The 49823-nt window shown below is 46.4% G+C and carries 45 protein-coding genes, 2 rRNA genes and 1 pseudogene (2 of these 48 running past the window's edge); 11 read left to right on the forward strand and 37 right to left on the reverse strand.

The genetic code is table 11. From position 1 onward, the window contains the following. The 5 genes from ACXHJ2_RS11700 to ACXHJ2_RS11720 all read right to left on the reverse strand — a co-directional run. Positions 1–113 carry the start of a helix-turn-helix transcriptional regulator gene (locus ACXHJ2_RS11700; RefSeq protein WP_052452861.1) on the reverse strand. It extends 583 nt beyond the left edge of the window, so the window shows 113 of its 696 coding nt (coding positions 1–113); the start codon lies at positions 111–113; its stop codon lies beyond the left edge, outside the window. Between the two features lie 156 nt (positions 114–269). Next, positions 270–1481: an ABC transporter permease gene (locus ACXHJ2_RS11705; protein WP_013370993.1), complete on the reverse strand. Its 1212-nt coding sequence runs from the start codon at positions 1479–1481 to the stop codon at positions 270–272. Continuing rightward, complete coding sequence (locus ACXHJ2_RS11710; protein WP_013370992.1) at positions 1478–2197, reverse strand: ABC transporter ATP-binding protein; 720 nt, start codon at positions 2195–2197, stop codon at positions 1478–1480. Before ACXHJ2_RS11710 ends, ACXHJ2_RS11705 begins: the two co-directional genes overlap by 4 nt. A 6-nt stretch (positions 2198–2203) precedes the next feature. Next, a complete protein-coding gene (locus ACXHJ2_RS11715; RefSeq protein WP_165084305.1) occupies positions 2204–3664 on the reverse strand; it encodes an efflux RND transporter periplasmic adaptor subunit in 1461 nt (486 codons plus the stop codon). 13 nt (positions 3665–3677) lie between these two features. After that, the gene (locus tag ACXHJ2_RS11720) at positions 3678–4844 is read right to left on the reverse strand and encodes a TolC family protein (RefSeq protein WP_165084306.1); all 1167 of its coding nucleotides are present in this window, start codon (positions 4842–4844) and stop codon (positions 3678–3680) included. A gap of 320 nt (positions 4845–5164) precedes the next feature. On the opposite strand from ACXHJ2_RS11720, the gene ACXHJ2_RS11725 reads away from it, so the two are divergent. Then, complete coding sequence (locus ACXHJ2_RS11725; protein ID WP_013370989.1) at positions 5165–5353, forward strand: hypothetical protein; 189 nt, start codon at positions 5165–5167, stop codon at positions 5351–5353. 143 nt (positions 5354–5496) lie between these two features. On the opposite strand, the gene ACXHJ2_RS11730 is transcribed toward ACXHJ2_RS11725, so the two are convergent. Beyond that, on the reverse strand, positions 5497–5820 hold the full coding sequence (locus ACXHJ2_RS11730; RefSeq protein WP_013370988.1) for an MGMT family protein: 324 nt from the start codon (positions 5818–5820) through the stop codon (positions 5497–5499). Positions 5821–5936: 116 nt separating this feature from the next. Beyond that, entirely contained in the window at positions 5937–7097 is a 1161-nt protein-coding gene (locus ACXHJ2_RS11735) for a rhamnogalacturonan acetylesterase (RefSeq protein WP_165084308.1), read from the reverse strand. Between the two features lie 331 nt (positions 7098–7428). On the opposite strand from ACXHJ2_RS11735, the gene ACXHJ2_RS11740 reads away from it, so the two are divergent. From ACXHJ2_RS11740 to ACXHJ2_RS11755, 4 genes are all read left to right on the forward strand, one after another. Next, complete coding sequence (locus tag ACXHJ2_RS11740; protein WP_013370986.1) at positions 7429–7854, forward strand: CHRD domain-containing protein; 426 nt, start codon at positions 7429–7431, stop codon at positions 7852–7854. Between the two features lie 198 nt (positions 7855–8052). Continuing rightward, positions 8053–9306: an acyltransferase gene (locus ACXHJ2_RS11745; RefSeq protein ID WP_238791150.1), complete on the forward strand. Its 1254-nt coding sequence runs from the start codon at positions 8053–8055 to the stop codon at positions 9304–9306. Between the two features lie 49 nt (positions 9307–9355). Next, a complete protein-coding gene (locus ACXHJ2_RS11750; protein WP_064962309.1) occupies positions 9356–10057 on the forward strand; it encodes a response regulator transcription factor in 702 nt (233 codons plus the stop codon). A 15-nt stretch (positions 10058–10072) separates the two neighbouring features. Continuing rightward, positions 10073–11179, forward strand: a complete 1107-nt coding sequence (locus tag ACXHJ2_RS11755; RefSeq protein WP_165084310.1) for a sensor histidine kinase — start codon at positions 10073–10075, stop codon at positions 11177–11179. Between the two features lie 15 nt (positions 11180–11194). Here the strand turns inward: ACXHJ2_RS11755 and ACXHJ2_RS11760 are convergent, their stop codons facing one another. The 10 genes from ACXHJ2_RS11760 to ACXHJ2_RS11805 all read right to left on the reverse strand — a co-directional run bounded on the left by ACXHJ2_RS11760 (position 11195) and on the right by ACXHJ2_RS11805 (position 23276). Next, positions 11195–11950, reverse strand: a complete 756-nt coding sequence (locus tag ACXHJ2_RS11760; RefSeq protein WP_165084312.1) for a LutC/YkgG family protein — start codon at positions 11948–11950, stop codon at positions 11195–11197. Beyond that, positions 11943–13463, reverse strand: a complete 1521-nt coding sequence (locus tag ACXHJ2_RS11765; protein ID WP_165084314.1) for a LutB/LldF family L-lactate oxidation iron-sulfur protein — start codon at positions 13461–13463, stop codon at positions 11943–11945. Before ACXHJ2_RS11765 ends, ACXHJ2_RS11760 begins: the two co-directional genes overlap by 8 nt. Further along, positions 13460–14188, reverse strand: coding sequence for a (Fe-S)-binding protein (locus ACXHJ2_RS11770; RefSeq protein WP_064962305.1), 729 nt, complete (start codon positions 14186–14188; stop codon positions 13460–13462). The genes ACXHJ2_RS11765 and ACXHJ2_RS11770 overlap by 4 nt, the downstream gene beginning before the upstream one ends. Before the next feature lie 171 nt (positions 14189–14359). Continuing rightward, positions 14360–15118, reverse strand: a complete 759-nt coding sequence (locus tag ACXHJ2_RS11775) for a DeoR/GlpR family DNA-binding transcription regulator (RefSeq protein WP_013370978.1) — start codon at positions 15116–15118, stop codon at positions 14360–14362. Between the two features lie 20 nt (positions 15119–15138). Beyond that, the gene (rhaB, locus tag ACXHJ2_RS11780) at positions 15139–16614 is read right to left on the reverse strand and encodes a rhamnulokinase (RefSeq protein WP_165084316.1); all 1476 of its coding nucleotides are present in this window, start codon (positions 16612–16614) and stop codon (positions 15139–15141) included. After that, positions 16611–17831 carry an L-rhamnose isomerase gene (rhaI, locus tag ACXHJ2_RS11785; protein WP_165084318.1) on the reverse strand — a complete coding sequence of 407 codons (1221 nt, stop codon included), beginning with the start codon at positions 17829–17831 and terminating at the stop codon, positions 16611–16613. The genes rhaB and rhaI overlap by 4 nt, the downstream gene beginning before the upstream one ends. Before the next feature lie 391 nt (positions 17832–18222). Beyond that, a complete protein-coding gene (locus ACXHJ2_RS11790; protein WP_165084320.1) occupies positions 18223–20292 on the reverse strand; it encodes a bifunctional aldolase/short-chain dehydrogenase in 2070 nt (689 codons plus the stop codon). 306 nt (positions 20293–20598) lie between these two features. Beyond that, on the reverse strand, positions 20599–21240 hold the full coding sequence (locus ACXHJ2_RS11795) for an acetyltransferase (protein ID WP_129549193.1): 642 nt from the start codon (positions 21238–21240) through the stop codon (positions 20599–20601). Continuing rightward, positions 21237–22376 carry a DegT/DnrJ/EryC1/StrS family aminotransferase gene (locus tag ACXHJ2_RS11800; protein ID WP_165084322.1) on the reverse strand — a complete coding sequence of 380 codons (1140 nt, stop codon included), beginning with the start codon at positions 22374–22376 and terminating at the stop codon, positions 21237–21239. Before ACXHJ2_RS11800 ends, ACXHJ2_RS11795 begins: the two co-directional genes overlap by 4 nt. 33 nt (positions 22377–22409) lie before the next feature. Beyond that, positions 22410–23276 (reverse strand): glycosyltransferase family 2 protein, encoded by an 867-nt coding sequence (locus ACXHJ2_RS11805; protein WP_165084324.1) that lies wholly within the window; start codon positions 23274–23276, stop codon positions 22410–22412. A gap of 243 nt (positions 23277–23519) precedes the next feature. Here ACXHJ2_RS11805 and ACXHJ2_RS11810 point away from each other — a divergent pair, with 243 nt between their 5' ends. Then, on the forward strand, positions 23520–25049 hold the full coding sequence (locus ACXHJ2_RS11810; protein ID WP_165084326.1) for a glycosyltransferase: 1530 nt from the start codon (positions 23520–23522) through the stop codon (positions 25047–25049). Between the two features lie 128 nt (positions 25050–25177). On the opposite strand, the gene ACXHJ2_RS11815 is transcribed toward ACXHJ2_RS11810, so the two are convergent. The 5 genes from ACXHJ2_RS11815 to ACXHJ2_RS11835 all read right to left on the reverse strand — a co-directional run bounded on the left by ACXHJ2_RS11815 (position 25178) and on the right by ACXHJ2_RS11835 (position 29898). Beyond that, positions 25178–25528, reverse strand: coding sequence for a hypothetical protein (locus ACXHJ2_RS11815; RefSeq protein ID WP_457874845.1), 351 nt, complete (start codon positions 25526–25528; stop codon positions 25178–25180). 72 nt (positions 25529–25600) lie between these two features. Beyond that, positions 25601–25762, reverse strand: a complete 162-nt coding sequence (locus ACXHJ2_RS11820) for a hypothetical protein (protein WP_238791177.1) — start codon at positions 25760–25762, stop codon at positions 25601–25603. 180 nt (positions 25763–25942) lie between these two features. Next, positions 25943–27841 (reverse strand): hypothetical protein, encoded by a 1899-nt coding sequence (locus ACXHJ2_RS11825; RefSeq protein ID WP_457874846.1) that lies wholly within the window; start codon positions 27839–27841, stop codon positions 25943–25945. 512 nt (positions 27842–28353) lie between these two features. Further along, positions 28354–28707 carry a hypothetical protein gene (locus ACXHJ2_RS11830; RefSeq protein ID WP_165084328.1) on the reverse strand — a complete coding sequence of 118 codons (354 nt, stop codon included), beginning with the start codon at positions 28705–28707 and terminating at the stop codon, positions 28354–28356. A 462-nt stretch (positions 28708–29169) separates the two neighbouring features. Continuing rightward, on the reverse strand, positions 29170–29898 hold the full coding sequence (locus ACXHJ2_RS11835; RefSeq protein WP_165084330.1) for a glycosyltransferase family 2 protein: 729 nt from the start codon (positions 29896–29898) through the stop codon (positions 29170–29172). Positions 29899–30156: 258 nt separating this feature from the next. Here ACXHJ2_RS11835 and ACXHJ2_RS11840 point away from each other — a divergent pair, with 258 nt between their 5' ends. Then, the gene (locus ACXHJ2_RS11840; protein WP_058831534.1) at positions 30157–30990 is read left to right on the forward strand and encodes a class I SAM-dependent methyltransferase; all 834 of its coding nucleotides are present in this window, start codon (positions 30157–30159) and stop codon (positions 30988–30990) included. A gap of 108 nt (positions 30991–31098) precedes the next feature. On the opposite strand, the gene ACXHJ2_RS11845 is transcribed toward ACXHJ2_RS11840, so the two are convergent. Further along, complete coding sequence (locus ACXHJ2_RS11845) at positions 31099–34257, reverse strand: S-layer homology domain-containing protein (protein WP_165084332.1); 3159 nt, start codon at positions 34255–34257, stop codon at positions 31099–31101. A 380-nt stretch (positions 34258–34637) separates the two neighbouring features. Here ACXHJ2_RS11845 and ACXHJ2_RS11850 point away from each other — a divergent pair. Continuing rightward, a pseudogene (locus tag ACXHJ2_RS11850) lies at positions 34638–35507 on the forward strand (aminoglycoside 6-adenylyltransferase). 100 nt (positions 35508–35607) lie between these two features. Here the strand turns inward: ACXHJ2_RS11850 and ACXHJ2_RS11855 are convergent. From ACXHJ2_RS11855 to ACXHJ2_RS11910, 12 genes are all read right to left on the reverse strand, one after another. Continuing rightward, complete coding sequence (locus ACXHJ2_RS11855) at positions 35608–35952, reverse strand: cupin domain-containing protein (protein WP_025679674.1); 345 nt, start codon at positions 35950–35952, stop codon at positions 35608–35610. A gap of 114 nt (positions 35953–36066) precedes the next feature. Further along, positions 36067–36402: a YolD-like family protein gene (locus tag ACXHJ2_RS11860; RefSeq protein ID WP_058712549.1), complete on the reverse strand. Its 336-nt coding sequence runs from the start codon at positions 36400–36402 to the stop codon at positions 36067–36069. A gap of 12 nt (positions 36403–36414) precedes the next feature. Next, positions 36415–36609 (reverse strand): hypothetical protein, encoded by a 195-nt coding sequence (locus ACXHJ2_RS11865; protein ID WP_064963525.1) that lies wholly within the window; start codon positions 36607–36609, stop codon positions 36415–36417. Positions 36610–36714: 105 nt separating this feature from the next. After that, a complete protein-coding gene (locus tag ACXHJ2_RS11870; protein WP_025679677.1) occupies positions 36715–37203 on the reverse strand; it encodes a hypothetical protein in 489 nt (162 codons plus the stop codon). A gap of 84 nt (positions 37204–37287) precedes the next feature. Continuing rightward, positions 37288–37650 carry a response regulator gene (locus ACXHJ2_RS11875; protein ID WP_014599711.1) on the reverse strand — a complete coding sequence of 121 codons (363 nt, stop codon included), beginning with the start codon at positions 37648–37650 and terminating at the stop codon, positions 37288–37290. Between the two features lie 355 nt (positions 37651–38005). Beyond that, positions 38006–39004 carry a metal ABC transporter substrate-binding protein gene (locus ACXHJ2_RS11880; RefSeq protein WP_165084334.1) on the reverse strand — a complete coding sequence of 333 codons (999 nt, stop codon included), beginning with the start codon at positions 39002–39004 and terminating at the stop codon, positions 38006–38008. 35 nt (positions 39005–39039) lie between these two features. Then, a complete protein-coding gene (locus ACXHJ2_RS11885) occupies positions 39040–39888 on the reverse strand; it encodes a metal ABC transporter permease (RefSeq protein ID WP_014599709.1) in 849 nt (282 codons plus the stop codon). Next, entirely contained in the window at positions 39834–40541 is a 708-nt protein-coding gene (locus tag ACXHJ2_RS11890) for a metal ABC transporter ATP-binding protein (RefSeq protein WP_170973163.1), read from the reverse strand. The genes ACXHJ2_RS11885 and ACXHJ2_RS11890 overlap by 55 nt, the downstream gene beginning before the upstream one ends. A gap of 216 nt (positions 40542–40757) precedes the next feature. After that, positions 40758–41780, reverse strand: a complete 1023-nt coding sequence (locus tag ACXHJ2_RS11895) for an ABC transporter substrate-binding protein (protein ID WP_025679685.1) — start codon at positions 41778–41780, stop codon at positions 40758–40760. 21 nt (positions 41781–41801) lie between these two features. Next, positions 41802–42635: an ABC transporter ATP-binding protein gene (locus ACXHJ2_RS11900; RefSeq protein ID WP_058831528.1), complete on the reverse strand. Its 834-nt coding sequence runs from the start codon at positions 42633–42635 to the stop codon at positions 41802–41804. Continuing rightward, positions 42632–43744, reverse strand: a complete 1113-nt coding sequence (locus tag ACXHJ2_RS11905) for a FecCD family ABC transporter permease (protein WP_014599707.1) — start codon at positions 43742–43744, stop codon at positions 42632–42634. Before ACXHJ2_RS11905 ends, ACXHJ2_RS11900 begins: the two co-directional genes overlap by 4 nt. Further along, a complete protein-coding gene (locus tag ACXHJ2_RS11910; protein WP_165084336.1) occupies positions 43741–44835 on the reverse strand; it encodes a CobW family GTP-binding protein in 1095 nt (364 codons plus the stop codon). Before ACXHJ2_RS11910 ends, ACXHJ2_RS11905 begins: the two co-directional genes overlap by 4 nt. 231 nt (positions 44836–45066) lie before the next feature. On the opposite strand from ACXHJ2_RS11910, the gene ACXHJ2_RS11915 reads away from it, so the two are divergent. From ACXHJ2_RS11915 to ACXHJ2_RS11925, 3 genes are read left to right on the forward strand one after another with little or no spacing between them, the layout of a single operon-like run. After that, positions 45067–46068 (forward strand): permease, encoded by a 1002-nt coding sequence (locus ACXHJ2_RS11915; protein WP_165084338.1) that lies wholly within the window; start codon positions 45067–45069, stop codon positions 46066–46068. Positions 46069–46076: 8 nt separating this feature from the next. Then, entirely contained in the window at positions 46077–47054 is a 978-nt protein-coding gene (locus ACXHJ2_RS11920; RefSeq protein WP_165084340.1) for a TIGR03943 family putative permease subunit, read from the forward strand. Positions 47055–47072: 18 nt separating this feature from the next. Beyond that, entirely contained in the window at positions 47073–48182 is a 1110-nt protein-coding gene (locus tag ACXHJ2_RS11925) for a CobW family GTP-binding protein (RefSeq protein WP_165084342.1), read from the forward strand. Positions 48183–48421: 239 nt separating this feature from the next. On the opposite strand, the gene rrf is transcribed toward ACXHJ2_RS11925, so the two are convergent. Both rrf and ACXHJ2_RS11935 read right to left on the reverse strand, forming a co-directional pair. Continuing rightward, positions 48422–48538: ribosomal RNA gene (rrf, locus tag ACXHJ2_RS11930) — 5S ribosomal RNA — on the reverse strand. Between the two features lie 152 nt (positions 48539–48690). Then, positions 48691–49823 (reverse strand): 23S ribosomal RNA (locus ACXHJ2_RS11935); it runs 1795 nt beyond the window's last position.

Raw genomic sequence — 49823 nt, forward strand, 5'->3', positions numbered from 1 at the left:
ATCGGGGCATGCTTTTGTACGATGTTTAAAATTTCTACTTGTCTTGCCGTAAGGTCGATGATGAACGCCCCTCCTTTTTTGCTTGCGATCTGATATTGAATATAATACGTCATATATAATAATAAATCAACCTAAAAAAGCATATAAAACATCACATATATAAAATTAAAGTGGTTATTCATGTTTTTTTATCATTTAAAACACTTATTCCATACAAAAAACGGGCGCTTTATCCCCCCTCTTTCGAGTAAGGCAAAGCACCCGCTTTCCTATTCGTATCTTAAAGCATCAATCGGACGCAGCTTCGAGGCTTTGCGCGCCGGATATACTCCGAACAGCACTCCGACTCCCATGCAGCACAGAAAAGAGTACAGTACTGGCTCTATCGAATACACAATCGGCATTTGGACGAATTTCTCAAGCAGCTTTGCACCCCCAAGACCCACCATAACGCCGACCAGTCCACCCATTAGACTGAGAAAAACAGCCTCAGCCACAAACTGCAGCATAATATCACTGCGTTGCGCACCAATCGCTTTGCGAATTCCAATCTCCCTCGTACGCTCCGTGACAGACACCAGCATAATATTCATAATGCCAACACCACCAACGCCGAGCGCAATTGCAGCCACGCCGATCAGTAGCATATTCATAACCCGGTCAACCCCGGACACTGTTTTTAGGATTTCCGTCTGGGTCATAATTTGAAAATCATCGCCCTCTGATGGCTTTAGCTCATGTCTGACACGCAGCACCTGCCGAATTTGAGCACTTGCCTGATCAATCTTGTCCTCCGTTGTTGCAGAGGCATTCACCTGCTGAATGCTCATATTACCTAGTCGTTCCATCCCCGTTGTGATTGGCACATATACCTGCTGTCCGCTATTATTCATATTTGAATTGGAATTAGCCAGCACACCAACCACCTTAAAGGGCAGTTGTTTGATCATAATGATCTCACCTACCGCTTTGGAAGCATCCGGGCCAAAAATATTACGGGCCGCATCACTCCCCAATACAGCCACATTCAATCGTTTATCCACTTCATAGTGGGTAAACGATCTGCCCTGAGCGAGCGATAACTTTCTCACATGAACAAATCCCAGCGAGGTCCCCTCGATTTGCCCGCTGACCTTATTGCGACTCCATGTAATATCTGCATTGGTCATCGCACTTGGCGCCACCTCGGCTACTGCTTTTTGCTGCTCTAGTGCCTCAATATCCTCCAAAGATATTCCTTTCGTCTGATTGAACGACATGGAACTTGACCCATCATATGGAGCATAAGGATAGATCATCAGCAGATTATTTCCCATACTATTGATCTGCGATGTAATTGTAGCGGTTGATCCTTTACCGATGGCTACAATCGCAATCACAGCGGCTACTCCGATAATAATACCCACCATGGTCAGCAAGGATCGCAGCATATTGGTTCGCAAACTATTGAGCGACACACGAATAATTTCCTGAAACTTCATGCCTTCACTTCCTCTGCCGCCATTCTTCGTTCCTCAACAGGCTGATCCTTTTCAATCCGCCCATCTCGAAAATGAATCAGACGCTTGGCGTATTCCGCAACCTCTTGATCATGAGTAACCAGTACAACCGTTTTCCCCTGATCGTTCAGACGCTGAAAAATCCCCATGATTTCCACACTTGTTTTGGAGTCCAAAGCTCCTGTCGGTTCATCCGCTAAGAGAATAACCGGATTGTTCACAAGTGCCCGCGCAATGGATACCCGTTGCTGCTGACCGCCTGACAATTCATTTGGCCTGTTGTTCATCCGATCGCCTAGACCTACGCTTGTGAGGGCATCCATAGCCCGCAAACGACGCTCCTTGGCAGAAACCCCCGCATAGATCATAGGCAGTTCCACGTTTTCCAGAGCTGTGGATCGTGGAAGTAAATGGAATTTCTGAAATACAAATCCGATTTTCTGATTACGTATAATAGCCAGTTCATCCTCGCGGGCATCTAAGATTGAATATCCGTCCAAATAAAATTGTCCTGACGTAGGTAAATCCAGACAGCCGATAACATTCATCATCGTGGACTTGCCTGATCCAGACGGTCCCATAATCGCAACAAAATCACCGTCAGCAATATCAAGTTGAACCTCACGCAGAGCATGAATTTCCTGATCTCCGACATGGTACACTTTTTTCAAACCCTCAATCTGAATAACATATCTCATGCCCGTTTAAAAGCCTCCCTGCATGCCGCCCATTGCGGAAGGATCTGGCGGAGGTTCAGGGGCAGGCACAATAATCGTGTCACCCTCCTTAACACCGGACTTAAGCTCTACTCGGTCTGGCGTGTAAAATCCGAGTTCTACGGGCTTGAATGTACGTGTCCCCGGATTCGCAGCGTTATTAGCGGAAACATACACGCCATCCTGTCCTCCTTCGGATCTCAGGGCAGTCGCAGGAACGAACAGTACATTTTTGTGGACTCCCAAAATAACGGCCACATTCATAATCATGCCTGTTTTAAGCTTACCTTTCGGGTCATGAACAGACAGCTCCATCAGATACGTCGTCATCCCTTCATCCGTAGAGGCTTCCGGTGAGACAAATTGCACCTTGCCTGGAAACGATTCACCCGGATATGCATTGGTCGTCAACACAGCCGAAAGCCCCTTTTTGACCTTGACAATGTCGTTCTGACTTACCTTCACAACTACCTTAAGATCGTTAGAATCCGAGTTATTCATGACAATAAATGGAGCCGTCGGACTGGTTCCCACATCCCCGTTTACCTTCAAGATCACTCCGTCCCACGGTGCCGTGACCTGAAGCTTGTTCAGTTCATTTTTTTTCTGCTCTAGCTCAGTCGCCAGTCTTCGCACCTCTATCCGTGAGGACTGAATACTCGATGCATCAGCCGGAACCTGAGTCTTGCGAAGCTCAGCCAATGCGGCACGGTAGCCGATTTCAGCCTCTGAAATGGAACGACGTTTTTGCGATATAATCTTGCGGAACTGTAAATCTAGATTATCATAGTCCGTTTGTGCTTTATCCAATGCTTGCTCTGCCTGCTCCAATTCACTATTGGATACAGCCCCGGCATCATGTAAAAACTTTTGGTCTTCATATGCCTTCCGCGCTTGCTCCAACTGCTTTTGGGAAGCTTTCTTCTGACTTTCGGCCTCTTCCAACTCAAATGATTCCTGCGCTGTATCGACAGCCATTTTGGCCCGAAGTACATTTGTTTTCTGAATTTCAATATCTTCCGCTTTCGGACCCTTCTCCAATTCAGCCAACTTGGCTTTGGATATCTCTAAAGAATCAGACGCACTTTGAATTTGCATTTTAATTTCTGAACTGTCCAGAAGCGCCAGCACTTGCCCTTTTTTGACCTTGTCCCCGGCTTTCACGTTCACCGCAGCCAGCTTGTTATCGCCTGCACTCGTAAAGTTCAGTTTCACTTCCTTGGATGCTTGCACGGTGCCGGACGTGTCCAGCTTCTCGCTCACATCGCCGCGCTCTACTTTAAACGTCTCTTCCTGTACTATAGGTGCTGCCTGCTCTTTGGGCATATTCAGATATACTGCTGCTCCGCCTCCGCCTACAACCAGCAAAACAATCGCAGTCCAGATCCATTTTTTTCTCCGTTTTCTCCGTAGCTTGATTAAAGCATCATTTAAAACCGTTTCTGCCAACGCTTTTTCCTCCCTATGTGCTCCATGGCTTGTTCAACGTATACTCATTTTGATCCAACTCGATCGCCAGCTCTTCCATTTGCCGTTCAATCTGGTTCACTTTCAACTGGTTATTTTTCAATTCCATCTCGATAATTAGACCTCTGGTCCACTTTTTGTGTGATAACTCCAAGGCCTCTTTTGCTGTACGCAAGCTTTCTTCCAATTGTACGTATTTCTTTTGATTTTCCTTAACCGTGGCATACAAATTGCGGAGTGATTCAGCAAAATCCTTTTGACCTTTGGCGAGCTCCTCTTTAGCTGTATCAACATCCATTTTAGCTAGATCGTAAGCACCTGCACCGTTATTAAAATCAAAATATCTCACATTAAGTTCCGAAGATTTGATGCTGTCCTCCAGCTTCCATAAATTCGGATTCATGTCTGTCAGCTGTTGTATATGTAATTCGATATCCAGCTTCTTTGGTTCCTTGTACACGGGTCGATCCACCATTTCATAGGCTGTTCCGTTAGGCTGTCCCATGAGAAAATTCAGAGCATCTCTGGATTTTTGCAACGCAATTTTTCCCTGCTCGACCGCTTGTTGCGCCTGGGCTCTGGCTTGTGTACTCTCGTTTTTCGCATATTCAGACAGCTTGCCACGCGCAAATTTGGCAAGTGCAATCTTTTCCTCCGCTTGGGCGATTTCAAGCGCCTCCAGATCATTTTTCACCTGATTCTCTGCTACAAACACACTTTGGTAGCTTTTCATTACATTAAAATAAATCTGGTCTTTAGCGTATTGCGCCTGCTTTTTGCTGGCTAGATAAGATAGCGTTGAGGAACTGTAATTCCTCCAGGACGTTTCATTATCCACATACGCATCGTCTATATAATCGACAGGTGAATTGCCCAGCTCCTTTTCTGCATTTTTTAATTCAAGTCTGCGCCGCTCTACATCCCGCTCGGCAGAACGCGTATTGTAGCTGTTCGTCTGTGCCCATTCTACTGCCTGCTTGAGCGTTAATGGAGGTAGAGTCTGTCCCGTGACAGATGATGTCTTCGGCGTAGCCGCAGCAGATGATGAATTAACTGACACATTTGCTGTAATGCTTCCTGATGAACTGTCAGCCTGGACAGTGGTGACCAAGCCTGTTGAAAAAGACAGTACAAGCAGCACGGCAGCCGCTTTTGGCTTCATAAATGAGTTTCTCCCCTTTCAAGTGCATCCTTCGAATCTTTTCCATTCTTTTCGACATAAATTTCCACGAATTCCTCGCATTCTAATTGTACTTTCAGGTTTATGTTGGTACAAGGTGTCAAAACAATACATTTTTGTAACCTTTACTGCCAGATAACTCGTTGTAAGCTACTTTACTTCCCACTATACATAGATTTAAGCTGTTTTTACCTGAACTTTACCTAAATTTCAGCTAATTTTAAGGAAACCAACAGCATCTATTAAGGTTTGGAACATATAATAGAGAAAGAATAACAGCCGCTCACTAGGAGGGTTAATAGATGATAAAAGAATCTCGCATGACAACTACTAACGAACCGTCTGATTTGTGGATGACTCGCTTTTTACGCGAATCAGAACAAAAAAAGAAACAACTCATTCGGGAAGCCCGAAAAAATAATGATATACCGCTGATGAACAGTATTTCTTTTCACCTTGCCCAGCGTGACCAGCAGCATCTGATTGGATAAGCTTACTGGGAAATCTAGTGCTATATATGAACGCCATTCTTCATTAATCTACATGATACGCCAGTTTAAAAAGAGACGAGACAAATCAAAACTATGATTTGTCCCGTCTCTTTTTGGCGAGGATTTAGACTAGTGTTCCTCGCCTATTCTTCCGTCTCCGTCTGCGGATGATAAAGATATTGATCCAACGGGATACGTCCGTTTGCATTAAACTGTATGCCCTCCTCTTCCAAGTACAGGCGCTGCAGGGAGGCGGACTCATCCTCCTGCAAAGCAATCTCTCCCAAGCGGTTGACTACTCTATGCCATGGAAGTCGATGTTTTTGGCTCAGTGTATGCAAAATTCGCACCACCTGTCTAGCACCTCTTGGGCTTCCGGCCTCTGCCGCAATTTGACCGTAAGTCATTACTTTTCCCTCAGGGATCAGCAATATAATTTGAAGCACACGGGCAGTGAAAGGCTGCATGTTCTAATTCCTCCGAATTACTATTGCTTTTTTCCATTATTATAGCACCCTGAACATAAGCCAAAAACCCCTGTTCCTACAAATGTAAGAAACAGAGGTAAAACCAGCATTGAAATTTAGAAACCACTCAGACCCTGTCTTTTTAAATCGTGTGCTACTAATCGCGCCAGTTCCCTTGCTCCTGCAAAATTTGGATGTAGTGTATCACCGTTCATATACAAAGCCAGCGTAGCTTCTTTGCCAATAGAAGTGAAATAAGCTGAACTGAGCACATTCAGATCGACTAAAGGCGTTTGTTCCTCTTGAGCCAGCGCCAAAATAGCGTTTCTATACCATCTGTTTTCTGCGTTGTGTACATTGTTAGCATTAAAGTCAGTGGCTCGTCCTTGCGGTGTTGACAGAATTACCGTCGCCCCCTTAGCCTTCACCTGCCGGATCATATCTCGCATCCAATCCTTAAACTCCGCTTCGCTTTCGTTATGCTTTGGATTGGTGTCATTAATGCCTAATTGGAGAATAAAATAATCCCCTGGCTTGATATATTGAACGATAGCCTCCAACTGACCGTCCTGATGGAAGCCTCTAGCAATTTGGCCCCCTGACGCCATATTGCGAATTTGAAAAGTATTCGTGTTTACAAACTCTGGCAGCAGTTGACCCCATCCTGCCTGCACGCTGCTATCTAGCGGATAATAGTTACATACCGTAGAATCCCCGCCGATATAAATCGTGCGATTCGTAGCTGGATTGCTAGACAACTGCTTGATTTCCAGTGCACTAAGTGTGAAGACCGCGCCCTCTTTGCCTTCAGTAATCAGTAGATTTAACTGTCCGTCTGTCACTGGAATTTGAAAGCGATCCTTGGCCCCATTCCCCGTCATATTTATGACCTGATACACCCCTTCGGCCGCAACACTCGAACGGGAAGTATTACCTAAAGTAACCGACACCTCATATAAACCTGGAGGAAGATCGACGTCAAAAGTATTCTTGCTTTTCGTACCTGTAGTCAGGAATTGTACCGCATCACTTGTCACCCCAGTCCCCGATGCACTGACATTACGCATATTCTCAGGGGTACGAAAGCCATAGCCACGTGCTGAGTCATAGGACAGCGAAGCGCTCACTCCGGTATAACCCGTTTCGACCATACCTCCGCCAAAATCAAACTTGTACTCGCCATTGGATGCATGTGCCGGAGTAGCTATACCCACCCCTGGCGCACCACATAAAAAAGCTGCTAAAAGCATACCAGTCAATCCTTTTTTCCACTTCATTCTTCATTCCTCCTCCAGATTTTTAATTGTAAGAAGCAAAGAATTTTCAATGTAAGCGCATACATAAAATTCTACCAATGGTTGCACGGTTGTACCTATGTAATTCTTATGCAAATAAAAAGTTGACGTAGCCGAATAAACAACAGGATCCGTTATCTGCGTACCTCTTACAATAGTAATTGTAGCCCAACTAAATCAAGTGGAATTTGAAGAGATATAGTTCCTTTGAGCAGAACCCGTAAACACACAACTTCTGATGAATAGGCAAATGTACAGCCCTTTCTCTGGTTCTGTGAATACACTAAACCAACACTGGGAAAGGAGGGACGTAATGTCTAATAAGTTTAGAGCCACGTTGAGGGGGGCTAATGAAGTGCCTCCTGTCAGAACAAATGCGACAGGAACTGCGGAATTTCGTTACCGTCCAGCGAGCCAGCAATTAAGCTTTGAACTGACGGTCCGCAATATTTCACGAGTAACGGAAGCGCACATTCATCTGGGACGAAGAGGTCAAAACGGACCTGTTGTCGCTACCCTGTTTGGCCCTTCGAAGTTTGGGATTACCGTAAGAAGAGGCGTCGTTACCGGCGTGCTGCGTGCATTTGATCTTACTGGTCCGCTCAGAGGCAGAACCATTAATGATTTGGTATGCCAAATTAGAGAGGGCAACGCCTACGTCAATGTCCACACGATCCGTCATCCGAACGGTGCCATTCGTGGACAAATCAGACGCGCACCTATCAAACGTTGCAAATAACGAATGGACATGAGTACTAAAAGAACTTCCATGCTGCTCATTTTGAGCCTATGGAAGTTCTTTTTCTTAATTCTTAACAAAAGTTAAGAAGTTCATAAGCGATTCTTAAGCCACTCCCTTTCAGATTGTTAAGAACTTTATCTTTTAATAGAAAGAGTTCAACAAGATACAGTTCACTACTGAAAGGAAATGAAGCTTATGAAGGCTACGACCAAAGAAAGAATTCCCGAATTACAGTTGGTCAGAGCCATGGCGATTTTAGCCGTCTTAATGGTACATGCCACTTCTTATGCAACGGTTCAACTTACACATTCCAGCCTTTATGTTGTATATAATGCGCTCAATGTGTTGATGAAGTATGGTACCCCTATATTTATCGCGCTTAGCAGCATGGTGCTGTTCTACAACTATAAGGATCGTCCAATGGGACGACAGCTTTTGAGCCGCTTTTATAAGCAGAGATTGTTATATATTCTCGTACCTTATGTCATGTTCTCTCTCTTTTATTTCATCCTGTCCCTTATGGCTGGCAGTAACGAACCATGGAGTATAACTACACTAGCGGAAAGTTTTGCTCTGAAGCTGGTCACAGGCAAAGCCTACACCCATTTATATTATATTTTTATCATGATGCAATTCTATCTTGCATTTCCATGCGTACTGTGGCTGTTCCAGCGTTATCGACAATTTCCGCAATGGTCTATTGTCATTGGGCTGCTGGTACAGTGGGCATTTATAATTAGCAATAAATTTCTCTTTCAGGTTCAAAATAAAGGCAGCTGGGCGCTGTCCTATGTGGCCTGTTACATGCTGGGCGCTGCTCTCGGTTACTATTATCCCCAGCTCCGAACTTGGTTTCTGATGCGTAAGGGGGAACGAAGCTTTGTCAGCGTGCTGACCTGGATTGCAATTTGGGCTTTATGGCTGATTTCAGCCATCATTCATGTCTATATGTGGTATGAAAATAGAATGTATGGAACCTCATACAATTCGCTGGTTTTTGAGCTTATGTATAATATGTACAGCCTGTCTAGTACGCTGGTATTGTTACAGATTTCCTTTCTCATGTATAGGAGACAACATTCCACTGTCATTCGCAAGCTGGAACGTCTGGGTACCCTGTCCTTTGGGGTGTATCTCATCCATCCGTTTTTCCTGCTCCTGTATCGGCAGTTTTCACCACACATCGGTTCGCCGCAGCTTATTCATGTGTGGTACGCTGGAGGTTTTTTCTGTGCACTTCTTTGCTCTTGGCTCGTCGTGTCGTTCATCGCCCACTTCCTGCCATGTGCGTGGATTTTGTTCGGTCAGCTACCGGGTACAGGAAAAAGGAACTTCAAGCAAGAAGAGCATATGTCTTCGCCCTTAAACGTTACTATTCAAAGGCTGATGATACCCGACAAACGATCTGAGAAGAGTGTCCATAGCCTCCACCGCCAAAAAGATATATAATACGCCCATATTGTATACTGCTGGAAAGAACAGAAAGGGTGCGCGGGCCATGCATAACGGAACCATTTTATTAGTAGACGATGAACCTGAAATAATTAAGCTCATGCAAATATATTTAGAAAATGAAGGATATCGCTTGCTCATGGCACGGGACGGACTGGAAGCGCTGGAGCAGGTTAATCGGGAACAGATAGATGTGATGGTGCTGGATGTGATGATGCCCAACATGGACGGGATTGAAGCCTGCATGAAAATCAGGGAAACCGAGCATTTTCCGATCATTATGTTGTCTGCGAAGGGACAAGATATGGACAAAATTACAGGGCTTAGCGTTGGGGCCGATGATTATGTCACCAAGCCGTTCAGCCCGCTGGAGCTAGTGGCACGCATCAAATCCCAGCTACGTAGAGTACGGAAGTATACCCATTCCTCTCCTGTATTGGAGCATGAAATGGTACTGGATGAACTCTCCATTAACACTGTTACGCATGAGGTCACTCTCGCTGGTGAATCCGTAAAGCTGACTCCGCGTGAATTCGCCATTGTTGAGCTTTTGGCTCGACACCGGGGGCAAGTGCTGAGCATGGAGCAGATTTATGAGAAGGTCTGGAAGGAGCAATATCTGGAATCCAACAACACGCTAATGGTTCATGTGCGTAAAATTCGCGAGAAAATTGAGACTGATCCGAGAAAGCCCAAATACCTGAAAACAGTGTGGGGCATCGGCTATAAAATGGAAAAATTTGATTAATGGAGGACTTGCGTCTTGAAGGCAAAACGATATGATACGCTGGGATGGAAGCTGGCAGCTCTTAGCCTTGCTGCCTTCACTTTAACTGGACTGATTTTAATGGTGTTTTATTATGGAGCGTCTTTGCTGTTATGGCTGAATCCCTCCCGTTCATTTTTCGGCACCCGGCTGATCCGCTGGACCGTAAATCATATTGGTTCCTCACTGATCATGCTGGTGAGCGGGCTGCCTTTATATATTTATTTCTTTTTCCTTTTTACCAAAAATACGATCGGCTATCTACGCGAGATTACGAAAGGGATGCAGAAGTTCGCGGACGGAAATCTATCCTATTCGATTCCGGTATCTTCAGCGGATGAGCTGGCAAGCTTGGCGAAAAATATGAATACCATGGCAGACAAGCTCCGTCTCTCACTAGAAGAAGAACGGGCTTCCGCCAAAGCTAAAAACGACCTGATCACTGGCGTATCCCACGATCTTCGCACCCCGCTAACCTCTGTGATTGGCTTTTTGGAGTATATTGAAGCCGACCGCTACCGGGACGAAATTGAGCTGCGCTACTATGTAAACATTGCTTATGAAAAATCGCTGACGCTGAAAAAGCTGATCGACGAATTGTTTGAGTACACGCGTGTGAGCGGTGGTAGCCTGCCTCTGGAGCTGGAGCCTGTAGACCTCGGCAAATTGCTCACTCAACTTGCTGAGGAATTTGTACCCTCACTGGAACAGGCGGACATGTCTTATCGTGTCCGAATCGTTGAACCTGTGCGGATATTGGCCGACACGGACGAGCTGGTACGCCTGTATGAAAATTTATTTTCCAACGCGATTCGATATGGAAAGGATGGCAAACGTTTCGATATCACCATCGGACGTGAAGGCGATGAAGCGATAGTGATCTGCACCAACTACGGTGCCCCGATTCCACCGGAAGATGTCCCGCATCTGTTTGAACGGTTTTATCGAGTGGACAAATCACGCTCCAAGGAAACCGGAGGCACCGGGCTGGGTCTTGCCATTACCAAAAGCATTACCGAGCTGCACAATGGCCGCATTTCGGTTAGGAGCAATCGCAGACAAACGGATTTTGAAACCCGTTTTCCGCTCTATCGTACCCGTTAGACGGGCAGTGTAACGCTAACCAATCAACAACGTATAAACGATACCCGGTCCGTGTACGCCGATCGTCAAGTCATTTTCAATATCGGACGAGCGGCTCGGTCCAGTAATAAAATGAATGCCTGCGGGCAATTGCTCGCGCCCTGCTTCGTCAAAGCGACTTAAAATCTCGCCCAGTCGTGTTCGCAGACGCTCCACGGGCAGGAGAATGATCAGCACGGTCGGCAGCAGACTGACCGAGCGCCCCTTCTCCGGCGAGGATAGCACTGCTACCGAGCCGGTATAGGCGGCGGCCTCATCGGCTATGACAATGCCAATATCGGCCTCCGCGGCGCGTGCCTTCCAGTCTTCGGCTGGATCGGTGTTCCACACCGACAGTCGGACTTCCGGCAGCGCTGCTTCCAACTGGAGTGCATCCAGGTCCGGCTCATTCTGCCGGACGATATAGGCCGCTCCCAGCTCTCGCGCTTTGTTCGCGATCCAGTCTGCCGTCTCCTTCAGATCCGGCAGACGCACGACATGTCCGCCAACACTTGTAAAGTTGGCGGTGAACTCCTCGATGCGCTGCTCCCCACTCCATTCGAATTCGTGCCAAAACGCTGGTGCGCCGCGAAACGGCTGCATCGGTGGCTCCGTCTGCCGCGGACGCTTGAGGCGCGCTGCAATGCCCTCCATAAAGCGTGCCTGCTTGACACGGGATTCTGATTGCATTTGATGAAGCCACGCCTCATGCTCCGCTTTTGCATGCGCAGAAGGATTACGCTGTTCATTCATGCTGCATCCCTCCTTTTCTTCTATCCGCCAAGATCGTCTCCATTCGGCTGAGAATGTCCGGATGCATGACCTTGCGTTCCTGCTCCAGCTCACGCGCCAGTGTGTTCCAGTGCTGACGGAAGGACTTTTTTGCCAGACTAGGGGCCACACGGTACGTATTCCAGCCTTTTAAGGGGCCAAGCTTAAAAGTAATTTCTCCCTTACGAACGACCGCTTTCTGTGCGATCTGTCCGAGTCGGATCGCCGCAGCGAATCGCTTTGAGCTGGAAACTACTGACGCAAAACCTTTCATCGCTGCCGTCTCTAGATTATCCCCTTTTCCCTCCTCCACCTTGCGTCTACGCAAATAAACCAGCATATCATGCAGTGGTATTTTGACCGGACAGGCTTCATAACACGCCCCGCACAAGCTAGACGCACTCGCTATATCGTTCCACTCTTCGATGTTGCCGTGAAGGGCAGGCGTAAGCACTGCACCAATAGGACCACTGTATGTCCCGCCATACGCGTGTCCCCCAATGTGTCGGTACACCGGACAAGCGTTCAGACAAGCACCGCAGCGAATACAATTTAACAGCTCCTGAAATTCGGGATTTCCTAGCTGAAGCGAACGCCCGTTATCTACGATGATAATGTGCATTTCCTCCGGTCCATCGGCATCCTGGCTGCGCCGGGGTCCTGAAATCCCCGACATATACATAGTCAGCTTTTGTCCGGTAGCCGAGCGTGGCAGCAATGTAGCCATCACCTCCAAATCTGTCCAGGATGGAATAATCCGCTCCATACCCATCAGTGTGATTTGCGTTTTGGGCAGAGTGGAAACCATACGAGCGTTGCCTTCATTTTCAAACAGGACCATGGAACCCGTCTCAGCAATGGCAAAATTGCAGCCTGTCATGCCAATATCCGCATCTAGAAACTTTTCACGCAGCTTTTTGCGGACAAAGCCCGCCAAAATCGTCGTATCTGCGGACAACTCCTCCCCCGCTTCTTTAGACAGCAGCTCGGCAATCTGATAACGGTTTTTGTGAATCGCAGGGATTACGATATGAGATGGCGCCTCTCCTGCCAGTTGAATAATGTACTCACCGAGATCACTTTCAATCGTCTCGATATCCGCACCTTCCAGCGCCTGATTCAAATGCAGCTCCTCCGACACCATCGACTTGGATTTGACGACAGAACGTGCTTGATTATGCGCAGCAATGTCCAGTGTAATGCGTACAGCATCCACAGCTGTGTCGGCAAAATGGATATGCATCCCGTTGGCACGGGCATTTTCTACAAATAGATTTAAGTAATAGTCCAGATGGGCAATGGTATGAAGCCGAATTTGGCGCCCCCGCTCACGCCATTCCTCCCAATTTCCATGCTGCTCAGAAGCTACCCGTTTACCGTTGCGCAGTCGCTCGGTAGTGAAACGAACTGCATTCCGTAGAAAATCGTCATTCAGAGCCAGCTCTGCACGTTCTTTGACCTTTTGCTTCATAGAATGGGTATGTACAGCGGTCATTCGTGCTTCACCCCTTCATACAGCAGCTCTGCCAGATGCATTACCCGAACTGGATCTTCCCGATATCTGAGATTTCCGGCGATGTTCATCAAACAGGCCATGTCCAGTCCGACCAGCACCTCAGCTTCCGTCTCCCTGATATGGTCCACTTTTTCAGTCACCATCGCTCCCGAAATATCGGGCATTTTCACCGCAAAAGTACCACCAAACCCACAGCAGTCCTCAGCAAAAGGAAGCGGCACTAATTGCAAACCCTTTACGCTGCCAAGCAGCTTCATCGGTTCCTCTTTTACGCCGAGCAAACGTGTTCCATGACAAGACGGGTGGTAGGTTACCGTATGAGGAAAAGACGCGCCCACATCGGTCACGCCAAGCACCTGTACCATAAATTGTGTAAACTCATACGTCTTTTGCTCCAGCCTCCGTGCCGAATCCAGCCACTCAGGCTCACCCTTAAACAACTCCGGGTAATGATGAATCATAAATGTGCAGGAACCGGAAGGAGCTACGACAAAATCACTGTCATTAAACGCTTTCAAAATCGTTTTTGCAGCAGCCCTTGTTTCATCCCAATAGCCGCTGTTGTAGGACGGCTGCCCGCAGCATGTCTGCACCTTGGGAAATTCCAGCTCGACACCATATCTGGCAAGCAAGCGGGCCATCGCTTCCCCTACCTTGGGATAAATCGCATCACTCAGGCAGGTAATAAATAAAGATACCTTCATACGACACACCCCTTCCGTCCATTTTCCAAAAGAAAACTTTCATCATAAGCATAGCTTGCAGCGGGATTCTTACCTGAATAAAGGTTTTACATTATCCAAGATAATCCCGCTGCAACAGCGATCGTAAGATCAAATGAACCGCAGAGCGACCTCACCCCGGAAACTACATGCTTACACAATCGTAACCGGGATGGACAGCTCTGCGAGCTGACTGCGAATCGGGTCCGACAACCGCGAATCTGTGATAATTTCGGACACTTGCGACAAGTTCACCACATGTGTAAACGCCTGCTGCCCGAATTTGCTCGCATCTGCCAGTAAAATCACGCGATCTGCAATGCTGACCATTTTCTGCTTCAAACGAGCTTGCAGCTCATTCGATTCACTAATGCCACGATCCAGATGAACTCCCTGACTGGAAAAAAACAGCTTATCTACATAATAAGTTTCTAATGAACGCTCTGCGAGCGGGCCTACGAACGATAGTGAACGTTGAAGCAGCTGACCTCCCGTCGAAATAACCTCGATTTTTTCCTTACCTGCCAGCTCTGTAGCTACCCGAATCGAATTCGTCAGTATCGTTAAAGGAATATCCGGCAGACTGGACGCCATATACCAGGCAGTCGTACTGGCATCCAGCAAAATGCGATCATGCGGCTGAATCTGCTTGACCGCTTCCTCAGCAATCCGACGCTTTTCCTCTGCGTTCATAATTTCCCGTACCGCATAGGGCGTTTCAGGCTGCTCGTTTTTGACACTAACCGCTCCCCCATGTGAACGGCGTAGTCGTCCCGCCTGCTCCAGACGATCCAGATCGCGACGAATCGTTTCTTCCGTTACTTTACACAGCTCACTCAATTCGGACACCCGTATGCTTCCTCTTTCATTCACGAGCTGCACAATCATCTCATATCTTTCTGCGACCAGCATGGCAATCTCACTCCACATCTTTAATGTACAAAAAGTCCTGTCACCCGCCGGAACTGTCCGTAGGCATCCTCCCACGCTTCTGACTCGGCAGGTTCATATTCCTCTACGGTAATCGAATCCGCAATGACCCGGCGTGCTTCCCATATATCGGCGAACTTTCCCTGTGTCATCCATTGTACCGCAAGATTGCCGATTGCGCTCGCTTCTGCGGGGCCCGCCCATACGGGTTTTTGAATCGAGTTGGCCGTCCATTGGCACAGCAAGCGATTTTGAATCCCGCCGCCGACCATATGCAAGCCATTAAAACGCTGTCCTGACACTCGTTCTGTAAGCTCCAAAATGTAACGATACTTTAACGCCAGACTTTCCAGAATACAGCGTGTAATTTCGCCCGGCGTTTCCGGCAATGGCTGCCCGGTATTGCGGCAGTATTGGCGTATGCGTGTTTTCATATCTCCAGCATGCAAAAACAGTTCATCATCCGGGTCAATCAAACAAGTGAACGCTGGAGCCTGTTCTGCCATATGAACCAATTTAGGAAAGGAATAAGAGTTTCCCTGCCGCTCCCACTCTCTGCACGCCTCCTGTAGTATCCACAGCCCCATGATATTTTTTAGCAACCTGTAGGTTCGGCCCACGCCGCCTTCATTTGTAAAATTAAATCGAAGCGTATCATCATTGATTACTGGCTGTGCGGTCTCCGTTCCCATCAGGGACCATGTTCCGCAGCTCAAGTACGCAAAGGACCGCTCCAGCGCAGGCACGGCCGCCACTGCTGATCCTGTGTCATGCTCTGCTACTGCAATCACAGGAATCGCTCCAATGCCCAGATCCGTCATGACCGATGAACGGATTGTACCTGCAACACTTCCCGGCTCCAGTACCTCTCCAAACCAAGAGCGGGGAATGTTGATTCCGGACAAAAGCTCATCATCCCATTTTTGCTGTAACGGATGATACAATTGCGTGCTGGTTGCATTCGAAAACTCATGATACATTTCACCTGTCAGAAAATACCGCAGCAAATCAGGGATCATCAGGAAATGTTCCGCCTGCTCTAGCAAGGGTGATCTTGCGTTTCGCATAGCAGCCAGCTGATAAATCGTATTAAACGTCAAAAACTGAATGCCTGTACGCTGGAAAATAAACGCTTTTCCCAGTTGTTCCTGTACTTTTTCCATTACTCCATGGGTCTGCCAATCCCGATAATGATAAGGGTTGCCCAGCAATTCTCCGGTTTCTCCAATCAGTCCAAAATCGACCGCCCAGGAGTCAATCGCCAGGCTGGATGGATTCATTCCCATATGCTTGGCTTTGAGCAATCCTTGCTGAACCTCGTGATAGAGACGCAATATATCCCAGTGCAGACGCTCTCCAACCTTGACCGGATCATTGGAAAAGCGGTGGATTTCTTCCACCACGATACGTGAATCTGTCAATTTTCCGAGTAGAACCCTGCCGCTGCTTGCCCCCAAATCATAAGCGAGGATGCTCACCAGCTCGCACCACCCTTGCCTCTTTGCAAAATCTGCGTACCATACTCAGACGCCAAGTAGGCTTTCATTGGATCTGCAGGTAATCCTTGCTCTTCACGGATCGCTTTAAGCAACGGGGCCACATCAAACTCAAATGCTTGGCGTACCGCATCCTCCGCACCCAGCACATCCTGACGGCTCGAAGCTTCCTCCACCTCTGCATGATTAATCAAGAGTGCCTTCGCATATTGAGTCTGCACATTCAGTACCGAGCGAATCATGGCCGGAATTTTGGGTTCGATATTGTGCGACTGGTCGATCAAATAAGCAATTTTATCAACGGTATGGCGGATATCTGCATCAACATCCTGAGCTGCGTTCAAAATTTGGTAAAAGATTAAAAACAGCTCATACGGATTGGCAGAACCCACGATCAAATCATCATCCGCATATTTATAACTGTTAAAATGAAAGCCGCCCAGTCGTTTCTCATCCATTAAAAACGCAACAATATGCTCCACGTTGGCCCCCGGCAGATGATGCCCTGTATCCACCAGCACCTGTGCCTGCGGCCCTAACTTGGTCGCATAATGGTACGCCATGCCCCAATCGGCAATATCCGTATGGTAAAAGGCCGGCTCAAACGCCTTGTATTCAATCAGCATACGCATGTCTGGCGTGAGCGCCTTATACATTTCGCTGAGTGCCTCCAACATCCAATTTTTGCGTTTGCGAATGTCCCCCTGACCGGGATAATTCGTTCCGTCTGCGAACCATAAGCTAAAATCGTTGGAGCCCGTTTCCTTTGCAATATCCACGCATTCCAGCAAATGGTTGATAGCCTTGCGGCGGATTGCCGGGTCTACATTCGTAACACTACCGAGCATGTAGTCCTCGTCTTGAAACAGATTGGGATTTACGGCCCCAATCTTCAGGCCAAGACTTTCGGCATGACTGCGAAGCTTACCGTAATTGTCTACTTTATCCCACGGGATGTGAATGGCAACGGACGGACACAAGCCTGTCAAGGCATGAACCTGTGCGGCATCCTCCAGCTTTTCGAACGGATCACGCGGCACGCCCGTTTTCTGAAAGACTTTAAAACGTGTACCTGAGTCGCCATATCCCCAGGACGGTGTTTCTATGCTTAGCGCTTTCAGCTTGGTCTTTACTTGCTCCAGGTCAATACCCCGTTGTTGTTGCTGCTCCTCAAATAAGGCGTACGCTTTGTCACTCATCGTGGTTCCTCCTTGAAAAGTAAGTGAGTTATGGGGGGGGAGGCCGCTTCGCGTCTGGATCATTCTTCCGATCGCTGTTATCCCCAGATTTTTTTTATTTTATAGAACATATTAAAGGTGAAAATCCGGGGATAAAGGCGAACGCTACGCTTCTTCAGAACGATTCCATCCGCTCCGCTGCTGACCACCCATAAAGTCACTTTTATTTTAAAGTGTTAGCGTGTATATAAAGGCATTCGCGCGTAAACAAGTTAACACAACTTATTTACGTGTTTGAAACTAATTAAAAACCTCTTCGTACTATGGGCTTGTGGCCTGGATTATTGCAGTAAATTAGTACATTAAATTAGTTCGCTATGATCCTAAGTGTTCTATTAACTGCCTCTTCTTCCTAGCGTGTAAAGGCTGCTGGGACGCCGCCGTCGATAGTCAGCATACATCCGGTCGTTTTCTCCGCTTTGGATGAGGCGAAAAAGGCAATGCCCTCTGCGATATCCTGCGGGTAGATGTTGACCAGCAGCGTCGTTCGCTTGCGGTAATGCTCCTCCAGCTGGTCTGGCTCGATGCCGTAGGCAGCGGCTCGCTCGTTACGCCAATTGGAGTTCCAGATCGCCGAGCCTTGCAAAATTGCATCCGGCAAAATGGTGTTTACGCGGATACCGTATTCCCCACCTTCTGCGGCAATACAACGGGCCAGATGCGCCTCCAGCGCCTTGACCGAGCTGTAGGCCGTTACATTTTTACCTGCATAGACCGAGTTTTTGGAGCCGACGAACACCATGCTGCCGCCAAGCGTCTGTTCCTTCATCAGCTTGAACGCTTCGCGTGCGACCAGAAAATAGCCTGTTCCCAGCACGTTCACGTTTAAATTCCATTCCTTTAATGACGTTTCATCAAATGGACTGGATGTAGCAAGACCTGCATTGTTTACGATAACATCTACACCACCATAGGTTAGCGCCGTTTCGGCATAGGCAGCCTGAATCTGATCTTCCTGCGTCACATCCATTTTTACGGCGATGGCACGGTTTTCACCGTAACTGCTGTTTATGTCTGCGGCTACCTTTTGTGCACCTTCCAGATTGAGGTCTGCCAACACGACATGCGCACCTTCATCTACCAAACGCCGTGCGGTTGCACTGCCTATTCCGCCTGCACCGCCTGTAATGAACGCAATTTTGCGTGAAAATTCCGCTTCTGCTGGCGCCAGTGACAGCTTGTAAAGCTCCAGCGGCCAGTATTCCACGTTGTAAGATTCATTTTCACTGAGCGAAACAAACTCCCCTAATGCCGTTGCTCCTCGCATGACAGCAATAGCACGATGATATAAGGCACCGCTTACCTGTGCATTACTCCAGCTTTTGCCTGTGTTGATCATCCCTACACCCGGAATCAAGATTACACGCGGCGCTGCTTCAAATCTCACGTCTCCTTCATGTCGATTACGCTCGAAATAAGCTTGGTACTGCTCTTTATAGGCTGCTATACCCTCGGCAAGCTTAACTTTCAGCCCCTCAACATCCTCTATATCCGGTGTCCAATCTACATAGAGCGGTTTCATTTTGGTATGAACCAGATGATCCGGGCATGCTGCTCCAACCTGGGATAAAGCACTAGAATCCAGGCCGTTCACAAACTCCAACACATCCTCCGCGTCATCAAAGGTGAGGATCATCTTTTTCTCATCACTGACTGCACCCCGGACGGATGGCATGACCTGGGACACTATGCTGCGGCGCTCCTCTGAAGTAAGCGCTTTATATTTTGCGCCTCCAAACCCCTGCTTTTCCTCTTGGTGAGCTTTAATATAGCTTTCTGCTTCTTGGATGATTTCGATCGTTTTGGCATAAGCCGCTTCGGATGTGTCTCCCCACGTAACCAGGCCATGCTTTTCCATCAATACCAACTCAGCTTGTGGATGATCGAGTACCCCTTGGGCAATCATTTTCGACAGCTTAAAGCCGGGACGGATATAGGGTACCCATACAAAACGATCACCGAAAATTTCCTTAGCGATTTCCTTGCCGTTATGCGCACAGCATAAGCTGATAATCGCGTCCGGATGTGTATGATCGACATGCTTAAAAGGCAAAAATGCGTGTAGTAGTGTCTCAATTGAAGCACGCGGATGCTTGGCATCTATCATACAGTTCGCCAAATATGCGACCATATCCTCGTCAGACATATCTTCCCGTTCAAACAGTGGATGAATATCCTCCATACGAAGCCCTGTGAAGTTATGCGCTTTCATTGTTGCAAGATCGGAACCGCTACCCTTAACGTACATCACTTCCACTTCACGCCCGCGGAAATCCTGTATCGTTGTTTTGGCCGAAGTATTGCCGCCTCCCCAGTTGCACACGCTCCTATCTGTGCCAATCAGGTTAGAACGGTATACGAGTTGTTCCAGCGTGCTTTTCTGCTCAGATGCTTGTGAAGAATTCCATAGACTTTGTACCATAGGAAAAAGACCTCCAAGTTCTGTTTTGATTTTGAATTGTTTTATTAAGGTGGATATTTTTGTTTATGGAGACTATAACACTTTTGTTTTAATTTGAAAATATAAAATACAAAAATAATCAAAAAATAAATTTTAATTTTATCCATATGTAACACGAATATATCGTCTAGCTTAAAATATAATAAGGCCGTGCCGGGGTCAGGTCATAAGAACCTTTTTCCGGTACAGCCTTTTGACAGGTAAATCACTTCATTGCCAAGCATATTGCTGCGAATTTGATTACGCTCTATTTTAAAGGAAGGAAGCTCAGAACATATCAAGTTGTTTTTTAACGACTGCTGGTACACCTGCAGCCATGGTAAATTCGGGTATATCCTCTTTAACAAAGGCCCCCCCACCGATCATAGACCAGCAACCAATGTGACGTTTCTCCCGTACCGAGGCACCAATGCCGATATAGGCACCCTCATCTATGGTTACATTGCCTGCCAGATTCACACCGGGGGCTATGGTTACATAATCGCCAATAACCGCATCATGACTCACGTTAACACTCCGATTGATAATTACATGCTGTCCGATCTTAATATTGTCCGACAGGACAGCCCCTTCAAAGACCATGCTTCCTTCTCCAATGGTGTTTCTTCGAGACAAACGGATACGGGGATGTATTAGCGGAGCTGCGATACGAAATCCCGATTGAATTGTATTATTAACGAATCGCTTTTTTAATGCCGGGTCACCCACCCCCGCACAGATCAGCTCCACCTCATATTTTAACGCTTCAATGTCATTCAACGTCCCCAGTACAGGAACGCCATTTACGATCTGCCCTTTCATCTCAGGTCGTTCGTCCAAAAAACCTGCCACTTGCACTCCCAGCTCTTCACATAACCAGTTGATTTCCCTTGCATGTCCGCCCGATCCCCAAATCACGATTTTCCTCATCCGGTTCTCTCTTTTCCCAGGCTTCCTAGAACGTTTACAATTCTTCGAACAATAATCTCGTCCAGTTCCTCCCACAAGGGCAGGCTGACAATATGTTTGGCAATATGTTCGGTAACATGAAGAGTAGACCGCGTATAGCTTTGGAACTGCTTCTGCTGATGGCACGCCGGAGAAAAATAGGTTCTGGCTTCTATTGAATTAGAGGCTAATAACTTAACGACCTCTTGATTCGTGTGTGAATCCGGACTAAGGAGAGGGATAAATTGATGGACAACCGATCCTTGCGTTTTTTGTATAGACCATCCTCGTTCTATTAAGTCTGCTTGAAGCAGTTCTTGAAGATAATATTCGTAGATCGTCCTTCTGTTCTCCCGTACAGTCTTAAAATGATCGAGAGTGGCTAAAGCGATAGCAGCGGTATACTCGGATATCTTACTGTTAAGACCTTGGGTGACAGACTCCCTGCTGCTGGAGAAACCGAAATTCCCTGCCTGACGAATTCGCTTAATGAGATCTTGGTCCAGACTGTATACCAATCCACCCTCTCCGATACCAAAAGATTTGGTGGCATGAAAGCTGAATACTACGGCTCCTCCAAAACCTTTGCCAAAATGGGTGGCTTCCTCGGGTGTTATCGTTCCAAAGCTGGCAGCAGCATCAATGACTACCGGAATTCCCTGTTCCTGCAGCTTATTATATACGGATAAATCAATGGCTGTACCGAAAGTGGCATATGGAACGATTACCGCAATCTCATCTCCCAGCAGCTTGACTGTCTGCTCTAACTGCTCCCTATTCATTTGCCAATTCCCCGGTTCAATGTCAAGGAAGTAGGGTTCTAACCCACACCACTCAGCAGCAAGTGGGGTGGCCGCAAAAGTAAAACTTGGCATAACTGCATATTTGCCCTGTGGTCGCTTGCTTTGGGCGATCGCCAAAATCAAGCCAATAGTAGCGTTATGAACGGTCACAGCCGAACCGATTCCATCAAACATTTGCGCAATGACCCGCTCTTCAAACAGGTTATTTAAGGGACCATAATTGGAGTAAATCCGGGTCTCTTCTATTTTCTCAAAATTGGAAATAAATCGTTCCTTTTTTACTAAATTAGGTCGTAAAAAGGGAATATCGAACATGATCCAGCCTCCTTCGCATATGGGATGAGCAGACTAGGATTCCAATGTTTTTAATATCATTTCAATTCGCTCGATATCTGCAACAAATTGTGGACGCCCCCTTATACGTTCCTGATAAGCACGAAGTGCAGTTTTAAACAAATCATCAGTATCAAGAAATCCATCATCTCTTGAGGCAATCATAATATCTAACCATTCCGTAAACGCATTTTGACCAAGCGTCTGATTATTTTGATTGGGATGTATTCGGAAATAGCTTAGTGCTTCAGGAATATAAACTGCTTTTCCTTTGGATAGTAAGTTCAACCAGGAAGCTAAATCATTAAGAAGAGAATACTGTTTTCCTTTATAAACCCCAAACCGTTCGATAAGATCTGCTTTTTTGAAAAACACTGTTGTAGGTTCCCCAATCACATTTAAACAACGAGTTAATGCAACGTTTGCCAACATTCTTCCGTCCATGATCCTTGTTTCCTCGTACAGCCTTTCCGTTGCATAGAGCGGTGGGAGAATCCTCCCTGATTCATCCATGGTTTGCCGATACGAGGTAACCAGTGTGATGTTTTCGAAATTTTCAAAAAAATAGATCATCCTTGCTATTTTTTCTTTTTGAAACTTGTCGTCATCCATCAAATAATTGATATATTCACCTGACGCCAAATCAAAACATTTATGCCAATTTTCGAGAAAAAGATTTTTATCATTTTTATAATATTTAATTTGGGGAAAAGAATCTAAATAAGAATCAAGCATTTCTTGTACTTCATTCGTTGTACTGTCATCACAGATAATGATTTCGATGTTCGGATAAGTTTGTTCCAATACACTGTCAATGGCGATTTTTAGTGTATACGGCCGATTATATGCAGGTATAACTACACTTACTAATGGGCATTGCACGCTTACTCCACCTTTCCTTTATGCTTAGGTGTCTACGCCGGAGGTTTCAAACGATTTAATTTGCTATGTTCACATGGGCTGGCATTTTCCTCACATCCCCGAACACATACACATACATATACATATATATTGCTGAGAAATAAAATGATGCCGGGAAAATGGATGTTTCAATAAAAACAATACTAACGTCTGAATCGGCACCTCCCTCTCGTTGGTGTTCGAAACTGGTAAAGGGGAATGATCATGTCATTGAATTTCACTCCGCTACTGACAGCTCATTTATTTGTATCGAAGAAGGTTTTAAAGGATCATGTAAAAGAATTGATAGATAGATTGGAAGAAAATCACATTACAATAAACTTGTATGAACCTGATCAACCACTTATAGACAATAGCCTCCAAAAGCCTCGGGTTTACGTCTCGCTCGGAGAAGAGTGGGGAGAATTTTCAGCACTAAAAGCGTTACCTGGTCACGAAAAAAAACGCTGGTTACACTTCCAATCACCAGGCGAAATTCAACCTATGCATTTATTTTTCTGCTGGCTTAGGGCAACAGATCCTCTTCCGGAGAATAGAACGATTCCTCCAACACATTTCTCTTCAAACACACCTTTAATATCCGTGTTTACTGCCAGTTACAGATCAAAAGAAAAAATTCAACGACCTTATCAATCTTTATTAAAGCAGACCTACAAGAACTGGGAATGGGTAATCGTGGATGATTCCGGTGATGAAGATGAGACATACAAGGAGTATTTACTACCTTTAGAGGATCACCGTGTGCGAAGATACCGCCAAGATTCCCGCAATGGTTATATAGGGGCTATCAAAAGGTTTGCAGCCGGTCTATGTACAGGGGAAATTTTAGTAGAAGTTGATCATGATGATGAGCTAACTCCTGACTGCCTAGAGAAAATCGTCAAAGCATTTCAACAAAACCCTGACTGTGGCTTTGTTTATGGGGATTGCGCTGAGGTGTATGCAGGGAGCAATCATGCGCATTGGTACGGCTGGGATTGTGGCTTTGGTTACAGTGTTCATTATCGAGTCTGGCTGCATGATATGAACAGATGGCAAAATGTACAAAAACATACGACCATTAATGGCAAAACCATTCGTCATCTGGTCGGTTTACCCAATCATCCACGTGCGTGGACGAGGGACTGTTATCATCTGATCGGAGGCCATCGCAATGAACTACTGGTAGCAGATGATTACGATATGCTGGTCCGGACGTTTCTTTGCACTAAATTTGTAAACATCCCCGATTTGATATATATCCAATATCGTAACGAACAAGGAAATAACACTACATTCCTCAGAAATAAGCAGATTCAGATTCTTGTAGGGGAACTATATAGATCTAATTTTCAAAGGATTCAAATGAGATTGAAAGAATTCGATTTACCACAGCTATTGCCTTATCGTCGTATATGGGAGACTTCTACAGATGATCCTGCCCGGAAATCTGCTCACGTTATTCAAGAAGATACCTCAAGATTCTCGATATTGTTCCCTATCCCCCATTCCTGCCCTGAAATAGAGCATACGCAATTAAATAAGACACTCCAAAAGGGCATTGAAAACAACTTTAGGGAGATCGAAATTGTGGTTGTAGGTCGAATTCCATCAGAAATCGAAACCTATGCCTCCAAAGCTCCCAGGGGAGCCATACGATGGTGGCCTATGGAGCCAAATGATTCATTAGAAACTTGTATTCAATATGCAAAATTTGTTGCGTCCTGTAAAGAGAAAGTGGTTGTGTTGCCCTAAATTACAACAATGCTGAATAGAATATTGGCCAACAATTATTTTCCAATGCCTTTGTCGAAGTCTCTTGGAATTATTTCCATGGAGCTTCGACAAAGGTTTTTTTTACAGCAGAACTGCAAAATATTAACTTAAAACAAAAAAAGGACCCAAAAGTTATAAATAACTTTTGAGTCCTCTAAATATACCTTGACCTTAAGCTTACAAAATGCCTTGGTCTCCTTGAACTCCCTGAGGTCCTTGATCGCCTTGGACGCCTTGAACTCCTTGAGGTCCTTGGTCGCCTTGGACGCCTTGAACTCCCTGAGGTCCTTGATCGCCTTGGACGCCTTGAACTCCTTGAGGTCCTTGGTCGCCTTGGACGCCTTGAACTCCCTGAGGTCCTTGATCGCCTTGGACTCCTTGAACTCCTTGAGGTCCTTGGTCGCCTTGGACGCCTTGAACCCCTTGAGGGCCTTGGTCGCCTTGAGGGCCTTGAGCACCTAGAGGACCTTGGTCGCCTTGGACGCCTTGAACCCCTTGAGGGCCTTGGTCGCCTTGAGGGCCTTGAGCACCTAGAGGACCTTGGTCGCCTTGAGGGCCTTGGTCGCCTTGGACGCCTTGAACTCCTTGAGGTCCTTGGTCGCCTTGGACGCCTTGAACTCCTTGAGGTCCTTGGTCGCCTTGGACGCCTTGAACCCCTTGAGGGCCTTGGTCGCCTTGAGGGCCTTGAGCACCTAGAGGACCTTGGTCGCCTTGAGCTCCTTGAATTCCCTGAGGGCCTTGGTCGCCTTGGACGCCTTGAACTCCTTGAGGGCCTTGGTCGCCTTGAGGGCCTTGAGCACCTAGAGGGCCTTCAGCACCTTGTGGACCTAGAGGGCCTTGAGCACCTAGAGGGCCTTGAACACCTTGTGGACCTAGAGGGCCTTGAGCACCTTGGACGCCCTGAACACCTTGAGGTCCTTGGTCGCCTTGAGCTCCCTGAACACCCTGAGGGCCTTGGTCGCCTTGGACGCCTTGAACGCCTTGAGGGCCTTGGTCGCCTTGGGCTCCTTGAACGCCTTGAGGGCCTTGGTCACCTTGGGCTCCTTGAACTCCCTGAGGTCCTTGGTCACCTTGGGCTCCTTGAACTCCCTGAGGTCCTTGGTCACCTTGAACGCCTTGAACACCCTGAGGTCCTTGGTCGCCTTGAACGCCTTGAACACCCTGAGATCCTTGGTCGCCTTGAACGCCTTGAACACCCTGAGATCCTTGGTCGCCTTGGACTCCCTGAGGTCCTTGGTCACCTTGGGCTCCTTGAACGCCTTGAGGTCCTTGATCGCCTTGGGCTCCCTGAACACCCTGAGGTCCTTGGTCGCCTTGGGCTCCCTGAACTCCCTGAGGTCCTTGGTCGCCTTGGGCTCCCTGAACTCCCTGAGGTCCTTGATCGCCTTGGACTCCCTGAACTCCCTGAGGTCCTTGGTCGCCTTGGACACCTTGAACGCCTTGAGGTCCTTGGTCGCCTTGGGCTCCCTGAGGTCCTTGGTCGCCTTGAGCTCCTTGAACTCCCTGAGGTCCTTGGTCACCTTGAACGCCTTGAGGTCCTTGGTCACCTTGGGCTCCTTGAACTCCCTGAGGTCCTTGGTCACCTTGGGCTCCTTGAACTCCCTGAGGTCCTTGGTCACCTTGAACGCCTTGAACACCCTGAGGTCCTTGGTCGCCTTGAACGCCTTGAACACCCTGAGATCCTTGATCGCCTTGGGCTCCCTGAACACCCTGTGGTCCTTGGTCGCCTTGGACGCCTTGGACGCCTTGAACTCCCTGAGGTCCTTGGTCGCCTTGGACACCTTGAACACCTTGAGGTCCTTGGTCGCCTTGGACGCCTTGAACTCCCTGAGGTCCTTGGTCGCCTTGGACGCCTTGAACGCCTTGAGGTCCTTGGTCGCCTTGAACGCCTTGAGCTCCCTGAGGTCCTTGATCGCCTTGGACGCCTTGAACTCCCTGAGGTCCTTGATCGCCTTGGGCTCCCTGAACACCCTGAGGTCCTTGATCGCCTTGGGCTCCCTGAACACCCTGTGGTCCTTGGTCGCCTTGGGCTCCTTGAACGCCTTGAGGTCCTTGATCGCCTTGGTCGCCTTGGGCTCCCTGAACACCCTGTGGTCCTTGGTCGCCTTGGGCTCCTTGAACTCCTTGAGGTCCTTGGTCGCCTTGGGCTCCTTGAACTCCTTGAGGTCCTTGGTCTCCTTGGGCTCCTTGAACTCCTTGAGGGCCTTGGTCACCTTGGGCTCCTTGAACACCCTGAGGGCCTTGGTCACCTTGGGCTCCTTGAACACCCTGAGGGCCTTGATCGCCTTGGGCTCCTTGAACTCCTTGAGGTCCTTGGTCGCCTTGGGCTCCCTGAACTCCCTGAGGTCCTTGGTCCCCTTGAACGCCCTGAACACCCTGAGGTCCTTGGTCGCCTTGGGCTCCCTGAACTCCCTGAGGTCCTTGGTCCCCTTGAACGCCCTGAACACCCTGAGGTCCTTGGTCGCCTTGGGCTCCCTGAACACCCTGAGGTCCTTGGTCGCCTTGGGCTCCCTGAACTCCCTGAGGTCCTTGATCGCCTTGGGCTCCCTGAACACCCTGAGGTCCTTGGTCGCCTTGGGCTCCCTGAACTCCCTGAGGTCCTTGGTCGCCTTGGGCTCCCTGAACTCCCTGAGGTCCTTGGTCGCCTTGAACACCTTGAGCACCCTGAGGCCCTTGAACACCTTGAGGTCCTTGGACACCTTGGACGCCTTGAACACCTTGAGGTCCTTGAGCACCCTGAGGCCCTTGAACACCTTGAGGTCCTTGAACACCCTGAGGTCCTTGGACGCCTTGATCGGTTCCTAAAAGTTCATCAGATACTAACCGATGCGCAGGTACTAATTGCCCCAATGCATCTTTACCCCAAACAGAAATTTGAGTTTCATCCTCTGCTGGCCCGCTTGTGGTAAACACGAATTCAAATGCGTCGAAACCTGCAAAGAAATTCCTAGTTAAAACCACATTGGGCCCCACTGCCACTAGTTGTTGTACATATAATGTTCTGCTACCGTTTAAAATAAAACCCTCAATTAAAACAGTAGAAGAATTTACAGAATCTCGGTTATCTATTTTTACAGTGACCAGTTGGGTGGGTCTGACTCCTAGAACAGGATCGTTTGCAATGGGTCCAGTTGATAATACTGCCATTTAGGTACTCCCTCCTCTCTAGTAAAAAGCAAATTATTTTTGTGAACAACGATCTTTCTCAAGACCCTGTTCCCTCTATTTTATGTCTCAACCATTTGCTGCGATTGTGGTTCTATCTCTATACATATGTTGAGTTTTAAGACCCTAGTTGCTCATCCGCAACAATACGCTGAACATCAATGATTGTACCGCTCGCGTTTTTTCCCCAAACTGAAATATCAGTACTTTCTTCTGCTAAACCGCTTGTGTTAAAAACGAATTCATATGCGTCGAAGTTCGCTAGATAATTTCTCGTAACAACTGCATTGGGGGCTAAAGCTATTTGTTCTAGTACATACAATGTTCGTAAACCATTTAAAATGTAGCCCTGAATTAAAATAGTTGAAGAATTGACCAAATCACGGTTAATTATTTTAACGGTAACCTGCTGAATAGGCCTGATCCCACTAACAGGACTATTCTCAATAGGTCCAGTTGATAATACAGCCATTAAGTTCATCTCTCCTTTTCTATTTATTAACTACAAATCCATATTATATAAAAATACTATATATATATTGAACTAAAAAATATATTTAGACCTTTATCTACTATATTTTTTAAAGTTCAATCTATATAGAACAGAATAGGGATTAATGTAGCTCCATGTATCATATTAATAACTTGTTACATATGATTGTTTGTTTACCTATTAAAATTAAAATAGATATTTACTTATTCAAGCCGTTTTTAATTCTGGGGATATTAAAAGGCAGTGACCGAGCATTAAGCAAGCTGATTCACCAATTTCTTTTCCAACCATAAAAAAGGATAAAGGCACCCTGAGAAAAAAGTGCCTTTATCCTTGTAGATCAATTTCAAATAAACTATACTCTCTTGCAAGCACGTTTACACAGAAACAGTGAAGGTTATAATAGTTACTTACAAATGTCACTTGCGACAACAGCTCATGCTACAACACTCTTACAGATCTATTTTTTAAATCCTTAAATTGTCCCATTTTTTGTTTTTCATCCCACAAATAGTGAAATCCCCATCGATTAGTGGTATCCCCTTCCCGTAGCCCTTGTTTCAAGGCTGAGAAACGTGAATTCAGATAGTCAAATCCCAAGTATTTATAATGTAACAATAGTACTTCATTATTAGATGGCTTTATTACATTCCCAGCAGGTTCAGCAGTATGCCTACCAGGGCTAAAATTTATTTCTTGAATCGCACTTGGATTAAATATTTGAGGCTTATCGTACGTTTGACTTCTTACACCATTCCTTACCGTTTCATATAATGGTTGCTGGCTATTAGGAAAAAAATCAGAAACCATTTCATAACCATTAGGGACAATCAATGTTATCCCTTTCGAAGTACATTCCTGCAAATATGTTCTAAGGTTAGGGTGATAAAAATGTTCATCTACGTCACAGATAATAATCCAGTCTGCCTTATTCCTACTTTCTTTCCAACATTGGTTGAATAGATCTTGTGCTGATCTCACGACCGAATTACCTTCGATCTCAAATCTATTCATATTTACTTTGGGATGTGCCTTTAACATGGATATAGAATTATCAGTCGAGTCATTATCGAAAATGTAATATTGGTCGGCTATATTATCATAGTGCTTAAAAAAAAACGGGAGCATCTTTTCTTCGTTCCAGCATAATGCGTATACATGTATGATCACGTATTCTTCCCCTCTCAAACTCATATCTTATGGATCGACTTGCTTGATAATATATGCAATTTATATTTGTGGGGTTCAAATCGTGGATGATGAGCTTTACTGCTTAGCAAAAGCCAACCCGGACCCCAAATTGGCTTTTTATAGGTATCCTAAGTTCATAGTTGGTAAAAGTGGATACCTCTTCAAAGGTACGGTAGACTTGTTCTTGATGTTAGTGCTATTGTTATATTATTCCAATCATATGAGGTGAGATGCACTATGTTCGAAAAAGATACGCATGAAATTCTGGCTTATTATGATGGCGGTGCAGAAATAGGCAGATTAGAGCGAGGCATCGGAAAAATAGAGCTGGAAAGATCAAAAGAAATCATTTCCCGTTATCTCAGCAAGTCCACTCATGTTATTTATGATATCGGCGGCGGTATAGGGGTCTACTCTTCGTGGCTGGCAGAACTGGGATATGAAGTTCATCTATTTGATCTTTCTTCGCAAGCCATTGAATTTGCTCGTCAGCAGCAACTGAATAAACCCATTATCAGCAAGCTGGAAACCGCAGATGCCAGAAATATTGATCGTAAAGATGAAAGCGCGGACATCGTGCTATTGATGGGACCTTTATATCATTTAACAGAACAGAAGGAACGAGTAAAAGCCCTGCAAGAAGCAGCGCGTGTCTTAAAAAAGGGGGGAACGCTGATTACTTCGGCTATTTCCAGGTTTGGCTCGTTACTGTGGGGGCTATCGGTGTACGGCGAGTGCAATACCATTTTAGAGGAAGATGCATTCATGGATATGGTCAGACAGGAGTTAACAGATGGTCAGCATGTACGACCGGCGGCTTATCCCTCTTTTATCACACGCTCCTACTTTCATACACCGGATGCCTTGCGTGCAGACTGGCAGGCGGCTGGATTGCAGGAGCCTCGTGTTTTGGGTGTGGAAGGCCCCGTCTGGATTGCACCCGGATTTGAAGAAAAATGGGCGATTCCCTCCCATCGCAGACGTTTGCTGGATATAGCACAACAGGTTGAAGAGCAGGAATCCGTGATCGGTATGAGCCCGCATATGCTTGCCGTAGGTACCAAGTCTTAAAGCTCATCAACTATATGGTTGATGGATTGTTGTACAACATAACAGTTGTCACGTTGCTTCTCAACCAAAAAGACGAGCCACATAGGCTCGCCTCTACATCATTCCAGATTACTGCTCCAAACTTTCCAATACGGTTTTAATTTCGCTGTTCAAACTAAGTGCATTATAAATCGAAGTCAAGGCTTCAGCACGTGACGCATGATACTTAGGTCCAAACTGACTCGTACTTATACCCGAAAGCACACCAGCTTGTGCTAATTGTTTAATCGTATCAGCTGCAAAAGAAGTGGACAGGTCGGTGAAGCTTTTTTCATTCGAGGTGTCCTTTTTCAATCGGTCTAAATCCAAGATCCGCGCCAAAATGGCAGCCATTTCTTGACGAACGATCGTTTGGTCTGGTCTAAATGTACCGTCCTCATAACCGTTTAATACTCCTGCTGTGGTCAGTTTTGTTATGGCATCCTGCGCCCAGTGATCCCCAATATCGTTCAAAACCACAGGCTGGTTTCCACCACTAATATCGAAGATTCTAGAGATGATAGTAGAAAACTCTGCACGGGTAATTTCACCATCAGGTCTGAAACTGCCATCCTTATATCCATTTACGATACCCAGCTTTGAAAACGTGTCGACCGTCTTTTCTGCCCAATGTCCTTGTAGGTCTGACGGTTTAACATTAGTAGAAGAATTTAAAGCAGATTCTGCTTTAGATTTTATATTCTGCAGTACTTTGTTGTCTGCAACCACTACGTTACTGTTGAATATGTCTTGCACAGGAACAGTTGGTTCAGTCACCAGTTCTTCAGGTACAGCTACTGGTTCTTTAGATACAGTTACCGATGAAGATGATACAGCTGATGTTGCCGTATTGCTGCTGGAATCATCGCTAGAATGGTCACTGTTTCGATGGCCAGACCCGCTACCGCTGGAACTACTGGAATCACTGCCAGCATTATTGGGTGCGGGAGCAGTAACAGCTGTTACGGTAATTGGAACGTTAAAGCTATATCCGCTGTATGTGGCGGAAATTACCGTGTTCCCTTCTGAAAGTGCTCTAATCTCTCCCTGATTAACCGTAGCGACATTCGTATTGCTGGAAGTCCAAGTTGCTTTTTCACTGACATCAATCTCTGACGAATCTGATTTTACAACGCTTGCTGTAGCCCGTTCTGTATCTCCTACTAGCATTTTTCTATTATTGATAGAAGCACGCAATTCTGTGTAATTGTCATCTGTTTGTACCGGATCTGGTGTTGGTACCGGATCTGGCGTTGGCACCGAATCTGGTGTTGGCACCGGATCTGGTGTTGGCACTGGATCTGGCGTTGGTACTGAGTTGATAGAGAATGAAGCGGTAGCTGTCGAGCTCTTCACATCTAATGCTCCGTTGGTTGTGCCGTTATCAATCACAGTATAATCAAAACTTGCCGGGCCCTGGTAGTCTAAATTCGGAGTGAATAACACAACCGATCCGTCTAGAACTACCGTCCCACCTTGCGCATTTTCTACCGATGCGATGCTAAGATGTTGTAAGCTCTCATTCACAGGGCCTGCCGTGTCGTTCGCTAAGAGTTCATCAACAGTGATAGATTGTGCTCCTGCATTTGCCGATAACGATGGCAGTGTATCATTCACAGCTATCGGACTGTTGTTTACCTCACTTACAGTGATTCTGGCTTGGTTCGGCTCGCTGATCCTTGTTCCAGCCATATCTAGCGATGATTGTACGTCGAAACTGAAATGATCACCTGATGGAGAGTTAGCATAAAGATTTGGCGTAAATTTAAGCCCTGTTTCGCCATCCCCTACAGAAATGAATTGACCATCTCGGATTTCCATTACCCCATCGTTTTTATAGAGGGTTCCACCAATAATGTTTGAGATTCTAAAATACGACACGTCAGATCCATCCACTTGATTACGAGTAAGGATCAGTCCGTCAAAGCTTTGCTTGTCTTCCTCTGTCAAAGCGTCTGTCACATTAGGGACGTCAGCGACAGAATTGACCGCGAAGGAGGCTTGCTTGACCACCGACTGCGGGACTGAGACGCCGTTCGATGTTCCATCATCGGTGACGGTAAAAGAGAAGCTAGCGGTTCCATTGAAATCCGGCTGAGGTGTAAAAATCACATTGGTTCCATCCAAACGTACAGCCCCTCCTGCAATGCTGCTGACTGAGGATATCGTTAGATGTTGACCATTCTCATTCGGACCAGCAGACGCATGCGCAAGCAGTTCTGCAAAAGGGATGGTCCGCTCTCCTGAGTCTTCTGAAATGGAGGATAGCGTTTCGTTTCGAGCTGTCGGAGCATCGTTTACTTCCGTAACATGAACAACAGCCCTAGTAGCATCGCTTAGTCCATCCCCCGTTGCACTCTGAGCCGCCTTTACATCGAACGAGAAGGTATCTCCCGCTGCATTGTTGGCGTTTGCCATAGGCACAAACCTCACGCCATCGCTGGCTTCTGCTGCCGTGATAAAAGTTCCATCAGGAATCTCCGTTACCCCATCACTATGATACAGCTTGCCCCCGATAATGTTCGTAACTTGATAATGTGTCACTACCGTTGAATCTTGCGGGTTTGGTGTAATGGTTAGATTGGATGTCGGGATATCTTCCTCAGTAGTTACAGCAGCTACCTCAGGCATTTTGGATACAGCGGGCAGGGCTGCTGTTTCCAATATCAACTGGGGAATATCTACGCCGTTGTCATCGGCTGAATATGTAATTTCCGAATAGTCTCCAGGGTTCCCTTCTTCATTGGCAAGCAATGCAAAGGAGACAATATCATCCGTCTGTTGTTGTACAAAATGGGTAACATCAAAATCAACCCAGCCTACTTGAAGGTCTGAGCCTGTTTTCGTATTCAAAGGCTGATCCGTCGGGTTCAGTGGAAAAGCTTCGTTGCTCCAAACATCGGCAGTCGATCCATACACGGTCAAAAAAGGATTCAAGTTATAGCTATAGCCGATGGAAGAGATATGAATGCGCAAGGTTGCCTTCGTTACAACCTTACCAGTCAGCTCGGGCATCTCAAACTGAATCGCTGATCGGTAATATCCTAACACTGTGTCTGAAGACCTGCCAACATAGTTTTCTGGAGCATCCATCCAAGTGTCAGACTTGCTCCATGTTCCGTCTTGGATTAATTTGGGTTGTGCGGTTGGTGCCGCACCAGCATCTGCCACCGAGATGGCCGATGAGAAGATTAGTGATACTGCTGTCAATGCATATGTGAATCGTTTAGCAGACTTGCAAAAATGCATACCTTTCCTCCTATTGAAATAAATCTATGATTGCTGCTTGTATTATACAATGTCGTCACTGAACAAATTCTGAACAATCTGCTCGCTGTTTGCTTCCTTATAAATAAAATTATGATCATGTGGCTGATGGATATTGATCCAATCCTTTTGAATTGCCTATACAATTCGGTCAAGTGTACATTCGGTGATGAACATACCTCTCCCATACAGTTGAATGGCTTCCATGGATAGGCTATTGTAAGGATAGGATACTTTTCCCAAGATAAAAGAACTTACAGGAGGTCGTTTTTCTTGATGATCCTTGAACTGGTGGCCTTTATTTCTACTGCTGTCTTGTCTACGTTTTTTTCCTTTCGATACCGCTTGTGGAGACGACTATAGTGAGAAGTGAACAAGAGATGCTGCATACCATTCTCCAATTTGCTCAAGAGGACGAACGGGTACGTGCCGTGATTATGAATGGTTCACGCGCCAATCCACATGCTCCACGAGATATTTTTCAGGATTATGACATCGTCTTTCTCGTATCTTCCATGGACAGCTTTATTCAGGAACATGGCTGGATTCACTACTTTGGAGAACTGATCATTATGCAGACGCCTGATGAGCATACGGAACTTACTTCGACATCCCGTGATCGCTTTGCTTTTCTTATGTTATTTACGGATGGCAATCGCATAGATCTTACCCTCTGCCCTGTGGCTAACATCGCCAATTGGCCCCGAGACAGCTTAAGTGTACTGCTCCTGGATAAAGACGGACTGGTGAAACCTTTTCCACCGCCAAATCTTCAAGATTATAAGACAGTCCCTCCAACCGCCCAAACCTATGCAGATTCCTGCAATGAGTTCTGATGGGTCAGTACTTATGTGGCTAAAGGACTATGGCGGCATGAGCTTCCCTATGCCAAATTCATGTTAGATCGACCTGTAAGAGATGCACTTCACTTGATGTTGGAATGGCATATGGGTATACAATCCGACTTCACGGCAGATCCAGGGAAGCAGGGAAAATACTTGGAGAAGCACCTTGAGCCTGATCATTGGACGGCTTACATCCAAACGTTTGCGGATGCAGACTATGAACATATGTGGCAGTCTCTTTTTATCATGGGTAATTTATTCAGAGAAATTGCCCAGAAAGTGGCGAACCATTATGGTTATAAATACCCGATTCAGGACGATCAACGTGTTACTAACTATCTCTATCACATAAAAGCTCTCCCTACAGATGCAACGGACATCTATTAATGAAAAAAACCAGTCGGGCACTTGAGATGTGCTAGGCTGGTTTTTTTATACGTTAACGTTGTTTATCCTATATACGTTTTGGATGGGCTGTCCCCTAATATTAGTTTTCGGTCAGAACCCGGTCGCCTCTGCTGGCAGGCTGAGAGATAACTAAAAATTCAACATCCTCATTCGTTTCATTAAACATTTGATGAGGCACCATAGGAGGAACCTCACACCCTTCCTGAGATCCTAATTGTACGCGTTCACCATCCACTTCAAGTACCGCTGCACCTGATAAAATAAAGAAAAATTGGCGCGCATGATGATGATAATGTCTGACTTCATGTGTATTTCCCGGCATGCGCTCATGAATAATGCTCAAATCATCATTTTTCACCAAGCGCCAACCATCACATTGATCTCCCCATATATAATGTTCAGCACTATGTTTACTTATTTTCAAAATGAACTCCCCCTTTGCAGTTACATTTTTATTGTAAATCTAGAACCACAAAGCAACAATCTTAATTATAAAAATGACAGAATCAATGTAAAAAAGTCCCGTGACCAGATCATTTTAGATATCAGCCTCGATAATTTCCTCCAACTTAATCCAGCTAAAATCCTCTTCCCCACGAGATAGCTTCACTTCTCGCCGACTTGTGTTAATCACTGTCACCAGTCCGCACAATTCCTCATCATCAAACGGATTGAACACTCTTAGCGTAATTGGCTTCCGTTCGTTATAGGATACGAAAATGGCCTGTTCAATCTGCTGTATTTCCTGATCGTCCAGTGTTGGCTTGCCGCGTCTTCCCTGCTCCTTCATCAGTCTTAAATATGCCTCCCGATGCTCAGGCAAAATCATACGCGAACTTTCCCATATGCCGTTTCCTTCAAGCTTTTTTCCCATCGTAAGCCCCTCCTATGCTGTTCTGGTTACCGGATGCCATGCCAATACATGATTTAATCGAAAAACACGTGGCTGACCAGTTTGCAAACAGGTGGCCCGGATCAAGCCATTCTGCACACGATGCACCTCTATCTGCCGATGAGACAGTTTGCCCTTTCGGTCCATATACACGATTTCCACGATCTGTCCCACATATTTCTCCAGCATCATCCTTCACTCCTCATCAGAACGTTTGTTTGTATTATATGCGAACATGCGTTTGATTATCAATGTAAAAAAATCCCCCTGAGGGAGTGGCCTCTCTCAAGGGATTTAAAACTCGTAGGTGGACAGCTTAATATCCTCTTTACTCAAATCTTTCAGCGGATACACAGGGCCATTCCAATAAGTCAGAATATCATGCGGCTCATTAGTACCATGTTCTTTTAAAGTTTGAGATAATTCGAGTAATACATGTGGAAGTTGATAAGAGCTTGTTAAAAATTGATATTCTTCTGGACTTTCGCAGTCTTCTGCTCGATAAAACACAAAGTAACCCTCGGTATAATCCCCAATGAGTACAATATAACGAGCAAGAAACATAATTTCACCATTGGCAAACGGAATGGAAAATGTCGAAGCAGAGATCAAATCTGTCTCTAATGCCTCAATACGAACGGTGAGTTCATTGTTTAGAGCATCCATTTTTTTTCTTTGTTCACTGATGAGGTATTCATAATTTACAGGAACAAGCCCCCCATTCTTGATCGTAGCGATCAGTTCATCTATAAATACTTTTTGAGACAATACTCGATTGCTCATCCTATTCATCTCCATATTCGTGAAAAATAAGTATGGAACTCCCGCTTCAACATGTTCAATATTATGTATTAAAAGCTTGATTCATTAATTATCCAGCATTTTTGTGACTGCATTCACGACCCTTTCCATCTCAAATGGCTTAACAATAAAATCTTTTGCTCCTGCCTTAAATGCTTGTATAATGGCTTCCTGCTGACCCAAAGCAGAACACATTAAGATGTTGGCTTTAGGATCAAGCTCTACAATCTTTTTAACAGCCTCAAGCCCATCCATTTTAGGCATATTAATATCCATGGTGATTAAATCTGGTCGAAAGTGTGCATATTTCAAAACTGCATCATACCCATTTTCCGCTTCTGCAATAACAGAGTGACCTAAATCCAACAGAATATCCTTAAGCACAGAACGCATAAATAAAGAATCATCTACTATTATAACTGTTGCCAAGTTAACCTCTCCAATCCGTTGTCTTATGAAATGCACGCCCAAACTTCAATATCGGTGAAAAAACTAGTTATATTAATAGAAAGAATCTGTAAAAAGAAAAACGCTACCATTGAATTATAAAAGGAATTTAAAACTAGCTACTACAGCATTAATTTCAATAAAAACGTTTCGCAATGACGTAAATCATCTCTATAGTATGAAGATTACAAAGTACTAGGTATACAGTACACCCTTAGCACTATGCAGGCGAATTTAAAAGTGAGAAGAATCATTGGATCGACTCCTTAAACAGGCATAAAAAAAGACGCTGCTATTTATGCAGACGTCTTTTTCGAACTATTTATTTAAAGTTTACTTATTCATTCAGAGCTTTTTTCAAAGCCTCCAGGTTGTTTTTCATTACACCCAGGTAATCTAGATTCTTCTGCTTGTCTTCATCTGTCAACCCTTCAAGCGGATTCAGCACATCCGTTTTCGAACCAATTTCAGTAGCTACGGTCTCAGCAACCTTCGGATCAACCAACGTTTCAAAGAAAATTGTCTTTACATTATTTTCTTTAGCAAACTTGATAATACCTGCCAATTTGTCCGGTGTAGGCTCTTGCTCTGGAGATAAACCAGCAATGGGTACTTGGGTCAGACCATATTGCTTCGCCAAATAGCTAAAAGCAGCATGCTGCGTAATAAAGTCTTTACGTTTTACATCTTTCAGACCCGTTTTGAACTCGTTATCCAGTTCTTTCAGCTTAGCGATATAAGCATCAGCGTTTTTCTCATAGTCTGCTTTGTTTGCAGGATCGGCTTTTACAAGCCCTGCTTCTATAGCTTCTACTTCTTTTTGAGCTAAGACCGGATCAAGCCATACATGAGGGTCCAGCACATGATCGTGATCATGGCCTTCCTCTGCGTGTGCTTCTTCTCCTTCTTCCTCTTCAGCAGATCCTTCCATCAAGTTCAACCCTTTGCTTGCTTCCACTACTACACGCTTATCATTCGATGCGCTGCTCAAAGCCTGTTCTGCCCAACCTTCGACGATCCCGTTATAAACAAATACATCAGCATCCTTAACCTGTGCCATATCCTTGGCGCTTGGCTCCCAGTCATGCGGCTCAGCACCGGCAGGAATCAACGCAGTTACGTTAGCATGATCTCCGGCAACTTGCTTGGTAAATTCATACATTGGGTAAAAAGTGGTGACCACATTCAGTTTTTTACCACTGTCCGCTGTTTGTGCCGTATTAGGTTCGGTTTGGGATGCATTCGTGGCTGCATTATCAGATTTAGCTACGCAACCGGCCAAAATAAGTGCTAGCCCCGTAGACAATACAAATGATTTTTTGAACCATGTATTCATATTCATAACTCCTTATGTTTTAGTTTTTTATAAGCTCACTGACCTGCCGTATTCTTACGTCGGGAAGCCTGTTGCTTGCCAAGCTTACGGACCAGTTTTTGAATACTAGCTCCTACGATCAGGAATAATAATAGCACCATAGCAATCGTCCCCCCTGGGGGTGTACTGAGTTCATATGATGCGGTTAATCCCATAAATACGCCGATCAATGCGGTGATCATGGATATCCAGATAGCTGCCGCAAAGCTCGGTGCAATTCGAATCGCCAGGGCAGCAGGCAGCACGATTAATGAGGAGACGAGCAGCACACCGACAATCGGCATGGCTGCAGCTACAATCATCCCTGTTAAAATACTAAACGCAAACGAGATAGACTTGACAGGAAGACCATTGGTCTTTGCCGTTTCTTCATCAAAGGTAATCTGATACAAAGGGCGTCGGAACACAAAAAAGAAAATACCACCGATGACAGCCACAACAATCATTAACATCAGCTCTGTCTGATTGACGGCTACTACTGAACCAAACAAATAAGCGGAAAAGCCTTTGTTGATGCTCTGATTCAGATTCATTAAAATAACAGCCGTCGAGAGGCCGCCTACCATAATAATAGCCACAGAAATCTCACTATATGTTTTATAAGACCTGCGGACGTATTCAACAATAATCGCGCCGATCACGGCAACAATAAATCCAGTTATCGTCGGGTTAATCCCTAAATAGGCACCTGCTGCCACCCCTGCCAGCGATACATGCGATAGCATGTCCGCCATGAGAGCCTGGCGCCGTAGCATCAGGTAAACTCCAAGCACCGAGGCCAGCAGTGCAATTACCCCACCGGCACAAAATGCCCGCTGCATGAAGTCGTAGTGCAGCATTTCCATCCGCCATCTTCCTTCCTTTCAAGCTCAATAATACGATCCAGATAATGTTGCACTTCCGATAGTCCATGTGTAACCATGACTACGGTTCTTCCATATTCCTTAACCTGTTGATTCATCAGATCGTAGAAGTGATGTCGGCTTTCCTGATCCATTCCGGTCGTAGGCTCATCCAAAATGAGCAAATCCGATTCCTGAGCAAGTGCCCTTGCCACACAAATACGCTGCTTCTGTCCACCAGACAATTCGCCGATTTTGCGATGTCGTAAATCCCACATCCCTACCTGACGAAGCGCCTGTTCTGTCAGATCATGATCCTCAGCCCGCATCCGGCGCAGCCAAGAGCCATGGGTGTATCTACCCGAACGGACAAATTCCAGAATGGTACTTGGAAACCCTCCATTGAAGGCAGCAATTTGTTGTGATACAAATCCGACAACGAGCTTTTTGCCTTCACCTGTACGGTCGGACATAAACACTTTGCCCTTCCAAGGCTGAAGTAAACCGAGCAGCAATTTGAGCATCGTCGATTTAGAAGCACCATTCGGTCCGGTAATAGCCACAAATTCTCCGGAAAAAATTTCAACATTGGCATCCACCAAGTTAGGAACATCTCCGTAGCCAAATGTGACCTGTTCCAATGAGGCCAATAACATGATACAAATCTCCTTTTCCTTTAAAAAGCCTGGAGCCATCTGAGCGGTCATCATAGCGCAGATTCTCCAGGTCGTTTATGATCATTAAACCATCTACCGTAATTATTACGATTTGGCAATAAAAAAATAAGCGCTTGATAAACGTAACCTTTACGCATTAGCAAGTTTAACAGTTTAGGCAAGGTTCGTCAATGTTTTGGCAACTCTTTTGTTTGTTTATTTCACTTTGTCCGGGTACAAGCCTACAGCCAAGGTTTTCAGTGCAATCGGAGCACGCACGCCTTCAGCTGCTGCGGATAGAGGCAACACCACAAACCGTTTGTTTTTGATCGCTTCGACACCAGCCAGTGCAGGCTTGCTCAACAGCAGCTTTTCTTTATCAGCCAGTGAAGTATCTCCGTAGTCGAGAATAATAATAACATCAGGGTTGCGGTTTACGACCTCTTCCCAGCTTACTTCCGTAAAACTTTTGTCGATATCATCAAAAATATTTTTTGCCTTCACACTTGTAATCAAAGACGTCAGATAATTGTTGGCAGCCGTAAATGGCTTGTCTTCGCCGCTGTCATAGACAAAAACCTTGGGTGCCCGTTCAACCGTACCAATTTGAGTCTGAATGGACTGCACTTGTGCACGAATATCATTTACAAGTTTTTCTGCGCGCTCCTCAACCCGGAAAATACGTCCAATATTTAGTATATCCCGATATACATCTTCTAGTATAGGACCCGGCTTATTGGAGGATTCCTGTACATAGGTTTGCACGCCCTGTTGGGCAAGCTCCTCACGGGAACCCAGATTTTTATCATTAAAGGCACTCTTCCAGCCCGCGTAGGCAAAATCCGGTGCAGCTGCCATAAACACCTCTTTGGACGGATATTGTTTGGCCAGAACCGGAATTTTATCATATTGATTCTTATATTTAGGTAAAATCTGGTCATCCAAATATGCAGTTCCTACCATAGAAGACTCCAGCCCAAGGGCCAGCATAACTTCTGTTGCATGCTGGTTCAATGTAACCGCGCGTTTGGGCGCTTCGGGAAATAGCATTTTTACACCCATATTCTCAATCTCTACTGCCTTCTCTTGGGCCGTTGATTGCGATGCATCAGGTTGCTGCCCGTTTGCAGATGAATTTGTGGTTTGAGCCGTGTTTCCTGCTGTGCAGGCCGATAACAACAGCATCATCGCCAAAGCAAGCATAACCAGCGGCAATGCGGGTTTGCTATATTTATTCATATGTACCGTCTCCTCTATCATTCACAGTTTAACTGACTTCATCGGATCACCATTTGTTCTGTTAATGTCGTGGACGGCTCCACCTCTGAGAGAATCCGGTAAAAAGGTAATACTCGGTTTCCCGGTTTTCGGATGAATGCGAATTTCTGTTTCCACCCCAAATACACTGCGCAGCAGGTCAGGCTGAAGCACATTCTCTGTTATGCCGGAGGCTACCACCTTGCCTTCTTTTAATACATACAATCGGTCACAATAACATGCCGCCAAATTTAAATCATGCAGTGCAGCTAAAGCAGTGATCTGAAGTGTTTTGACCAAATCGAGAATTTGCAGCTGATACCGGATATCGAGATGATTCGTCGGCTCGTCTAAAATGAGAAATTTTGCCTGTCCGGCCAAAGCTCTGGCGATCAATACCCGTTGCTTTTCACCGCCCGACAGAGTAGCAAACCCCTGATCCGCTTGAGCATTCATGCCTACCCGCTCCAGCGCCTGCTCAACCAGTTCATGATCGAAGACGGTATCTGCTTCCAGCAGCTTCTTATGAGGATGGCGGCCCATCAGGACGATGTCCCGTACTGAAAAATCAAACGTTTGGGGCGCATCCTGACTTACCACTGCCATTTGTCGTGCCGTCTCTTTGTACTTCATCCGTAGTAAATCCTGGCCATCCAGCGTCACCAAACCACTATCAGGTCTTAACACACGATACATATTCTTAAGCAACGTCGATTTGCCGCTGCCATTGGGACCGATCAGCCCGACCAGCTCTCCCGTTCTCACCTGGAGACTGATACCGTCGATCAATCGTTTATCGTGAATACTGAAGGTCACGCATTCGACTTCTATATTCATTTTTCGCCTCCAAACGAGTAGGAGCTGCGCCGCAGCAGCCATACAAAAAAGGGTCCACCGCACACAGCCGTTACAATACCAATCGGCAGTTCCTGCGGAGCAAGCACGAGCCGGGCACATACGTCTGCCCACACGACAAAGATAGCTCCCAGAAGCAGGCTGACAGGCAGGACACGTCGATGATCCGACCCCACTATTAGCCTAACGATGTGTGGAATCATAAGCCCGACAAAGCCAATTGAGCCACTAACTGATACGACTGCCCCGGTTAAAAGGGAAGCGACAACAACCAATAATACACGGAACGCCTGCACGTTCACACCGAGCGTTACGGCGGCTTCTTCCCCCGTTAGCAAAGCATTCAGTGAACGGTATCGGGTTAAAAGGACGGCCGTTCCAACAGTTATAATGAGGCTTGGAATAAAAAGCGTATCCCATTGAGCGCCTGCCAGACTTCCCATCATCCAATACATGGCGTCACGGATGCCTTTTTCATTCGGGGCCATCGTAACGATAAAGCTAGTCACAGCCGACAGCATCATAGAGACCGCTACCCCTGCCAACAGCAAGCGGGTCGTCGATATACGCCCGGCCACACGAGCCAACGCGAACACCATGAGCATTGCAGCTAAGGAGCCTATAAAAGCAGATAGGGGCAGTGCAAGTCGTCCCAAAAATCCAAAAGCTCCAAACACAATAACTAACGTCGCTGTCACTGAAGCCCCCGACGAGACTCCTAAAATATAGGGGTCCGCTAACGAATTGCGAATTAATGCCTGTATAGCCGCTCCGGTAACAGCAAGCCCTGCTCCCACGACAACACCTAGCAGCACACGCGGAAAGCGAATTTCCCAGACGATATATTGCTCCGGTTTGGTCCATGTCATGGGTACCCACTGATCCAGCCAGGGCAAGTGGGACAGCGCAATTCGCCATACTGTCCCTGGAGCGACAGCCACAGGCCCCAGCATGACTGCGAGTGTAACTGACAGCACAAGCCCAGCAGTTAACAGCAGCAGAATTGTTGTAAATCTCCATGGAGGCTTCCCTGCTAGATCAGCTCGAGAATTAGCCTTGGATGAATAATCGCTGCTTGTTCTCGAAATCATGAACTAGCCAGTGGCTTTGCAGCCGCTTCCAGCCTTTTCAATCGTTCCTCGATCTCAGAAGCAGAGAAATTCTCGCCCATAATAACCGCAACATCGTTCACTGGCTTTTGCGGTCGAATTGGAATGATTTCCAGCTCACGATAGGCAAATTGGAACATCATCTGCCCCTCCGATTCCAAGAACCGGACAATTCCTTTGGCCCGGTAAATTTCAGCAGGCAAACTGCGGAACAACTGTTCAAACTCGAATCGTGACACAGGTTGTCCAAAAAAATGCGTATGAACAACTACATGGTCGTAGGAATGATAATGCTCTCCGTGTTTGTGGTCATGGTCATGGTCGTGGTGCTCAGGCTCTTGACAGTCATGAGGATGATGGTCTGTATGGTCATCATGACCATACGTGTGAAGACGATTTTCCGCATAATGATGATCATTCCCAATATCGACTGTGGACTCCTTTTGCCGCGAAACTTCCATCCGTTTCTCTCCTTGAATGGAGAAAAAGGTAACCGGGTCTACGTCACTCCGCTCCGTGCTTACAGTCAAAGCATAAGGATTTAATTCTTTTACAAAGGCCTGTACTTTCTGCAATTCTCCCGCAGCCAATAAATCAGTCTTGTTAATAATCAGTTTGGAAGCACATCGTAGCTGATCCTGCATCAAACGAAACGACTTGCTTCTCTCACTACCCAAGGAAAAATCCAGAAATTGACGCGCGTCCATGACCGTGATAACAGATTGTAAAACCATAGAAGAATATATGGAGGCATCTGTCACTGCATCTACAATCTCCATTGGATTAGCCACTCCGGTACATTCTACAATAATCACATCCGGCTTATATTCCTCGGCAAGATTCATGAGCTCGACGCCCAAATCCCCGCGAATGGTACAGCATATACAGCCACTGAGCATTTCCTTCATGGGGGCTTGGTCATTCACCAAACTGCCGTCCAGATTAACATCACCCAACTCATTCATCAAAATAGCTGGCTTGAGACCCTGCTCCTTGTAGTAAGCCAGCGCATGCTGAAGAAGAGTTGTTTTCCCGCTGCCCAAAAATCCGGATAAAACAACAATCGGTATCATATAATCCTCCTTGTCTTTACAGCACTAATATGGATCGTACCGTAAAAGTTTTCTTCTTGCAATCATTTGTCAATTTTTAATCGTAATAATTACTATTAATAAACATAAATATATATGACCACGCTTTGAATTGTCAATATAGGAGGTGATTCAAGCATAATCCTGCGGCATGATTGTCCCAACACAGGCATAGGATGTAGATAAGAATCCTTATTCCTAAGGAGATGTGGAATGAAAAACAGTACGCTGTTAAAGATGCTGCCTTTTATGATTCCGTTTACCTTTCTCATCCCTGTGCTTATTACGCTATCTCCTCAGTGGCTTCGTTTGTTAGGTATGGGGCAGCTGCAGTCATTAAAGACGGTATTTATGGGTATTTTTCTGGAGGCTGTTCCGTTTCTCCTGATCGGTGTACTTATCTCATCCCTTTTGCAGTGGCTTGTACCGGAGACATGGATTCGTAAAATAGCGCCTGCGCATCCTGTGCCGGGTGTCCTGCTCGCCTCCTTGCTAGGTATGCTGTTTCCCATCTGTGAGTGCGGCATGATCCCTGTCGTTCGCCAATTAATGCTCAAGGGAATGCCTGCCTATATGGGTATCACTTTTATCTTAAGCGGACCTATTATCAATCCCGTAGTACTGGCTGCCACGATAATGGCTTTCCCTTCCCACCCTGAGGTCACTGTCGTTCGAATGAGTTTGGCCTTTGTCGTTTCCGCGACCATCGGATTGATCGTATATGCCTTTGTGCGTGCGCATCCGCTCAAACGGTCGTTGCTCTCTTTTAACCAGCAAAAGCAGAACAATCAGATTCATCAGCATAACCGCACATGGCGGGGATTTTTTGTACATGCTGGCGATGAGTTTTTGGACATGAGTAAATATCTCATTATCGGCGCATTATTGACAGCTTGCATCCAAACCTTTATCCCACGTGATGAAATGCTTTCCTTAAGCAATGGAACGGCCGGCTCGTACGCCTTTATGATGGGCTTTGCCTATGTGCTGTCGCTGTGCTCCACCTCCGATGCCTTTGTAGCTACTGCTTTTTCGCATACCTTTACACTGGGTCCACTGGCAGCCTTTCTAGTACTCGGCCCGATGCTTGATTTCAAAGGCACACTCATGCTGCTCAGCACCTTTCGCACCAAATTTGTCGTAATCTTGGGCATGCTCATTATTTTACTCGTTCTGATCGGCTCTATAGCTGCTGAATGGTTATTGGGGAGGTAAATACAAACGTGAATTCAACCTTTAGCATCCGCTGTCAATATGGCATGCGCTCCTTGCTCATGATCGGATTAGCTGTATACATTATCACATTACACCGCACGAGTGCACTTCATTACTACTTGGCTCCGCACATGCAAAAGCTACTTTTGCTCTGCCCTGTGCCACTCATATTTATCGCTTTGGCGATGGCATGGCACGGAATGGTAGGGGGCCGGGACGGTGAAGATGTATGCGATTGCGAGCATCCGTTACCGCAAAGCTGGTACAAAAAAACTCTCGTATATGGGATGCTGCTTATTCCGCTGCTGTTCGGTTCACTGCTGCCCAATCAGGCGCTCGGCAGTGATATGGCAGCCAAAAAAGGTATGTCCTTCACCTATCCCAACCCGGATATCCGACGAAAAACAGATATACAAACCACGAACACATCCGCCTCCTCCCTTTTATCAACTACATCTTTCACACCAACTTCGCTCCCTCTAAGGGGAAAATGGAGTCAGGAAGCGCTGGATAAGCTGTTCGTTCCGCCCGATGAGTACAATGTAGAATTCGCCGAGCTGGCGAAACGTCTGTATCAGCAACCCATTATACAGATCCATCCGGAGATTTTCTCCGAAACTATAGGAGCGATCGAACTGTATAAGCACGCTTTTGAAGGAAAAAAAGTACAAGTCACTGGCTTTGTCTATAAAGACGACAACCTACCGGGTAAAGGTCTATTTGCAGTAGGAAGATTCCTCGTTATGTGCTGTACTGCCGATGCCATGCCATTCGGGATTATCGTCCAATCCCAGAAACCTCCGTCCTTTGACCAGGATACCTGGGTAACTATTGAAGGAACACTGCATGCAACGCAAAAGGACAACATACCCGTACTTGAAATACGATCCGATAAAATAACGACTGTCGAGCAGCCAGAATCCCCTTACGTTTATACTCAAGCAGACTCGGTAGCAACCTATGATCGCTTGAATGCAGCAAACTAAACCCACCAAGGAGGACAAATGATGAATAAGGTTCCTGTTATATTAATCAGTGGTTTTCTTGGAAGCGGCAAAACGACACTACTTTTGCGGCTGTTAGCCCATACCCGCCAAATTCCCCTTCGTGCTGCTGTTTTAATGAACGAAATGGGCGAATATGATGTAGACAGCGCTATTATTTCAGAGGAAATGCCTGACGTAACAGTGGAAGGACTGCTAGAGGGCTGCATTTGTTGCAGCAAAAGAAATGAGCTGGCTGGCGCACTGCATTCCCTGCTCAGCCAAGAGCCGGATGTGATCTTCATGGAGACCACCGGGGTAGCCAACCCCGAGCAGGTGTTAGAGGAACTTCGCTCCCCACTGCTGGCAGATCGGCTGTATCTGGTTCACAGCATCAGTGTAGTGGATGCTGAGCTGTTCCATGAATACAACAGCCGCTTCACTGCAGACAAGGAGCTGGTTCGGACTCTGCACGGACAGCTTCGCTCCGCCGACTTCATTGTGGTGAACAAAACGGATGTCGCAAGTAGCCGTGAAGTGGCTAAGGTCGTCAAGAACATCCGCAAGCTCAACAATACGGCCAAGCTGCAAACTACTGAATATAGCCGTATTGACCTTGAACCACTGCTGGAGCCTGTCCTGACCACCGTATTGGTTGACCCGAAACCTGTACAAGTATTTCAACATACATCGGCACAGATACAGCCCAACCATGCAGAAGTATCGCCTATCCCATATCCCGCTAAAGATAAAGGAAGACCTAGCAGTGACTCCAGAAGTACCGCATTCAAAGTGATTTCTGCACACCGTCATAGCCATCGTCACGATCACGACCGATCCCATTCCTTTTCCCGTCTGGAGAGCTTAACACTGCATCAATATTCTCCTCAGCCATTGGAAAAGCAACGATTAGAAGACTTCCTGACCGGGCTAGGTTCTTCGCTGCTTCGAGCGAAAGGTTATTGTGTGCTTCCGCAAGAGGGCACAATGCTTCTGCAATTCTCAGGAAGTCACTTGGAATGGCAACCCACCGCACTTCCGGTGAGCCGGGGATATGTCACACTCATTGGTGAACAGCTTGACAAAGCATCTATTACCGACCAATGGGAACAGTGCTTCGTTTCGTTGTAATCGACAGATCCGGCTCGAGATGAAAATCCCCTCTGAAATGTTTACGAAATTAAATTATAAAAGGCTGCTCCACTGACCTTAAAAGTCATGGAACAGCCTTTTTTTCGTAACTATCATAATAATGCATATTTGCAGTATGTACCTTATAGGATGTTATGTTGTATGATGTGGAAAATAAAAAAGCCGTCTAGGCTTTCTCGACAGCCTAGATATGACTATGCAGAGTCATACTATTATTCGCTTGGCGGCGTCCTACTCTCCCAGGACCCTGCGGTCCAAGTACCATCGGCGCTGGAGGGCTTAACGGTCGTGTTCGGGATGGGTACGTGTGGAACCCCTCCGCTATCGCCACCAAACATGAATTTGCTTCGCAAACTCTTCGGTAAGGTTATTCGGTTCATCACAAATCGTGTGAATGAATAGCCATACGCTTGTCGTATGTACTTCTACATACCTTCAAGGTATTACACCCTGAAAACTGGATCCGAAACTTCCTTGCGTCTTATCTTAGGATAAGCCCTCGACCGATTAGTATTGGTCAGCTCCATGCATTACTGCACTTCCACCCCCAACCTATCTACCTCGTCGTCTTCAAGGGGTCTTACTTACTGGGAAATCTCATCTTGAGGGGGGCTTCACGCTTAGATGCTTTCAGCGCTTATCCCTTCCGTACATAGCTACCCAGCGGTGCTCCTGGCGGAACAACTGGTACACCAGCGGTACGTCCATCCCGGTCCTCTCGTACTAAGGACAGCTCCTCTCAAATTTCCTACGCCCACGACAGATAGGGACCGAACTGTCTCACGACGTTCTGAACCCAGCTCGCGTACCGCTTTAATGGGCGAACAGCCCAACCCTTGGGACCTACTTCAGCCCCAGGATGCGATGAGCCGACATCGAGGTGCCAAACCTCCCCGTCGATGTGGACTCTTGGGGGAGATAAGCCTGTTATCCCCAGGGTAGCTTTTATCCGTTGAGCGATGGCCCTTCCATGCGGTACCACCGGATCACTAAGCCCGACTTTCGTCCCTGCTCGACTTGTAGGTCTCGCAGTCAAGCTCCCTTCTGCCTTTGCACTCTTCGAATGATTTCCAACCATTCTGAGGGAACCTTGGGGCGCCTCCGTTACTCTTTAGGAGGCGACCGCCCCAGTCAAACTGCCCACCTGACACTGTCCTCGTACCGGATTACGGTACCAAGTTAGAACCTAGATACGATCAGGGTGGTATCCCAAGGATGCCTCCCTTCAAGCTGGCGCTCAAAGTTCAACGGCTCCCACCTATCCTGTACAGATCGTACCCAAATTCAATATCAAGCTGCAGTAAAGCTCCATGGGGTCTTTCCGTCTTGTCGCGGGTAACCTGCATCTTCACAGGTATTAAAATTTCACCGGATCTCTCGTTGAGACAGCGCCCAAGTCGTTACGCCATTCGTGCGGGTCAGAATTTACCTGACAAGGAATTTCGCTACCTTAGGACCGTTATAGTTACGGCCGCCGTTTACTGGGGCTTCGGTTCATAGCTTCGCTCTTGCGAGCTTACCACTCCCCTTAACCTTCCAGCACCGGGCAGGCGTCAGCCCGTATACTTCGCCTTGCGGCTTCGCACAGACCTGTGTTTTTGCTAAACAGTCGCTTGGGCC

It is taken from the genome of Paenibacillus sp. ALE3, assembly GCF_054113405.1.

What these genes read in the sequence shown, in the direction of transcription:
- ACXHJ2_RS11705 (WP_013370993.1), bottom strand. Translation starts at nt 1,481, where the DNA reads ATGAAGTTTCAGGAAATTATTCGTGTGTCGCTCAATAGTTTGCGAACC.
- ACXHJ2_RS11710 (WP_013370992.1), bottom strand. Translation starts at nt 2,197, where the DNA reads ATGAGATATGTTATTCAGATTGAGGGTTTGAAAAAAGTGTACCATGTC.
- ACXHJ2_RS11720 (WP_165084306.1), bottom strand. Translation starts at nt 4,844, where the DNA reads ATGAAGCCAAAAGCGGCTGCCGTGCTGCTTGTACTGTCTTTTTCAACA.
- ACXHJ2_RS11725 (WP_013370989.1), top strand. Translation starts at nt 5,165, where the DNA reads ATGATAAAAGAATCTCGCATGACAACTACTAACGAACCGTCTGATTTG.
- ACXHJ2_RS11730 (WP_013370988.1), bottom strand. Translation starts at nt 5,820, where the DNA reads ATGCAGCCTTTCACTGCCCGTGTGCTTCAAATTATATTGCTGATCCCT.
- ACXHJ2_RS11735 (WP_165084308.1), bottom strand. Translation starts at nt 7,097, where the DNA reads ATGAAGTGGAAAAAAGGATTGACTGGTATGCTTTTAGCAGCTTTTTTA.
- ACXHJ2_RS11740 (WP_013370986.1), top strand. Translation starts at nt 7,429, where the DNA reads ATGTCTAATAAGTTTAGAGCCACGTTGAGGGGGGCTAATGAAGTGCCT.
- ACXHJ2_RS11745 (WP_238791150.1), top strand. Translation starts at nt 8,053, where the DNA reads ATGAAGGCTACGACCAAAGAAAGAATTCCCGAATTACAGTTGGTCAGA.
- ACXHJ2_RS11750 (WP_064962309.1), top strand. Translation starts at nt 9,356, where the DNA reads ATGCATAACGGAACCATTTTATTAGTAGACGATGAACCTGAAATAATT.
- ACXHJ2_RS11760 (WP_165084312.1), bottom strand. Translation starts at nt 11,950, where the DNA reads ATGAATGAACAGCGTAATCCTTCTGCGCATGCAAAAGCGGAGCATGAG.
- ACXHJ2_RS11765 (WP_165084314.1), bottom strand. Translation starts at nt 13,463, where the DNA reads ATGACCGCTGTACATACCCATTCTATGAAGCAAAAGGTCAAAGAACGT.
- ACXHJ2_RS11770 (WP_064962305.1), bottom strand. Translation starts at nt 14,188, where the DNA reads ATGAAGGTATCTTTATTTATTACCTGCCTGAGTGATGCGATTTATCCC.
- ACXHJ2_RS11775 (WP_013370978.1), bottom strand. Translation starts at nt 15,118, where the DNA reads ATGCTGGTCGCAGAAAGATATGAGATGATTGTGCAGCTCGTGAATGAA.
- rhaI (WP_165084318.1), bottom strand. Translation starts at nt 17,831, where the DNA reads ATGAGTGACAAAGCGTACGCCTTATTTGAGGAGCAGCAACAACAACGG.
- ACXHJ2_RS11790 (WP_165084320.1), bottom strand. Translation starts at nt 20,292, where the DNA reads ATGGTACAAAGTCTATGGAATTCTTCACAAGCATCTGAGCAGAAAAGC.
- ACXHJ2_RS11795 (WP_129549193.1), bottom strand. Translation starts at nt 21,240, where the DNA reads ATGAGGAAAATCGTGATTTGGGGATCGGGCGGACATGCAAGGGAAATC.
- ACXHJ2_RS11800 (WP_165084322.1), bottom strand. Translation starts at nt 22,376, where the DNA reads ATGTTCGATATTCCCTTTTTACGACCTAATTTAGTAAAAAAGGAACGA.
- ACXHJ2_RS11810 (WP_165084326.1), top strand. Translation starts at nt 23,520, where the DNA reads ATGTCATTGAATTTCACTCCGCTACTGACAGCTCATTTATTTGTATCG.
- ACXHJ2_RS11830 (WP_165084328.1), bottom strand. Translation starts at nt 28,707, where the DNA reads ATGGCTGTATTATCAACTGGACCTATTGAGAATAGTCCTGTTAGTGGG.
- ACXHJ2_RS11840 (WP_058831534.1), top strand. Translation starts at nt 30,157, where the DNA reads ATGTTCGAAAAAGATACGCATGAAATTCTGGCTTATTATGATGGCGGT.
- ACXHJ2_RS11845 (WP_165084332.1), bottom strand. Translation starts at nt 34,257, where the DNA reads ATGCATTTTTGCAAGTCTGCTAAACGATTCACATATGCATTGACAGCA.
- ACXHJ2_RS11860 (WP_058712549.1), bottom strand. Translation starts at nt 36,402, where the DNA reads ATGGGAAAAAAGCTTGAAGGAAACGGCATATGGGAAAGTTCGCGTATG.
- ACXHJ2_RS11865 (WP_064963525.1), bottom strand. Translation starts at nt 36,609, where the DNA reads ATGCTGGAGAAATATGTGGGACAGATCGTGGAAATCGTGTATATGGAC.
- ACXHJ2_RS11870 (WP_025679677.1), bottom strand. Translation starts at nt 37,203, where the DNA reads ATGAGCAATCGAGTATTGTCTCAAAAAGTATTTATAGATGAACTGATC.
- ACXHJ2_RS11880 (WP_165084334.1), bottom strand. Translation starts at nt 39,004, where the DNA reads ATGAATACATGGTTCAAAAAATCATTTGTATTGTCTACGGGGCTAGCA.
- ACXHJ2_RS11885 (WP_014599709.1), bottom strand. Translation starts at nt 39,888, where the DNA reads ATGGAAATGCTGCACTACGACTTCATGCAGCGGGCATTTTGTGCCGGT.
- ACXHJ2_RS11890 (WP_170973163.1), bottom strand. Translation starts at nt 40,541, where the DNA reads ATGTTATTGGCCTCATTGGAACAGGTCACATTTGGCTACGGAGATGTT.
- ACXHJ2_RS11895 (WP_025679685.1), bottom strand. Translation starts at nt 41,780, where the DNA reads ATGAATAAATATAGCAAACCCGCATTGCCGCTGGTTATGCTTGCTTTG.
- ACXHJ2_RS11900 (WP_058831528.1), bottom strand. Translation starts at nt 42,635, where the DNA reads ATGAATATAGAAGTCGAATGCGTGACCTTCAGTATTCACGATAAACGA.
- ACXHJ2_RS11905 (WP_014599707.1), bottom strand. Translation starts at nt 43,744, where the DNA reads ATGATTTCGAGAACAAGCAGCGATTATTCATCCAAGGCTAATTCTCGA.
- ACXHJ2_RS11910 (WP_165084336.1), bottom strand. Translation starts at nt 44,835, where the DNA reads ATGATACCGATTGTTGTTTTATCCGGATTTTTGGGCAGCGGGAAAACA.
- ACXHJ2_RS11915 (WP_165084338.1), top strand. Translation starts at nt 45,067, where the DNA reads ATGAAAAACAGTACGCTGTTAAAGATGCTGCCTTTTATGATTCCGTTT.
- ACXHJ2_RS11925 (WP_165084342.1), top strand. Translation starts at nt 47,073, where the DNA reads ATGATGAATAAGGTTCCTGTTATATTAATCAGTGGTTTTCTTGGAAGC.